This is a genomic window from Phenylobacterium sp. (genome assembly GCF_035539035.1).
In the GTDB taxonomy this organism is placed as follows: domain Bacteria; phylum Pseudomonadota; class Alphaproteobacteria; order Caulobacterales; family Caulobacteraceae; genus Phenylobacterium.
In genome coordinates this window covers 279,815-335,646 of the sequence record NZ_DATLJI010000016.1, presented here as the reverse complement: position 1 = coordinate 335,646, position 55,832 = coordinate 279,815, and the positions used below count along the sequence as shown (strand labels likewise).

At 71.2% G+C, this 55,832-nt stretch carries 53 protein-coding genes and 1 riboswitch (2 of these 54 running past the window's edge); of the genes, 20 read left to right on the top strand and 33 right to left on the bottom strand.

What is annotated here, in order from left to right; translation table 11 throughout:
• Positions 1-467: the 5' end (the start) of a sorbosone dehydrogenase family protein gene (locus VM685_RS15595; protein ID WP_325461096.1), read on the bottom strand. Its footprint begins 832 nt before the window's first position; 467 of the gene's 1,299 nt are visible here — the first part of the coding sequence; its start codon is at positions 465-467; its stop codon lies beyond the left edge, outside the window.
• A gap of 115 nt (positions 468-582) precedes the next feature.
• Between VM685_RS15595 and VM685_RS15590 the strand changes: the two genes are divergently transcribed.
• Entirely contained in the window at positions 583-1,746 is a 1,164-nt protein-coding gene (locus tag VM685_RS15590; RefSeq protein ID WP_325461095.1) for an acyl-CoA dehydrogenase family protein, read from the top strand.
• The gene (locus tag VM685_RS15585; RefSeq protein WP_325461094.1) at positions 1,746-2,813 is read left to right on the top strand and encodes an acyl-CoA dehydrogenase family protein; all 1,068 of its coding nucleotides are present in this window, start codon (positions 1,746-1,748) and stop codon (positions 2,811-2,813) included. Before VM685_RS15590 ends, VM685_RS15585 begins: the two co-directional genes overlap by 1 nt.
• Here VM685_RS15585 and VM685_RS15580 read toward each other — a convergent pair.
• On the bottom strand, positions 2,810-4,291 hold the full coding sequence (locus tag VM685_RS15580; RefSeq protein ID WP_325461093.1) for an amidase: 1,482 nt from the start codon (positions 4,289-4,291) through the stop codon (positions 2,810-2,812). The two genes, VM685_RS15585 and VM685_RS15580, sit on opposite strands and share 4 nt — an antisense overlap.
• Before the next feature lie 87 nt (positions 4,292-4,378).
• Positions 4,379-4,567: a DUF3008 family protein gene (locus VM685_RS15575; RefSeq protein WP_325461092.1), complete on the bottom strand. Its 189-nt coding sequence runs from the start codon at positions 4,565-4,567 to the stop codon at positions 4,379-4,381.
• Between the two features lie 108 nt (positions 4,568-4,675).
• Between VM685_RS15575 and VM685_RS15570 the strand changes: the two genes are divergently transcribed.
• The 3 genes from VM685_RS15570 (at position 4,676) to VM685_RS15560 (ending at position 8,090) form a co-directional block, all read left to right on the top strand.
• Positions 4,676-5,482 (top strand): potassium channel family protein, encoded by an 807-nt coding sequence (locus tag VM685_RS15570; RefSeq protein ID WP_325461091.1) that lies wholly within the window; start codon positions 4,676-4,678, stop codon positions 5,480-5,482.
• 67 nt (positions 5,483-5,549) lie between these two features.
• Positions 5,550-6,632 (top strand): substrate-binding domain-containing protein, encoded by a 1,083-nt coding sequence (locus tag VM685_RS15565; RefSeq protein ID WP_325461090.1) that lies wholly within the window; start codon positions 5,550-5,552, stop codon positions 6,630-6,632.
• 99 nt (positions 6,633-6,731) lie between these two features.
• On the top strand, positions 6,732-8,090 hold the full coding sequence (locus VM685_RS15560) for an FAD/NAD(P)-binding protein (protein WP_325461089.1): 1,359 nt from the start codon (positions 6,732-6,734) through the stop codon (positions 8,088-8,090).
• Here VM685_RS15560 and VM685_RS15555 read toward each other — a convergent pair.
• The 7 genes from VM685_RS15555 to VM685_RS15525 all read right to left on the bottom strand — a co-directional run bounded on the left by VM685_RS15555 (position 8,087) and on the right by VM685_RS15525 (position 14,518).
• A complete protein-coding gene (locus tag VM685_RS15555) occupies positions 8,087-9,178 on the bottom strand; it encodes an alkaline phosphatase family protein (protein WP_325461088.1) in 1,092 nt (363 codons plus the stop codon). The genes VM685_RS15560 and VM685_RS15555 overlap by 4 nt on opposite strands.
• An 84-nt stretch (positions 9,179-9,262) precedes the next feature.
• The gene (locus tag VM685_RS15550; protein WP_325461087.1) at positions 9,263-9,799 is read right to left on the bottom strand and encodes an SRPBCC family protein; all 537 of its coding nucleotides are present in this window, start codon (positions 9,797-9,799) and stop codon (positions 9,263-9,265) included.
• Between the two features lie 28 nt (positions 9,800-9,827).
• A complete protein-coding gene (locus VM685_RS15545; protein WP_325461086.1) occupies positions 9,828-10,256 on the bottom strand; it encodes a VOC family protein in 429 nt (142 codons plus the stop codon).
• Positions 10,257-10,334: 78 nt separating this feature from the next.
• Positions 10,335-11,012 carry a YceI family protein gene (locus tag VM685_RS15540; RefSeq protein WP_325461085.1) on the bottom strand — a complete coding sequence of 226 codons (678 nt, stop codon included), beginning with the start codon at positions 11,010-11,012 and terminating at the stop codon, positions 10,335-10,337.
• A gap of 22 nt (positions 11,013-11,034) precedes the next feature.
• Entirely contained in the window at positions 11,035-12,300 is a 1,266-nt protein-coding gene (locus VM685_RS15535) for an RNA polymerase sigma factor (RefSeq protein ID WP_325461084.1), read from the bottom strand.
• Positions 12,297-12,680: a YciI family protein gene (locus tag VM685_RS15530; RefSeq protein WP_325461083.1), complete on the bottom strand. Its 384-nt coding sequence runs from the start codon at positions 12,678-12,680 to the stop codon at positions 12,297-12,299. The genes VM685_RS15535 and VM685_RS15530 overlap by 4 nt, the downstream gene beginning before the upstream one ends.
• Before the next feature lie 77 nt (positions 12,681-12,757).
• Positions 12,758-14,518 carry a pyridoxal phosphate-dependent decarboxylase family protein gene (locus VM685_RS15525; protein ID WP_325461082.1) on the bottom strand — a complete coding sequence of 587 codons (1,761 nt, stop codon included), beginning with the start codon at positions 14,516-14,518 and terminating at the stop codon, positions 12,758-12,760.
• 149 nt (positions 14,519-14,667) lie between these two features.
• Here VM685_RS15525 and VM685_RS15520 point away from each other — a divergent pair, with 149 nt between their 5' ends.
• Positions 14,668-15,927, top strand: a complete 1,260-nt coding sequence (locus tag VM685_RS15520; protein ID WP_325461081.1) for an acyl-CoA dehydrogenase family protein — start codon at positions 14,668-14,670, stop codon at positions 15,925-15,927.
• Positions 15,928-15,934: 7 nt separating this feature from the next.
• Here the strand turns inward: VM685_RS15520 and VM685_RS15515 are convergent, their stop codons facing one another.
• The 12 genes from VM685_RS15515 to VM685_RS15460 all read right to left on the bottom strand — a co-directional run bounded on the left by VM685_RS15515 (position 15,935) and on the right by VM685_RS15460 (position 30,119).
• Positions 15,935-16,327, bottom strand: coding sequence for a YbaN family protein (locus tag VM685_RS15515; RefSeq protein ID WP_325461080.1), 393 nt, complete (start codon positions 16,325-16,327; stop codon positions 15,935-15,937).
• 79 nt (positions 16,328-16,406) lie between these two features.
• Entirely contained in the window at positions 16,407-16,997 is a 591-nt protein-coding gene (mobA, locus tag VM685_RS15510; RefSeq protein ID WP_325461079.1) for a molybdenum cofactor guanylyltransferase, read from the bottom strand.
• On the bottom strand, positions 16,994-17,677 hold the full coding sequence (locus VM685_RS15505; protein WP_325461078.1) for a carbonic anhydrase: 684 nt from the start codon (positions 17,675-17,677) through the stop codon (positions 16,994-16,996). The genes mobA and VM685_RS15505 overlap by 4 nt, the downstream gene beginning before the upstream one ends.
• Entirely contained in the window at positions 17,674-18,237 is a 564-nt protein-coding gene (locus VM685_RS15500; protein ID WP_325461077.1) for a hemerythrin domain-containing protein, read from the bottom strand. The genes VM685_RS15505 and VM685_RS15500 overlap by 4 nt, the downstream gene beginning before the upstream one ends.
• Before the next feature lie 26 nt (positions 18,238-18,263).
• On the bottom strand, positions 18,264-19,460 hold the full coding sequence (locus VM685_RS15495) for a hypothetical protein (protein ID WP_325461076.1): 1,197 nt from the start codon (positions 19,458-19,460) through the stop codon (positions 18,264-18,266).
• A complete protein-coding gene (locus VM685_RS15490; protein ID WP_325461075.1) occupies positions 19,457-20,575 on the bottom strand; it encodes a peptidylprolyl isomerase in 1,119 nt (372 codons plus the stop codon). Before VM685_RS15490 ends, VM685_RS15495 begins: the two co-directional genes overlap by 4 nt.
• On the bottom strand, positions 20,572-21,345 hold the full coding sequence (gene narI / locus VM685_RS15485; RefSeq protein ID WP_325461074.1) for a respiratory nitrate reductase subunit gamma: 774 nt from the start codon (positions 21,343-21,345) through the stop codon (positions 20,572-20,574). The genes VM685_RS15490 and narI overlap by 4 nt, the downstream gene beginning before the upstream one ends.
• 11 nt (positions 21,346-21,356) lie before the next feature.
• Positions 21,357-22,061: a nitrate reductase molybdenum cofactor assembly chaperone gene (gene narJ, locus VM685_RS15480; RefSeq protein WP_325461073.1), complete on the bottom strand. Its 705-nt coding sequence runs from the start codon at positions 22,059-22,061 to the stop codon at positions 21,357-21,359.
• A gap of 2 nt (positions 22,062-22,063) precedes the next feature.
• The gene (gene narH / locus VM685_RS15475; protein WP_325461072.1) at positions 22,064-23,587 is read right to left on the bottom strand and encodes a nitrate reductase subunit beta; all 1,524 of its coding nucleotides are present in this window, start codon (positions 23,585-23,587) and stop codon (positions 22,064-22,066) included.
• On the bottom strand, positions 23,587-27,315 hold the full coding sequence (locus VM685_RS15470) for a nitrate reductase subunit alpha (RefSeq protein ID WP_325461071.1): 3,729 nt from the start codon (positions 27,313-27,315) through the stop codon (positions 23,587-23,589). The genes narH and VM685_RS15470 overlap by 1 nt, the downstream gene beginning before the upstream one ends.
• On the bottom strand, positions 27,312-28,736 hold the full coding sequence (locus VM685_RS15465) for an MFS transporter (protein WP_325461070.1): 1,425 nt from the start codon (positions 28,734-28,736) through the stop codon (positions 27,312-27,314). The genes VM685_RS15470 and VM685_RS15465 overlap by 4 nt, the downstream gene beginning before the upstream one ends.
• A gap of 18 nt (positions 28,737-28,754) precedes the next feature.
• Positions 28,755-30,119, bottom strand: coding sequence for a nitrate/nitrite transporter (locus VM685_RS15460; protein ID WP_325461069.1), 1,365 nt, complete (start codon positions 30,117-30,119; stop codon positions 28,755-28,757).
• Between the two features lie 306 nt (positions 30,120-30,425).
• Here VM685_RS15460 and VM685_RS15455 point away from each other — a divergent pair, with 306 nt between their 5' ends.
• Positions 30,426-31,202, top strand: a complete 777-nt coding sequence (locus tag VM685_RS15455) for a cyclic nucleotide-binding domain-containing protein (RefSeq protein WP_414693382.1) — start codon at positions 30,426-30,428, stop codon at positions 31,200-31,202.
• 5 nt (positions 31,203-31,207) lie between these two features.
• Here VM685_RS15455 and moaA read toward each other — a convergent pair whose 3' ends face one another.
• The 3 genes from moaA to VM685_RS15440 form a co-directional block, all read right to left on the bottom strand.
• Entirely contained in the window at positions 31,208-32,185 is a 978-nt protein-coding gene (moaA, locus tag VM685_RS15450) for a GTP 3',8-cyclase MoaA (RefSeq protein ID WP_325461067.1), read from the bottom strand.
• Positions 32,177-32,311, bottom strand: a riboswitch (molybdenum cofactor riboswitch). (Overlaps the previous gene by 9 nt.)
• 38 nt (positions 32,312-32,349) lie before the next feature.
• The gene (locus VM685_RS15445) at positions 32,350-33,525 is read right to left on the bottom strand and encodes an NnrS family protein (RefSeq protein WP_325461066.1); all 1,176 of its coding nucleotides are present in this window, start codon (positions 33,523-33,525) and stop codon (positions 32,350-32,352) included.
• Between the two features lie 55 nt (positions 33,526-33,580).
• Complete coding sequence (locus VM685_RS15440) at positions 33,581-35,803, bottom strand: adenosylcobalamin-dependent ribonucleoside-diphosphate reductase (protein WP_325461065.1); 2,223 nt, start codon at positions 35,801-35,803, stop codon at positions 33,581-33,583.
• Positions 35,804-35,987: 184 nt separating this feature from the next.
• On the opposite strand from VM685_RS15440, the gene VM685_RS15435 reads away from it, so the two are divergent.
• On the top strand, positions 35,988-36,494 hold the full coding sequence (locus VM685_RS15435; protein WP_325461064.1) for a hemerythrin domain-containing protein: 507 nt from the start codon (positions 35,988-35,990) through the stop codon (positions 36,492-36,494).
• Between the two features lie 3 nt (positions 36,495-36,497).
• On the opposite strand, the gene moaB is transcribed toward VM685_RS15435, so the two are convergent.
• From moaB to VM685_RS15420, 3 genes are all read right to left on the bottom strand, one after another.
• Positions 36,498-37,064, bottom strand: a complete 567-nt coding sequence (moaB, locus tag VM685_RS15430) for a molybdenum cofactor biosynthesis protein B (RefSeq protein ID WP_325461063.1) — start codon at positions 37,062-37,064, stop codon at positions 36,498-36,500.
• 4 nt (positions 37,065-37,068) lie between these two features.
• Positions 37,069-37,371 carry a MoaD/ThiS family protein gene (locus VM685_RS15425; protein WP_325461062.1) on the bottom strand — a complete coding sequence of 101 codons (303 nt, stop codon included), beginning with the start codon at positions 37,369-37,371 and terminating at the stop codon, positions 37,069-37,071.
• A gap of 65 nt (positions 37,372-37,436) precedes the next feature.
• Positions 37,437-38,828 (bottom strand): FAD-binding oxidoreductase, encoded by a 1,392-nt coding sequence (locus VM685_RS15420; protein WP_325461061.1) that lies wholly within the window; start codon positions 38,826-38,828, stop codon positions 37,437-37,439.
• Positions 38,829-39,066: 238 nt separating this feature from the next.
• Between VM685_RS15420 and VM685_RS15415 the strand changes: the two genes are divergently transcribed.
• A complete protein-coding gene (locus VM685_RS15415; RefSeq protein ID WP_325461060.1) occupies positions 39,067-39,426 on the top strand; it encodes a hypothetical protein in 360 nt (119 codons plus the stop codon).
• Between the two features lie 225 nt (positions 39,427-39,651).
• Here the strand turns inward: VM685_RS15415 and ubiV are convergent, their stop codons facing one another.
• The 3 genes from ubiV to ubiT are packed head-to-tail and all read right to left on the bottom strand — an operon-like array spanning position 39,652 to position 42,047.
• Positions 39,652-40,560: a ubiquinone anaerobic biosynthesis protein UbiV gene (gene ubiV / locus VM685_RS15410; RefSeq protein WP_325461059.1), complete on the bottom strand. Its 909-nt coding sequence runs from the start codon at positions 40,558-40,560 to the stop codon at positions 39,652-39,654.
• A complete protein-coding gene (gene ubiU / locus VM685_RS15405; protein ID WP_325461058.1) occupies positions 40,557-41,549 on the bottom strand; it encodes a ubiquinone anaerobic biosynthesis protein UbiU in 993 nt (330 codons plus the stop codon). The genes ubiV and ubiU overlap by 4 nt, the downstream gene beginning before the upstream one ends.
• 3 nt (positions 41,550-41,552) lie before the next feature.
• Entirely contained in the window at positions 41,553-42,047 is a 495-nt protein-coding gene (gene ubiT / locus VM685_RS15400) for a ubiquinone anaerobic biosynthesis accessory factor UbiT (protein WP_325461057.1), read from the bottom strand.
• 252 nt (positions 42,048-42,299) lie between these two features.
• Between ubiT and nirK the strand changes: the two genes are divergently transcribed.
• From nirK to VM685_RS15385, 3 genes are all read left to right on the top strand, one after another.
• Positions 42,300-43,346, top strand: coding sequence for a copper-containing nitrite reductase (gene nirK / locus VM685_RS15395; RefSeq protein WP_325461056.1), 1,047 nt, complete (start codon positions 42,300-42,302; stop codon positions 43,344-43,346).
• A gap of 167 nt (positions 43,347-43,513) precedes the next feature.
• Positions 43,514-43,990: a hemerythrin domain-containing protein gene (locus VM685_RS15390; protein ID WP_325461055.1), complete on the top strand. Its 477-nt coding sequence runs from the start codon at positions 43,514-43,516 to the stop codon at positions 43,988-43,990.
• 113 nt (positions 43,991-44,103) lie between these two features.
• The gene (locus tag VM685_RS15385; protein WP_325461054.1) at positions 44,104-44,550 is read left to right on the top strand and encodes a pseudoazurin; all 447 of its coding nucleotides are present in this window, start codon (positions 44,104-44,106) and stop codon (positions 44,548-44,550) included.
• Between the two features lie 72 nt (positions 44,551-44,622).
• On the opposite strand, the gene VM685_RS15380 is transcribed toward VM685_RS15385, so the two are convergent.
• Positions 44,623-45,315 (bottom strand): Crp/Fnr family transcriptional regulator, encoded by a 693-nt coding sequence (locus VM685_RS15380; RefSeq protein ID WP_325461053.1) that lies wholly within the window; start codon positions 45,313-45,315, stop codon positions 44,623-44,625.
• A 139-nt stretch (positions 45,316-45,454) separates the two neighbouring features.
• Between VM685_RS15380 and hemN the strand changes: the two genes are divergently transcribed.
• From hemN to VM685_RS15360, 4 genes are all read left to right on the top strand, one after another.
• Positions 45,455-46,807 (top strand): oxygen-independent coproporphyrinogen III oxidase, encoded by a 1,353-nt coding sequence (gene hemN, locus VM685_RS15375; RefSeq protein ID WP_325461052.1) that lies wholly within the window; start codon positions 45,455-45,457, stop codon positions 46,805-46,807.
• 124 nt (positions 46,808-46,931) lie between these two features.
• Positions 46,932-49,214, top strand: coding sequence for a nitric-oxide reductase large subunit (locus VM685_RS15370; protein ID WP_325461051.1), 2,283 nt, complete (start codon positions 46,932-46,934; stop codon positions 49,212-49,214).
• A gap of 86 nt (positions 49,215-49,300) precedes the next feature.
• Entirely contained in the window at positions 49,301-49,987 is a 687-nt protein-coding gene (locus tag VM685_RS15365) for a NifU family protein (RefSeq protein WP_325461050.1), read from the top strand.
• A 70-nt stretch (positions 49,988-50,057) separates the two neighbouring features.
• Positions 50,058-50,210, top strand: a complete 153-nt coding sequence (locus VM685_RS15360; protein WP_325461049.1) for a hypothetical protein — start codon at positions 50,058-50,060, stop codon at positions 50,208-50,210.
• Between the two features lie 191 nt (positions 50,211-50,401).
• Here the strand turns inward: VM685_RS15360 and VM685_RS15355 are convergent, their stop codons facing one another.
• Entirely contained in the window at positions 50,402-51,406 is a 1,005-nt protein-coding gene (locus tag VM685_RS15355) for a LacI family DNA-binding transcriptional regulator (protein ID WP_325461048.1), read from the bottom strand.
• Between the two features lie 84 nt (positions 51,407-51,490).
• Here VM685_RS15355 and VM685_RS15350 point away from each other — a divergent pair, with 84 nt between their 5' ends.
• The 4 genes in view from VM685_RS15350 to VM685_RS15335 are tightly spaced (at most 19 nt apart) and all read left to right on the top strand, a layout consistent with a single transcriptional unit that may run on beyond the window.
• Positions 51,491-52,720, top strand: a complete 1,230-nt coding sequence (locus tag VM685_RS15350) for an MFS transporter (RefSeq protein ID WP_325461047.1) — start codon at positions 51,491-51,493, stop codon at positions 52,718-52,720.
• Between the two features lie 19 nt (positions 52,721-52,739).
• Positions 52,740-53,693: a sugar phosphate isomerase/epimerase gene (locus VM685_RS15345; RefSeq protein ID WP_325461046.1), complete on the top strand. Its 954-nt coding sequence runs from the start codon at positions 52,740-52,742 to the stop codon at positions 53,691-53,693.
• On the top strand, positions 53,690-54,820 hold the full coding sequence (locus tag VM685_RS15340; protein WP_325461045.1) for a Gfo/Idh/MocA family oxidoreductase: 1,131 nt from the start codon (positions 53,690-53,692) through the stop codon (positions 54,818-54,820). The genes VM685_RS15345 and VM685_RS15340 overlap by 4 nt, the downstream gene beginning before the upstream one ends.
• Positions 54,817-55,832, top strand: the 5' portion of a protein-coding gene (locus VM685_RS15335; protein WP_325461044.1) for a sugar phosphate isomerase/epimerase. 37 nt of this gene lie beyond the right edge of the window; only the first 1,016 of its 1,053 coding nucleotides appear in the window; the start codon lies at positions 54,817-54,819; the stop codon falls past the right edge of the window. Before VM685_RS15340 ends, VM685_RS15335 begins: the two co-directional genes overlap by 4 nt.

Here is a 55,832-nt window from a genome sequence, read left to right as displayed (position 1 = left end):
AGGGCCATGCCGAAGGGCCGCTTCAGGCCCTGGGCGAAGGTGGTCTTCACCTCGGCCACGCCGTCACCGTCGGCGTCGCGCAGCAGGGTGATCCGGTTGGGGCTCTTCTGGACCGAGCCCACGCGCTTCATGAGCTCCTGCTGGATCCAGTCGCGGATGCCCTTCACCGGGTGCGGCTCGGACGAGGACTGGGCGACCAGGACGTCGCCGTTGGGCAGGACGTGCAGCCAGCGCGGGTGGTCGATCCCCTCGCCGTAGCGGGTGACGACGAAGCCCGGCGGCGCCTTTGGCGCCGCGCCGGCGGGCCAGCCCACCGCCTTCGGCGTGCCGACGATGGGGATCAGGCTCTTCTGCGGCGCGGGCAGGGGCGGGTTCGGCCCGAAGCCCACGAACGGGTCGGGCGATCCGGTCGAGCAGGCGGTCAGCGAAAGGGCCGCCGCCAGGGCGGCCAGGGGGAGACTGCGCATCGGACACCTCCGTCGGACATCCAACATAGCCGAACGGCTTCGGTTGCGTGTGTGACGTGGGGGCGCCGTTGCAGGTTCCCGCGGAACCGGCTCAAGCTCCGACCAGGAGGACGAGATGGATCTGACGCTCACGCCCGAGCTGGCCGCCTTCCGCGACGAGGTGCGCGCCTTCCTGGAGGCCCGCCGCGGCGAGTACGAGGCCGGCCAGGCGCGCGACCCGCTGGCCTGGCAGCGGCTGCTGATCGAGCACGGCTACGCGGCCCGCACGATCCCCCGCGAGTACGGCGGCTATGGCGCCGAGCCGGACATCCTGAAGGGCCGCATCATCGCGGAGGAATTCATCCGCGCCGGCGCGCCGCGCGGCATCGCCAACCAGGGTGTCTCCATGCTGGTCCCGACCCTGCTGGAGGTGGGCTCGGAGGAGCAGAAGCGGCGCTGGATCGGCCCCACCCTTCGCGGCGAGGTGATCTGGTGCCAGGGCTATTCCGAGCCGGGCGCGGGATCCGACCTCGCCAACCTGCAGACCAAGGCGGTGGAGGACGGCGACGACTTCGTCATCTCCGGCTCGAAGATTTGGACCAGCACCGCCCAGCAGGCCCAGATGATGTTCTGCCTGGTGCGCACGGAGCCGCAGGCCGCCAAGCACGAGGGCATCAGCTACGTCCTGATCCGCATGGACACGCCGGGCATCGAGGTCCGGCCGCTGGTCACCATGACCGGCCACGCCGAGTTCAACGAGGTATTCTTCACCGACGTGCGCGTGCCGCAGGCGAACGTGGTCGGCGGCCGCGGGCGCGGCTGGTTCGTGGCCAACACCACGCTCAAGCACGAGCGCGGCATGCTGGGCGATCCGAACGCCACCGAGGCCCGGCTGAACGCCCTTGTCCAGCTGATGCGGGAGGAGACGGTCGACGGCCAGACGCTCATCGACAATCCGCTGTTCCGCGACCGGCTGATGCAGCTGCAGGCGCGGGTGTTCGCCATGAAGTTCAACGGCTTGCGGATCCTGACCGACGAGACGGCGGGCCTCGCCCGGTTGATCGTCAAGCTGCAGGGTTGCGAATTGAACCACCAGGTGGCGGCGCTGGCGATCGACGCCCTGGGCGAACTCGGGATCCTCTACCACGACGGGCCGCACCTGCGGGCGCGGGGCGGCTGGCAGCGGAACTACATGTTCGACCTCGGCCTGATCATCGGCGGCGGCACGGCCCAGATCCAGAAGAACATCATCAGCGAACGGGGCCTCGGCATGCCGCGCGAACCGAAGGCGGTGGCGTGATGCGCTTCGCCCTTTCCGACGACCAGCGGATGCTGCAGGCGAGCGTGGGCAAGGCGCTGGCCGAGCTCGCCCCGCTGGAGCGCGTGCGCGCCTATGCCGAGGGCGGCGACTGCGCCGACATCTGGCGGGGCCTGGCCGACATGGGCCTGCCGGGCCTGCTGATCCCCGAGGAGCACGGCGGCCTGGGGCTCGGGCTCGTGGAGGCGGCGCTGGCCGCCGAGGCCCTGGGCGCGGCCGCCGCGCCGTCGCCGTTCCTGGGCTCGGCCGTGCTGGCGCCGCTGGCGCTGCGGGGCGGCTCGGCGGGACAGCAGGCGAAGTGGCTGCCGAGGCTGGCATCTGGGGAGGCGACGGCGGGGGTGGCCATCAGCGAGCCGGTGGCGGGCGCCCGCGACGGGGCCGGCGTCGAGGCCCGCGACGGGCGGCTCACCGGCAAGGCCCTGTTCGTCATCGACGCCGAGCGCGCGGACATCCTCGTCGTCGCCGACCGCACGGGCGGGCTGCACCTGGTGGAAAGCCCGCCGGCGCCCGTGGCGATGCCCAGCATCGACGCCACGCGGCGTCTGTCGGAGGTGGTCTTCGAGGACACGCCGGCCGAGCCGCTGGGCGGCAACGCCGGGCTGGAGCGGCTGCGCGACGCGGCGTGGACGATGCTCGCCGCCGACACTCTCGGCGCGGCCCAGACCATGCTGGACAAGGCCGTGGCCTACGCGAAGGAACGCCGCCAGTTCGGTCGGGTGATCGGCTCCTTCCAGGCGGTGAAGCACCTCTGCGCGGAGATGGCCGCCGAGCTGGAGCCGGCCCGGGCGCTCGTCTGGTACGCCGCCTACGCCTACGACAACGCCCCCGACGAAGCCGGCCTGATGGCGGCCCACGCCAAGGCCCACCTGTCCGAGATCGGCCGGTTCATCGCCCGCACCTCGACGGAGGTGCACGGCGGCATCGGCATGACCGACCTGCTCGGCCTGCACTACTGGTTCAAGCGGATCGGCCTGGACCGGCAGCTGCTCGGCGGCCCCGAGCGGGTGCGCGAGGCGGCGGCCCGCGCGCAGGGCCTCGTCAAGGCCTAGGCGTGGACCGGCGGGATGCGGTGGGCCCAGGGCCTGGCCGCCTCCAGCTGGTAGGCCAGCTCGAACAGGGTGCGCTCCTGGCCGGCGCGGGCGGCGAACTGCACTCCGATCGGCAGGCCCTGGGCGCTCCAGGCCAGCGGCACGCTCATGGCCGGCGCGCCGGACACATTGTGCAGCGGGGTGAAGCCCACATAGCGGATCAGCCGGGCCACCAGGGCGTCGTAGGGCACGGTCCCCGCATATTCGCCGAGGCGCGGCGGGGGCGAGCTCAGCACCGGCGACAGGATCACGTCGAACTGGTTCGACGCGAGCCAGGCTTCGTAGGCGACCGCATTGGCCTCCAGCCGGGCGATGGCGGCGGGCAGGGCGGCCGGCGGCGCCTTCAGGGCCATCTCGGCCATGCCGAGGCTGAACGGCTCCAGCAGGGTGGCGTCGGCCCGGCGCCCCGCGGCGGCGGAGATCGCCTGGGCGAGCTGCGCGGCGCCCGAGGCCCAGAGCAGCAGGAAGTCCTGGATGAACTGCGGCCCGTCGAAGGGCAGGCGGGTGGGCTCCACGCGGTGCTTCAGGTCGGCGAGGAGTTTCGCGGCGTCCTGCACCGCGGCGGCGACCTCCGGCTCCGGCGGACCGGACGTGCCCTCCATGAGCAGGCCGATGCGCAGGCGCCGACGGCCGGGCCGGGTGACCAGCCCGACGGGCGCGTAGCGCGCGCCGGGGCCGCGGTCCTCGGTGGCGGCGAACAGGGCGGCGGAATCGCGGACGCTGCGGCTCACGCAATGGTCGACGCTGATGTCGGAGATCTTCGTCGCCGCCCGGGCCCCGGTCATCCGGGCGCGGGAGGGCTTCAGGCCGAAGAGGCCGCAGGAGGCGGCCGGAATGCGGATCGAGCCGCCGCCATCGCTGGCGTGGGCCATGGGCACGACGCCTGCGGCCACCGCCGCCGCGGCCCCGCCCGAGGAGCCGCCCGAGGAATGGTCCGGATTCCAGGGATTGCGGGTGGGGCCGGTGGCCACCGGCTCCGTGGTGGGCAGGAAGCCGTATTCGGGCGTCGCCGACTTGCCGATGGTGACGAGGCCGGCGCGGTCGAAGGTCGCCACGTACTCGGTGCTCGCCGCCGCGGGCGGGGCGAAGCGGCCGGATTGGGAGCCGTTGCGCGTCGGCAGGCCGGCGTAGTCGTCGAGGTCCTTCACCAGGAACGGGACGCCCGCGAACGGCCCGGTCAGGCCGCCGGCCCGGGCCCGGTCCAGCGCCCGGTCGAAGTCGGAGTTGACGATGAAGTTCAGCTTCGGCTGCAGGGCTTCGGCCCGGCGGATGGCCGCCTCCACCGCCTCCACGGCCGTCATCTCGCCACGGCGGACGAGGCGGGCCGTCTCGGTGGCGTCCGGCCAGGGCGCGGCCTTGGCCGGCGGCTTCGCCAGGGCCTGGCCCGCGGCCAGCGCCAGCGGAGCGGCCGCAAGGCCGCGGCGGGTGATCCCGTCCATCTCGTCTCCCCCCGAGGACGTCTATGAGCGGTGATCAGCTTGGCAGATGCGGGGCCTCAGGCAAGGGCGGCGTCGACGACCCGGCGCCTAACTCCTCGCGGCGTGCTCGGGCTTACCCTTGCGCTTGGTTGAGGCCATCTTCTCGAGCTCTTTCTCGCTCATGGAGTCGGCCATCTGCTTGGACGGGCCCTTGAGCTTCGATTTCGGGGTGTCGCCACGCTTGGCGGAGAGGGCGGCCCCGGCGGCTTTCTGCTGGGCGGCGGACTTGGCGGGCATGGCTTGTCCTCGGGCTTGGGCCGCGCGAAGAGTGCGCGGGCTTCGCGCCGGGAAACGATCCAGCCCGGCGGAGGTTCAAGGCGGGCCGGAGCGCCAGGAGAGCCACCTTTGACGAGTTCCGCCGGTGAGACCCGCGACCGACGCCGCCGGCTCCCGCGCCTGCGGGTGAGGCTGCGCGAGCTCTACCACGGCGACAGCCCCGAGGCCGTCCGGTTCCGCTACCGGGTGATCGTCATCGACATCCTGCTGATCGCCTTCTTCATCGCCGCGCCGTTCCTCCGCGAGTTCCCGGCCTTCCTGATCGCCGACTATGCGGTCGCCCTGATCCTGCTCGTGGACATCGCCGCGCGCGCGCTCGCCGCCTCCAACTGGCGGACCTGGGCGATGCGGCCGATCCTGTGGGTCGATATCTTCGTCCTGATCACCCTGCTGTTCCCGCTGTGGCTGTTCAACCTCGCCTTCCTGCGGGTGCTGCGGCTGTGGTCCCTGGTCCACTCCGACTTCTTCTGGGAGACGGTCGGGCGCCGCTACGACGACACGCGCTGGGAGGACGTCGGCAAGGCGCTGGCCAGCCTTGTCACCTTCGTCTTCGTGGCGACCGGTTTCGTCTATGCGAGCTTCGCGCGCGAGCACCCCGGCATCACCGGCTACCTGGACGCCCTCTACTTCACGGTCACCGCGCTCACCACGACCGGCTTCGGCGACATCACCCTGCCGGGCGCCTGGGGCAAGCTGCTGACCATCGGCATCATGCTGGTCGGCATCACGCTCTTCGTGCGCCTCGGCCAGACCCTCATCCGACCCTACAAGGTGCGCTTCACCTGCCCCACGTGCGGCCTCATGCGACACGACGCCGACGCCGTGCACTGCAAGGCGTGCGGCGTTCTGCTCAACATCCCCAACGACGAGGACTGAGGGGACTTCATCGAACTGTCACATGCCGATGATAGCCGCCGGGCAGACCTCGCTTCCGGAGCCTTCCATGCGATTCACCACCCTCCTTCTCGCCGCCTCGGCGGTCGCGCTCACCGCCTGCGGGCAGCAGCAGACGTCCGGCAAGGCCGACGGCCAGGTGAGCGGCGGCGGCGGCGCGCGCAACCAGGTGTGGGCGGCCGGCTCCTCCACCGTCTTCCCCTTCGCCACCCGGGTCGCCGAGACCGTGGCGCGCACCACCGGCGGCACGGCCGCCAAGGTGGAGAGCCTGGGCACCGGCGGCGGCATCAAGCTGTTCTGCTCGGGCACCGGCGCCAACTACCCCGACATCGCCACGGCCTCGCGGGCCATGAAGAAGTCGGAGTGGGACGCGTGCCAGGCGGCCGGCGTGACCGACATCGTGGAGCTGAAGGTGGGCTTCGACGGCATCGTGCTGGCCAACGCCAAGGCCCAGCCGACCTTCAGCGTCACGCGCGAGCAGATCTACCGGGCGCTCGCCGCCGAACTGCCGCAGGGCTCGGGCTTCGCGCCCAACACCACCGCGACCTGGAGCGCCGTGGCGCCGGGCCTGCCGAACCAGCGAATCCTGGCCTACGGCCCGCCGCCGACCTCCGGCACCCGCGACGCCTTCGTCGAGCTCGCCATGGAGAAGGGGGCCGAGAAGGTCCCGGCCATGGCCGCCCTGAAGAAGTCCAACGAGGACCAGTTCAAGGAAAAGTCCCACACCCTGCGCCGTGACGGCGCCTGGGTGGACGCCGGCGAGAACGATAACGCCATCGTCCAGACGCTCGAGAAGACGCCCAACGCGCTCGGCGTGTTCGGCTACTCGTTCCTCGAGAACAACATGGACAAGGTGAAGGCCGCGACCGTCGAGGGCGTCGCCCCCTCGTTCGAAACCATCTCCAACGGCTCCTATCCGCTGTCGCGCTCGCTCTACATCTACGTGAAGAAGGCCAATGTCGGCGTGACGCCTGGGCTGCGCGAATACGTCAACGCCTTCGTCTCCGACGCGGCGGCGGGCCGCGGCGGCTACCTCCAGCAGCGTGGCCTGATCGCCCTGCCGGAAGCCGAGCACGCGACGGTGAAGGCCACGGCCCAGGCGCTCACGCCGATGGCCGCCCCCGCGAAATAGGGCTCCGCCAGGGCCCCTGAGGCCTTCGCGAGAGAAACTGACTCTGAATTCCTACAAAGCTGGTGGAGATTGCATCTCCATCAGCCTCAGGAGCGAGTCATGGCCTCCGTCCCCGAAGCCCCGCCGACCGTCGCCGTGATCGGCGGCGGCTTCAGCGGCCTGCTCACCGCCATCCACCTGCTGCGCCAGTCGCCGAACGTCATTGTGCGACTGGTGGAGCGCGCCCCGCGTTTCGGACGCGGACGGGCCTATCAGACGGCCCACCCGGACCACCTGCTGAATGTCCGGGCCTCGAACATGAGCGCCTTCCCGGACCAGCCGGACCACTTCCGCGACTGGCTGGCGGCCGACGGGGTGGCGCGGCCCGCCGAGGCCTTCGTCAGCCGCGGCCGCTATGGCGACTACCTGCAGAGCCTGCTGCGCGACGAGGTGAGCGATCCCTCCCGCGCCGGCCGGCTGCTGCTCGAGGCGGACGAGGCCGTGGCCGTGGAGCCGGCGGACGGACGGCTGCGGGTGACGCTGGCGGTCGGCCGGACTTTCGACGCCGACGCCGTGGTGCTCGCCCTGGGCCTCCTGCCGCCCGCCCCGCCGCCCGGGGCCGAGCCCGAGGTGCTGGCCCATCCGGCCTATGTGGCCGATCCCTGGCGGGTGGACCCGGAGACCGCGCCGCAGGGCGATATCCTGCTCATCGGCTCGGGGCTGACCATGGTCGACGTGGCGCTCAGCCTGGCCGGCGAGGGACGGCGCCTGACCGCGCTCTCCCGCCACGGCCTGGTGTCGCGCAGCCACGCGCCGACCGGCTCGGCGCCCCAGCCGGAGGGCTCGCTCGCCACCCCGCGCGCGGCGCTCAGGACCCTGCGCGCCCAGGCGGAGAAGGTCGGCTGGCGCGAGGCGGTGGACGGCATCCGACCGCTTACCCAGGCGGTCTGGCGTAGCTGGCCGCTCTCTCAGCGCCGGCGGTTCCTGCGCCACGCCCGGCCATGGTGGGACGTCCACCGCCACCGCATGGCGCCGACCATCGCCGCGCGGCTGTCGGGCCTGGTGGTCTCGACCGAGCTGGAGGTGCTGGCCGGCCGGCTGGAGCACGTGGCGGCCGAAGGGCAGGGGTTCGCCGTCCGCTTCCGGCCGCGCGGCGAGCGGGCGCCGGTGACCCGCAGCTTTGCGGCCATCGTCAACTGCTCCGGCCCGCGCGGCGACCCTGAGGCGGCGAGCGCCGGGCTGCTGGCCGACCTGCGCCGGCGTGGCGCGCTCAGGCGCGATCCGCTGGGGCTCGGCCTCGACGTCGACGACCACCTGCGGGTGATCGGCGCGGACGGGCGCCCGACGCCGGGGCTGTTCGCCGTGGGACCGCTCACCCGCGCCGCGGTCTGGGAGGCCCTGGCGGTCCCGGACCTGCGCAACCAGACCGCCGAGGTGGCGCGCGCCGTGGCCCGCAGCCTCGCCGTCGCCCCGGCCTAGCGGGCCGGAGCCTTCAGGATGTCCAGCGGCGCGCCGATGGCGGGGTCGAAGGCGCGCCAGTCGAGGCCCAGCGCGGCGAGGCCCGTCGCGGCGATCTGGCTGGACGAGGCGCAGCCCTGCGGCTGGCGGCCCGGGACCACGTCCGGTCCGATGGCGGCGATCCAGACGGCGTCAGAGCCGGGGAAGACCGGCTTGCCGTGGTGCTTCCAGGCGTCGGCGGAGGGGCCTGAGCCGCGGCCGTGGTCGGTGGTGACGATCAGGGTGGTCTTGCCGGCGTAGGCGCGGTCAGCCTGCAGCGTCTTCCACAGCTCGGCCAGGAAGGCGTCGGTCCGCCGCGCCGCCCACAGCGTCTGGTCGTAGTGGCCTTCGTGGGCGAAGTCGTCGGTCTCCCCATAGGCGATGTACAGCACCTTCGGCCGGTCCTGCCGCAGGGCCTCGAGGGCATAGGCGTGGGTGAAGGTGTCGAGCCGCACGGTGGGCCACAGGCGCGGTGCGCCGGCCTCCAGCCGGGCGATCGCCGCCTCGGCCGCGGATCGCGGCGGCGCGCCGTTCCAGCCGGCGTTCACCGGCACCCCGCTGCGCTTTGCATTGACGATGTCGCCGAAGACGGACCAGGAGCCGAGCGCCTGGACCTTGCCGCGGAACCCCGGCTGGCGGTTCAGCCACTCCAGCACCGTGACGTTGCTGTTCGGGCCGTGCTCGTTGGAGCGGATCGCCGGGTCCGGCCTGCCGGTCAGGATCTCGTTGTAGCCGGGGTAGGAGAACCACATCTGGTTGGCGACGGCGGCGCAGGAGCCGTGGTCGCGGTCGCCGATCAGCACGCCCTGCTTCGCCACCACCTCGTGCAGGAAGGGCATCAGCGCGCGGGCGCGGTCGGGCTTGTCGAGGAAGTCGGCCTTGATCCCCGCCGCCTCCTTCACGAAGGCCTTGTTCGCGGCCCGCTCCGGATCCGCGCCGTGGAACACCTCGCTCCAGTTCAGCCCGTCCAGCGTCACCAGCACCAGCCGGCGGTCGTCGGCCGCCTGGGCGGTCGAGGTGGAAAACGCCGCCGCCACGAGCGCGGCGGCGGCCAGGATCCAGGTCTTCATCGTCAGCCCCCTCAACGGAGGCCCCGAGCCTCCCGCGGCACGCCTAGCAGGACTGTTTGACAGTCCTGCGAGACGTCGTCGGGCCTAGGTTTCCGACACCTTCTTCAGATTGGCGAGGCCCGTTTCGAAGTCCTTGCCGACCATGGCGTCCATGTCGAACACCAGGCCCATCACCTTGCCCATCAGCGGCATGGGTCCGTTCATGGCCCAGGTGACGCGGGTGGTCCCGCCCGGCTGGGGCTCGTAGGTGAACTCGGCGACGTTGCGGGCCTCCATCGGCTTGATGAAGTTCAGCGCGACCACGGTCCTCTGGGAGGAGGTCTCGAGGATCTCCATCCGCCCCGCGCCCACCTTGTCATTCCCCTCGTAGGCATAGACCGCGCCGACGCCGGCGGCAGGGCCCGCGTAGGAGCGCTTCAGCGCCGGATCGACGGTCTCGTAGGGCGACCAGGCGCGCCAGGCGTGGAAGTCGTTGACGTGGGCGGCGATGGCCTCAGGCGGCGCCTGGATGGTGGTGGAGCGGGCGACGCGGAAGGTGTCGGGCCGGGTGGCGGCGACGGCGAACAGCCCCGCGACCGCCGCCACCAGCATGATCGCGATGACGGTGAGCGTCCTGCGCATGATCGGTGTCCTCTGCTGCGACGGGAGCTCAGCCGATCGGCTGGTTCATGGCCCAGGAGACGCCGTAGGGATCCTTCAGCTCTCCGTAGCGGTCGCCCCAGAACATGTCGGCAGGCGGCATCACCGCCGTGCAGCCGGCCTCGAGCGCGTGGGCGTACTGGCGGTCGATGTCGGTGGTCATGATCACCAGGCTGAAGCCCTGGGCGGGGACCTTGGCGTGGCCGTGCTCCGGATAGAAGTCGCTGATCATCAGGGACGAGCCGTTGAGGTAGAGGTGGGCGTGCATGGTGCGGCCCTGCTCGTCCGGCGGCATGATCGAGGCGATCTCCGCCCCGAAGGCCTTCACGTAGAACTCGGCCGCGGCGATGGCGCCGTCGACGTTCAGGTAGGTGACGAGGCCGCCCTTCGGCTCCGCCTTCGGCATGGCGGCGGCCTGGGCCTCTAGGGTCTCGCTCATGGGGATTTCCCTCTCTTCGGTGCGGGCCTGGTCGCGGCCCGTCCCAAGGACGGACGGCGGCCGGCCCATCCGACACCCTCAGGGGACCTGCCTGGAGAATTCCGTCTCGATGCCGACCTCCACCGCGTCGCCGACGCCCATGTTGGAGCCGGGCGCGGGAACGCCGTAGCCCATGCCGAAGTCCGAGCGCTTGAAGCTGCCGCGGGCGGAGAAGCCGATGCGGGCGCCGCCCGGGTCCATCTCGTTCGGCGGATAGCCGCCGTTGAAGGTGGCCTCCAGCACCACCGGCTTGGTCACACCGTGCAGGGTGAGGTCGCCCGTCACCCGCGCGGTCCGCGCGCCGGTTGGCTCCACGCGGGTGGAGCGGAAGGTGATGGTGGGATGGCGGCCGGCGTCGAACCAGTTGGGGCCCAAGAGCTCCTCGCGGAAGCCGGCCGGCGGGGCGGGCAGGTCCAGCGAGCGCACGTCGATGGTCGCCTCGACGCTCATGGCCGCCGGCTTGGCCGGATCGAACTGCAGCCGCCCGTCGAGGTCGTCGAAGCTGGCCGTGTAGTTCGAGAAGCCCAGGTGGCTCACCTTGAAGGTCAGCGTCGAGTGGGCCTTGTCCAGGGTGTAGAGGCCGGCCGGCGCGGTGACCGGCTCGGGCGCGGGGGCCGCGGCGGGCGCAGCCGGGGCGGCGGCGGTCTTCTCCGCGGGCGCGGGCTGCGAGCAGGCGGCGAGCGCGGCGAATGCGCAGGCGGTCAGGATCGGTCTCATGCGTTACTCCCTTGCAGGTCGGTCAGCCCGCGGCGCGGGCGCCGGGCTTGGCGCTGTCCTGGATCAGCCGGTCGAGGTGCTTGCGGATGTGGGCGGCCTCGGCCGCGGTGTTGGCCAGCGCGATGGCCTGGTCGAAGGCCGCCTTGGCCTCCTGGTCGCGGCCGAGCTGCAGCAGCAGCGCGCCCCTGACGCCGAAGAAGTGGAAATAGCCGGACAGCCGGCCGGCCAGGGGCTCGATCATCTCCAGGGCCGCCTCGGGACCGCGGACCTTCATCACCGCCACGGCGCGGTTGAGGGTCACCACCGGCGAGGGCTGCATGCGCTCCAAGGCGGCGTAGAGCAGGTCGATCTGCGCCCAGTCGGTGTCCTCCGGCCGCGCGGCGCGGGCGTGGAGGGCGGCGATGGCGGCCTGGGCCTGGTACGGGCCGGGACGGGCGTGGCGCATGGCCTTGTCCATCAGGGCCAGGCCCTCGGCGATCAGCTTGTCGTTCCAGAGGCTGCGGTCCTGGTCCTCCAGGAGGATGATCTCGCCGGCTGCATCGAAGCGGGCCGGGGTGCGGGCGTGCTGCAGGAGCATCAGCGCCGTCAGCCCCATGATCTCCGGCTCGGTCTGGAAGAGCCGGAGCAGCAGCCGGCCCAGCCGGATCGCCTCGTCGCAGAGCTGGGCGCGGGCGGCGTTGTCGCCGGCCGAATAGCCCTCGTTGAACACCAGGTAGATCATCGCCGCCACGGCCGCGAGCCGCTCGGACCGCTCCACCGCGCCGGGGGTCTCGAAGGCCACCTCGCCAGCCCCGATCTGGCGCTTGGCCCGGGTGATCCGCTGCTCCATGGCCGCTTCGGAGACCAGGAAGGCGCGGGCGATCTGCCTGACGCTCAGGCCGGAGACGATGCGCAGGGCGACGGCGATCTGCTGGGTCTGCGGCAGGTCCGGATGGCAGCAGATGAAGAGCAGGCGCAGCACGTCGTCGCGGTAGTCGGCGCCGTCCAGCCGCTCGGCCATCGGCGTCTCCACGTCGTCCAGGTCGGAGAGCCGCTCCTCGTCGGGCAGGGCCTCGTTGCGCGAGCGCTTGCGCACCCCATCGAGGGCGGCGTTGCGGCCGACCATGATCAGCCAGGCGGCCGGGTCACGCGGCGGACCGTTCTTCGGCCAATTGTTCAGCGCCCGCAGGCAGGCGTCCTGGAACGCCTCCTCGGCGGTGTCGAGGTCGCGGAAGTAGCGCAGGAGCGCGCCCACGGCCTGGGGTCGGGCGGCCGTGATGGCGGCGTCGATCCAGGCCAGGTCGGTCATGCGGGCTCCACGGTCTCGGCGGTGACGGGGTTGAACACGCCCACGGGACGGATCTCGTAGGAGCCGTTGGACGGGTTGGCCCGGGCGAGGTCGCGGGCGATCGCCAGCACCTCGTCGAGCGAGGCGACGTCGACGATGTAGAAGCCCAGCAGCTGTTCCTTGGTCTCGGCGAAGGGGCCGTCGATGACCAGGTCTTCCTTGGACTTGCGAAGGGTGGTGGCCGCGGTGGTCGGCAGCAGGCGGGCGACGGGCCCCAGCTTGCCCTGGCGGGCGAGGTTCTGCTGGACCGCCGCGAGACGGGCCATGCAGGCGTCGTCCTCGTCCTTGGTCCAGGCGCCGACGGCGGCTTCGTCGTCGTAGCAGAGGATGGCGTAGAGCATCGGAACGGGCTCCTCGTTCGGCTGGAAGACGAACGAGTATGCCGCGCCCCGACAGCGCTGGCGATTTTTCGCGAAGGTCAGGCCGCGGCCTGGTCCTCGGTGGCGGCCACGATGGCCGCGAGCTCCGCCGTGAGCTCCGGCAGCAGCCGGGCGCGGACCGCCGGCTCCGCCCAGAAGGGGTTCATCACCACGCAGCGGACCAGCACGAGCCGGTCGGCGTCGCGCCGCCCGCCCCAGGCGGCGACGTGCCGGTCGATCAGCTCGCCGCAGGCTTCCCGGCCGAGCACGGTCCGCGACATGGAGAAGCCGGGGGAGGCGGCGACCCGGGCGTGAACCGCGGCGGTCCGGGCGTTGGCGACGCTCAGCGCCTCGCCCTGGGCCGCCACCGAGAAGCAGAAGATGTTGGTGTCGGTGGGATCCAGCGGCCGGATCTCGGGAATGGCCGCGGTGACCGCCGAACGGATCGCCCGGCAGGAGTCGAGCGTGGCGCTGAGCACCGCGCCCATTCCGGCCGGTCCGAAGCCCAGCGCCCGGCCGGTGAGCCAGGTGGCCGCGGCCCCGGTCGCCGCGCGGGATCCTTCCAGCGTCCGGGTCCAGGGCGCTTCGCCCAGCTCCGCCCGCTCCACATAGGGCGCGACGAAGGCCGAGACGGTGTCTGAGGCCGCGTCGCGGGTCAGCAGGGCGCCGCAGGCGTAGGGCGCGTAGCCCAGCTTGTGCGGGTCGATGGTCACGGTCTCCGCCCGGCCGATGGCCCGCAGCGCCCGGCGCTGCGCCGCGCCCAGCAGGGGCTCGTCGGGATCGAGCGCGCAGAAGAAGCCGCCGTAGGCGGCGTCCACATGGTGCCAGATGTCGACGCCCTCGGCGCGAAGGGCGTCGAGGTGATCGGCGACCGCGTCCACGGGATCGATCTCGCCGAGTTCGGTGGTGCCGGCGACGCTGACCACGGCCAGCACCGGGCGGCCCTGCTCGCGCGCCGCCTCGATCCGTGCGCCGAGGCCCTGAACGGACAGCCGGCCCTCGCCGTCGAGGGGCACGCTCCAGAACGCCTCCTCGCCCAGGCCGAAGACGTTGGCGGCCTTGATCCAGGAATAGTGCTTGTGGCCGGGGGCGAGGATCACCGGCCCGCGCCAGGGCCGGCCGCTGGCCTCGGAGAGCCGCTCGGCCATCTGGAACGGGTTGCCGAGCACGCTGCTGCGCGAGCGCATGGCCAGGTCGTCCACCCCGTGGCGGGCGGCGAGCGCCGCGGCGGCGGCCGGGGACATCTGGGCGTCCGCGAAGGGATCGAGCGGGCGGCCCTCGGTCTCGGCCAGGGTCAGCGCCAGCGCCAGCCGGTGGTCCAGCCGGAACCGGGCGCGCCACACCGCCTCCAGGTTGGCCACCGTGCCGCCGGAGGTGAAGTGGCCGTGCGCCTGGGCGGGATCGAAGCCCACCATCTGAGCCAGCATGGCGATCGCCTCGGCCTCGAGCGCCGTGCCGACCCGGGAGGCCTCTCTGGAGGTGTTGTTCGGATTGTGCAGCAGGGCCGCGAAGTGGCCGAGCAGGGCCGGCAGGGCGGTCTCGGAGACCATGTGGCCGATGTAGCGCGGGGAATAGGTGGGCAGCTCGCCGCGCAGCTTGGCCCCGAGCTCCCCCAGCGCCGCGTCGAGGGCGGCGCGACGGGCCAGGAAGGCGGGGGCGGCGGCGTCCGCGTCAGTCACCGCGGCGGGATCGTCGGCGAACAGGCTGCGGCGCCAGGCCAGCCAGTCGTCCATGGCCGCGCCCAGCCGCTCGCGCAGCCAGTCCTGGTTCTCGGACCTCGGGCCCAGGAAGTACGGCTTCGGCGCGGCGGGATCGGTCATCTTCCACCGTTCCCGCGGTTTGCCCCGGCGGGGAATGACGAAGGTCAATCCGGCCCCGGTTGAGCGGGATCAAGGCGCGCAGCGGGCGCAGTCATTCCTATTGCGGGCGCCGCGGCCGACGCTGGCTGCGACACCCGAGGAGATCGCCGATGGACTTCACCCTTTCCGAACGCCAGGCCGCCTGGCGCGACCGCGTGCGCGCCTTCATGGCCGCCCATGTCTATCCGGCCGTGCCGACCTACCAGGCGCAGCAGGCGGAGGGGAGCCGCTGGAAGGTCATCCCGGTCGTCGAGGAGCTGAAGGCCCGCGCCTACGCCGAGGGGCTGTGGAACCTGTTCCTGCCGCCGTCGGAGCACGACGAGGAGGAGTACCGCGGCGCCGGCCTCTCCAACCTGGAATACGCCCTGTGCGCCGAGGAGATGGGCCGCGTCGGCTTCGCCTCGGAGGTGTTCAACTGCTCCGCGCCCGACACCGGCAACATGGAGGTGCTGCACCGCTATGGCTCGGCCGACCAGAAGGCCCGCTGGCTGCGGCCGCTGATGGAGGGCGAGATCCGCTCGGCCTTCCTGATGACCGAGCCCGACGTGGCCTCGTCCGACGCCACCAACATCCAGACCGTCATCCGGCGCGACGGCGACCACTATGTGATCAACGGGCGCAAGTGGTGGTCCTCCGGCGTGGGCGATCCGCGCTGCAAGGTCGCCATCGTCATGGGCAAGACCGATCCGGACGGCCCGCGCCACGCCCAGCAGTCGCAGATCCTCGTGCCGCTCGACACCCCCGGGATCGAGGTGGTCCGGATGCTGCCGGTGTTCGGCTACGACGACGCCCCGCACGGCCACGCCGAGGTGGTGCTGCGCGACGTGCGCGTGCCGGTGGAGAACCTGCTCCTGGGCGAGGGTCGCGGCTTCGAGATCGCCCAGGGCCGGCTCGGCCCCGGCCGCATCCACCACTGCATGCGCACCATCGGGACCGCCGAGGTGGCCCTGGAGAAGATGACCGACCGCCTGCTGTCGCGCGTGGCCTTCGGCAAGCGGCTGGCCGACCAGTCGGTGTGGGAGCAGCGGATCGGCGAGGCCCGCCTCGACATCGAGATGACCCGGCTGCTCTGCCTCAAGGCCGCCGACATGATGGACCGGGCCGGCAACAAGGCCGCCCAGCTGGAGATCGCCATGATCAAGGTGGCGGCGCCGCGCACCGCCCTGAAGGTCATCGACGACGCCATCCAGGCGCACGGCGGCGGCGGGGTTTCCGAGGACTTCGGCCTGGCCCGCGCCTACGCCGGCATGCGCTCGCTGCGCCTCGCCGACGGACCGGACGAGGTGCACCTGCGGGCCATCGCGCGCCTGGAGTTCGGCCGCCACGGCGAGCGCATGCGCGCCTGGCGCGAGGGCGAGCCGGTCGCCTGACCGGAACTCAGGCGGAGGGGCGGGTGAGGATGTAGCCCGCCACCGCCACGAGGAGGACGCCGGCCAGGCCGGTGAGCAGCAGGCTGTGCGTGGTCAGCGCCACGCTGGCGCCGCCGCCCGCCAGGCCGAGCGTCGCTGCCGCCTTGGCGGGACGGGGAATGGCGCGGCGCGTCTCCCAGGCGACCAGGACCGGGCCGAGCCGCGGGTGGCGACGCAGGCGCTCGGCCAGCGCGGGCGAACTGCGGGTGAACGCCCACAACGCCACCACCAGGAACGGCGTCGCCGGCACGATCGGCAGCACGAGGCCGGCCAGCGCCAGCCCCACCGAGGTCACGCCGAGGGCGTGGTAGGCGGTGCGGACGAGCCGGGAACCGGGCGACGGGGACGCGACGACGGACATGGACGGTCTTTCGGGCATGGACCCGCGCACCTTCGCGCGGAACGCCCCTAGGACGCTGTGACCTGGGTCAAGCCGACAGCTAGAATCCGAATTCCGGCTGCAGGGCGGCCAGGTCCTCCGGCGTGTTGGCGTTGGCGAAGGGGTCGTGCTCCCCGGCCGGCCAGTCCACCACGGCCATGCCGCAGGCCTCGGCGAACCCCTTCAGCGAGCTGCGTCCGGCGGCGATGTAGGGCGAGAGCCGGGGCCGCGCGCGCACGTCCCAGAGGGCGCAGACGGGATGCAGCCGTCCGCCGCTGGCGGCCACTGCCACCGCCGCCCCGCCGCCGAGACCGGCTTCCAGGCGCGACAGCAGGTCCCGCGGCAGGCGGGGCATGTCGCAGGGGAGGGTGAGGACGCGGCGCGCGCCCTCGCGCTCCCCGAATTCCAGGGCCGACGCGAGACCCGCGGCCGGGCCGGGAATGGCCCGGTCGTCGAGCAGCAGGACGGCGTCCACCGCGCCCACCTGGTCGGCCTGGCGGACGGCGACGGCGACGGTGTCGCACCAGCTCCGGGCCAATGCCACGGCGTTCTCCACCAGCGTCGTCTGCCCGAGGCGGCGCAGCGGCTTGGAGCCGCCCATCCGCCGGCCCTCGCCGCCCGCCAGCACCACGGCCACGACGCCGGCGCTCACTTGCGGCTCCCGGCGCGCCGCAGCTCGGGCCGGCGGGGCGGGAAGCCGCCCGGCTCGGTGGGGCCGTAGAGCAGGGGGAAGGCGGTTTCTGGGCTGTCCACGGTGGTCTCCAGGTCGCGCAACAGACCATCCTGGATCGAGTATATCCAGCCGTGGATCGCCAGCGGCTGGCCGCGACGCCAGGCGTCCTGCACGAACGGATTGCCCGCCACGCTCGCCACCTGGGCCAAGACGTTGCGCTCGCAGACGTCGTTCACCCGCGCCTCGAAATCGACGATGGCGTCGAGGTGCTCGGCGTGACGGCAGCAGAGCGCGCGAACCGGCTGCAGCCAGTGATCGATCAAGCCGTGCCGCTCGCCGGTCAGCGCGGCGCGCACGCCGCCACAGCCGTAGTGGCCGCAGACGATCACATGGCGGACCTTCAGCACCTCCACGGCGAACTGCAGCACGGAGAGGAAGTTGGCGTCCTGCGGCGGGGCCAGGTTCGCGACGTTGCGGTGGACGAACAGCTCCCCGGGATCGAGGCCGACGATCTCGTTGGCCGGCACACGGCTGTCGGAGCAGCCGACCCACAGGTACTCCGGCGACTGCTGCCCCGCGAGCCTCCGGAAGTACTCCGGATCCACCCGCGCGCGGGCCGCGGCCCAGCGGATGTTGTTGTCGAACAGGTCCTGGATCACGCCTCGGCGGGCTCCAGCACCACGCCGCGCCGGGCCGCGATGCGGCGGCTCATGGCCTTGAGGTCGGCCGGCGTGAGCCGCATCCGCGCCATCGGCAGGACCACCGCGTTCTCCAGGGCCAGGTGACGCAGCTCCTGATCGGCGAAGTCCTGCATCGCCTTGCGGGCCGCGGGGACCATGCCGGGCGCGGTGCGGGCCTCCAGGCAGGCGTCCACGTGGCCGCGGACCACGTCGGCGAGCGCCGCGTCGGTGCGGTGCTCGGCCGACAGCAGGCCCAGAACGCGCTCGATGTCGTCCTCGGGCTGGGCCCGCCGGCGGAGCAGGGGGAAGAGGTCCTCCTCCTCGTCGATGATGTGCAGGGCCAGCTCGTTGCGCAGGAACTCCAGGAGCCGCGTCAGGCGCTCGCCGTCGAAGACATGGGCGGCGGCCGTCTCCTGCACCAGACGGCAGAACTGCCGGTGGCGGAAATGTTCGGCGAAGAACCACTCCAGCGGCTCGGCCATGAGCGCCGGGGGGATGTCCTCCAGGACGGCGGTGTCGGCGGTGTTCGTGGTGCTCATGGTGCGGGCCTCCTTCAGGCCGCGGGCTAGTACTTGAACTCCAGGGTGAGCCAGATCTTGCTGCGGTCCGCGAAGCCGGGGCGGTCGCCGTCGAAGAACGCCGCCTTCACCTCGGCGGTGAGCGCCTTGGTGACCGGCGCAGCGGCCAGCAGGTCGAGCTCGCGGCCGTAGCGGTCGGAGCCGTCGTCCTCGGTGAAGTCGTGGACCGCCGCCTGCAGGCGCACGGGCAGGGCCTTGGGGCCCAGCTTCAGGGTCGTGCCGGCCCGCAGGTTCAGGTCGCGCACCCCGGCCGGCGGCGTGGTCAGGAAGACGTCCGCCCAGCCCTGGAAGGCGTGCAGGGTGGCGAGCGGGGTCGCAAATCCGCGCGATCCGTTCCCTTCCAGTCGCTCGTAGCCGACGCTGGCCCAGGGCGCCGCGGCCTTGAGGCCGGCGGACAGGGCCACATAGTCCAGCTCGAAGTCCGCGGGATTGTTGCGGTGCTCGGTCTGGCGGGCGTACTCGGCCTCGTAGGTGACCGACAGGCCGGGCCGCACGGGCCTCGCGCCGGTGAGCCGGACGCCCCAGGTGGCGTTCGACTGGGCCGGCGCGTTCTCGAAGGCCATGAGGTAGCCGTAGCCGGTGAGCTGGCCGGCGGCCGTCTTCAGGTCGGCCTGCACCAGGTGGCTGTCGCTGTCCCACTCGCCCTGCGGGCTGTCGTCGCCGAACACCCTGTGGACGCGGTCCACATAGGCATAGGTGACGGCGAGCTCCTTCGTGGGACGGAAGGACGTCTTCACGGCGTCGAAGGTCTGCTCGTTCTGGCGGAAGCCGACGTTGCCCACGAAGCGGGCGTTGCCGAGGATCAGCCGCTGGCGGCCCACCACGGCGTCGGCCCTGGCGCCGGTCCAGGAGATCTGCGCCCGGTTCAGTTCGGTGTCCTCGGGGTCGGCGACCACGGGATAGCGGACCTTGCCGTTGGTGGTGCTGTTGTAGTCGTCCACGAGCGCCGTGACGTTCTCGCCCTCCGCCAGGACCTTGAAGCCGCGCCAGGCGGGGGTCTCGTAGCCGAAGCGGGTGCGCAGGGTCAGCGCCTGGGCGTCCTCGGGCAGGCCGTCCTGGCTGACGCTCTCCGAGCGCAGGCGCATGTCGAGGATGATGTCGCCCGGAGGCGACTGGGCGAGCGCGAGGCTCGGGGCGGCGACGGCGGCGAGGAGGACGGCCGAGGCCAGGCGAAGATCGGTCACGCGGGTACTCTACGGATGAGGGTGAAGACAGGCTTGGCCGGCACGAGCTTGGAGCGGAGCACCTGGGCGAGGCAGGCCAGCGCCGGATCCTCCGCGTCCCGCGCGGCCGAGATCAGGTTGGTCCAGCGTTCGTCCGAGGCCTCGGCCACGAAGTCCGCCACGGCGGACTGGACCAGGCCGGCGACCGACGCGCCGGCTTCGGCGGCGGCCTGGCGCACGCGGCCGGCCAGGTCCGGATCGACGGCGTCGAGCCAGCCCTCCAGACGCTCGGCCGCGGCGCGGTCGCTGAGGAAGTCGCCCAGGGTGGCGGAGCCGTCGCGCACCGCGCCCTCGGGCGTGATGGTCAGAGCCACGCCCTTGGCCCGGGCGGCGGCGGCCAGCTCGGCGACGTAGCGGGTGGCGGCCGCGGCCCAGGCGCGGCTCTCCAGGTGCAGGCGGATGCGTTCCTCGGCCAGCTCGAAGGGCAGGACGCGGCCCTCGATGCGGCGGTCCAGGCGCAGGACGTGCCAGCCGAAGCGGGAGAGCACCGGCACGCCGGCCGTCTCGCCGGGATCCAGCGCCATCAGCACGTCCTCGACCTCCGGCACGAGGTCGCCGGACCGGAGCTGGCCGAGCGAGCCGCCGACGGCGCCCGAGGGGCAGTCCGAGGCGTCGCGCGCCAGTTCGCCGAAGGTGCAGGTCCCGCCCTCCAGGATACCCAGGAGGCGCGTCGCGTTGGCGTGCGCCGCGGCCAGCGCCGCCTCGTCCCCGCCGCGGGGCTCCACCAGGATGTGCGAGGCTTCGTAGAGGGCGGGCGTGCGGAAGCGGACCGGGTCGGCCTCGTAGACCCGCCGGCACTCGGCCTCGGTGGGCGCGGTCACCGCCACCTCGGCGTCGAGGACGGCGCGGACCAGCGCCTCGTCCGGCGTTTCCTCGCGGCCCTGCTCGTCGAGCTCGGGCTCGGGCGTCAGGCCCAAGTCCCGGGCGCGCTGCAGCAGCAGCGCGCGGATCGCCAGGGCATGGCCGGCGGCCGAGCGGGCCTCCGCCGCCGAGGCGCCGGGATGGTTCTGCACCTCCTGGGCGAGGAGGGTCTCGGGGATCTCGACCCCGTCGAAGACGACAGCGCGCAGGCTCATTCGGCGGCCTCCAGCCGGTCCGGACGGACGGCGCGGCCGGCGCCGTGCAGGGGATAGACGGGGGCCACCGGCTCGGCCCGGCGGGGCAGGACGCGCTTGGTGCGGACCAGCTGCCAGCCGCGGCGGTTCAGGTACCAGACCGGCGCCGAGAGCATGTGGACGAGCCGGGTGAACGGGAAGACCAGCAGGATGGTCATGCCCAGCGCCAGGTGCGCCTTGAACACCCACGGCACGTCGGCGACGAAGCCGGCGGCGTCGCCGCGGAAGGCGAAGATCCCCTGCGCCCAGTTCATGAACTTGACCATCTCGCCGCCGTCGCGGTGCTGCAGCGACAGCGGGATCGTCGCCAGGCCCAGGATGAGCTGGACGACCAGGATCACCAGGATGGCGGTGTCGCCGAAGCTGGAGGTCTTGCGGATCCGCGCGTCGAACAGGCGCCGGTGCAGCAGGAGCGCCCCGCCGGCGAGCGCCAGCAGGCCCGCGAAGCCGCCGGCGACGATGGCCAGCATCTGCTTGGCCCCGTGCGAGACGCCCAGGGTGTCGAACACCCAGATCGGCGTCAGCAGGCCCACGAAGTGGCCGGCGAAGATCATCAGCACGCCCAGGTGGAACAGCACGGAGCCGGCCACCAGCTGCCGGCGGCGCAGGAGCTGCGAGGAGCCGGTGCGCCAGGTGTAGGGCTCGCGGTCGAAGCGGATCACCGAGCCCAGCACGAGGACGGCGAGGGCGATGTAGGGATAGACGCCGAACAGGATCTGGTTGAGGTCCATGGGAGCGTTCCTCAGGCGGCCGCGCCGGCGCGGGGGCCGGCCGGCGGGGTGGTGTTCATGGCCTTCACCATGGCGTCGGCCTTGGGGCAGCCGACGTCGGAAGGACCGAAGGTGACGGCGGTCTCGGCCCAGAGCCGGTCCATGGCCTCGAGATCGTCCGGATTGTCGTCCGGCTCGGCCATCAGGGCGGCCAGCGCCTCGGCGTCCGCCGCGTCGGCGGCGAGCGCGGCCAACGCCCCGAACACCGCGCGGTACGGGCTGGCCCGCTTGTGCAGCCGCTCGCCCATGGCCTGCAGCACATGGGCGGCCTCGCCCAGCAGGGAGGCGGCCTCGTCGTCCGGCAGGGTGGAGAGGAACTCCAGGAACACCGGCAGGTGGTCCGGCAGCTCGTTGGCCGACAGCTCCAGCCCCTTGGACCGGTAGAGCTCCAGCAGCGCCACCATCGCCTGGCCACGGTCGCGGCTCTCGCCGTGCACGTGCTCATAGAGGTTGAGCGACAGCGAGCGGGTCCGGTCGAACAGCCAGACGTAGCGTTCCTGGGCCTCGTAGAGGTCGCCTTCGGCGAGGTCCTGGGCGAGCCGGGTCAGGGCGCGGCGGATCGGCGGCGGGATCTGTTCGTCCGCGGCCAGCACCCCCTCGGCGGCCGGCAACAGGTCGCGGCCGGCCTCGGTGGGATAGCTGAGGAGGAGGGCGAGCGCCCGGTAGCTGAGCGACATGGTCAGGCCTCCATCGCGTCGGGCGCGCGCTTGCGCTTCTTGGGGCCGAACAGGCCGAGCTCGGTCGTGCCGCCGGAGCAGCCGTTGCCGAAGGTGAAGCCGCAGGAGCCCTTCAGGTCGTAGGCGTCCTCGACCACCTCGCGGTGCGTCGTCGGGATGACGAAGCGGTCCTCGTAGTTGGCGATCGCCATGTAGCGGTACATCTCGTCCACCTGGGCGGCGGAGAGGCCGACCCGTTCGCAGATGCGATGGTCGATGCGGCCGTCGACGGTCCTGGCCCGCATGTAGCTGCGCATGGCCAGCATGCGCTCCAGCCCCTGGATCACCGGGACCTCGTCGCCGGCGGTGAGCAGGTTGGCGAGGTACTTCACGGGGATGCGCAGGGACTTCACGTCCGGCATCTCGCCGTCCATCTCCAGCGCGCCAGCCGAGGCGGCCGACTGGATCGGCGACAGCGGCGGGACGTACCAGACCATCGGCAGCGTCCGGTATTCCGGGTGCAGCGGGAAGGCGACCTTCCAGTCGATGGCCATCTTGTAGACCGGGCTGCGGCGCGCCGCCTCCAGCCAGGCCTCCGGCACGCCGTCGGCGCGGGCCTGGGCGATGACCTTCGGGTCCTGGGGGTCGAGGAAGACGTTCAGCTGGGCGTGGTAGAGGTCCCGCTCGTCCGGCTCCGAGGCCGCGGCCTCGATCTGGTCGGCGTCATAGAGCAGGACGCCCAGGTAGCGGATCCGGCCCACGCAGGTCTCGGAGCAGACCGTCGGCTGGCCCACCTCGATGCGCGGGAAGCAGAAGGTGCACTTCTCGGACTTACCGCTCTCCCAGTTGTAGTAGATTTTCTTGTAGGGGCAGGCCGAGACGCACATCCGCCAGCCGCGGCACTTGTCCTGGTCGATCAGGACGATGCCGTCCTCCTCGCGCTTGTAGATCGCGCCCGACGGGCAGGCGGCGACGCACGCGGGATTGAGGCAGTGCTCGCACAGCCTCGGCAGGTACATCATGAAGGTGTTCTCGAACTGGCCGTAGATGTCGGCCTCGATGCCTTCGAAGTTGTAGTCGGCCCGGCGCTTGGCGAACTCGCCGCCCAGGATCTCCTCCCAGTTCGGCCCCCACTCGATCTTCTCCATCCGCTCGCCGGTGATCTGAGAGCGCGGCCGGGCGGTGGGGAAGGCCTTCATCTCCGGCGCGGTCTGCAGGTGGCCGTAGTCGAAGTCGAAGGGCTCGTAGTAGTCGTCGATCTCGGGCAGGTCGGGGTTGGCGAAGATCTTCGCCAGGATCCGCCACTTGGCCCCCATCTTCGGCTCGATCTTGCCGTTGGCCTTGCGGACCCAGCCGCCGTTCCACGTCTTCTGGTTCTCCCAATCCTTGGGATAGCCGATGCCGGGCTTGGTCTCGACGTTGTTGAACCAGGCGTATTCGACGCCCTGGCGGTTGGTCCACACGTTCTTGCAGGTCACCGAGCAGGTGTGGCACCCGATACACTTGTCGAGGTTCAGCACCATCCCGATCTGGGCGCGGACTTTCATTACGCAGACTCCCTGGAAGCCGCCGGCTGATCGAGCCAGTCGACCTTCTTCATCTTGCGGACGACGACGAATTCGTCCCGGTTCGAGCCCACGGTCCCGTAGTAGTTGAAGCCGTAGGCGAGCTGGGCGTAGCCGCCGATCATGTGGGTGGGCTTGAGGACCGCGCGGGTCACGGAGTTGTGGATCCCGCCCCGCTGGCCGGTGATCTCCGACCCCGGCGTGTTCACGATCTTCTCCTGCGCGTGGTACATGAAGGTCGTGCCTTCACGGATGCGCTGGGAGACCACCGCGCGCGCCGTCAGCGCCCCGTTGGCGTTGAAGACCTCGATCCAGTCGTTGTCGACGATCCCCGCCTTCTTCGCGTCCGTCTCCGAGATCCAGACCACCGGCCCGCCGCGGTTGAGCGTCAGCATGAGCAGGTTGTCGGAATAGGTGGAGTGGATGCCCCACTTCTGGTGCGGGGTGATGAAGTTGAGGACGATCTCGGCCTCGCCGTTGGGCTTCTGGCCCTGGACGTGGGTGGTCTTGAGGTCCACCGGCGGCTTGTAGACGCAGAGCGCCTCGCCGAAGGCCCGCATCCACAGGTGGTCCTGATAGAGCTGCTGGCGGCCCGTGAGCGTCCGCCAGGGGATCAGCTCGTGCACGTTGGTGTAGCCGGCGTTGTAGCAGACCTTCTCGCTCTCCAGCCCCGACCAGATCGGCGAGGAGATGATCTTCCGCGGCTGGGCGACCAGGTCGCGGAAGCGAATCTTCTCGTCCTCCTTGGGCAGCGCCAGGTGGGCGTGCTCGCGGCCCGTCTGCTTTTCCAGGGCCTCCCAGGCCTTGACCGCCACCTCGCCGTTGGTCTCCGGCGCCAGCATCAGGATCGCCTCGCAGGCGTCGATGTCGGTGTCGATGCGCGGCAGGCCTTCGGTGGCTCCTTCCTCCAGCACATGGCCGTTGAGCTCGCCGAGGAGCTCGACCTCGTGCTCGGTGTTCCAGGCCAGGCCCTTGCCGCCGTTGCCGACCTTGCTCATCAGCGGGCCCAGCGCCGTGAAGCGCTTGTAGAGGTTGGGGTAGTCCCGCTCGACCACGGTGATCTGGGGCATGGTCTTGCCCGGGATCGCGTCGCATTCGCCGGCGTACCAGTCCTTCACGTCGAAGGGTTGGGCCAGCTCGGCGGCGCTGTCGTGCTGGATCGGGGTGAGGACGACGTCCTTCTCCACGCCCAGGACCTCGGGGGCCACGTCCGAGAACTTCTTGGCGATCGCCTTGAAGATCTCCCAGTCCGACTTCGACTCCCACGCCGGGTCCACGGCCGCCGAGAGCGGGTGGATGAAGGGGTGCATGTCGGAGGTGTTGAGGTCGTTCTTCTCGTACCAGGTGGCCGTCGGAAGCACGATGTCGGAGTAGACCGCCGTCGTGGACATCCGGAAGTCGAGGGTGACCAGCAGGTCGAGCTTCCCTTCCGGGGCCTCGTCATGCCAGGCGACGTCGACGGGCTTCTGCCGGCCGTCCTCGCCCAGGTCCTTGCCCTGCACGCCGTGGGCGGCGCCCAGCAGGTGCTTCAGGAAGTACTCGTGGCCCTTGCCCGAGGAGCCCAGCAGGTTGGAGCGCCAGACGAACATGTTGCGCGGCCAGTTGGCCGGGTCGTCGGGGTCCATGCACGACATCTCGAGGCTCTTCGCCTTGAGCTCGCGCACCGCGTAGACCTTGGGGTCCACGCCCTCCGCGGCGGCGGCGCGGGCCACCTCTAGCGGATTGGTCTTCAGCGCCGGGGCCGACGGCAGCCAGCCCATGCGCTCGGCGCGCGCATTGAAGTCGATCAGGCTGGCTTCCCACGGGCCGTCCGGGGCGGTGGGGGAGAGGATCTCGGAGGCCGAGACCGTCTCGTACCGCCACTGGTCGGTGTGGGCGTAGAAGAACGACGTGGAGTTCTGCTGCCGGGGCGGGCGGGCCCAGTCCAGCGCGAACGCCAGGGGCGCCCAGCCGGTCTGCGGCCGCAGCTTCTCCTGGCCGACGTAGTGGCTCCAGCCGCCGCCCGACTGGCCCACGCAGCCGCACATCACCAGCATGTTGATGACGCCGCGGTAGTTCATGTCCATGTGGAACCAGTGGTTCATCGCCGCGCCGATGATCACCATCGACTTGCCGCCGGTCTTCTCGGCGTTGGTGGCGAAGCCGCGGGCGACCGCGATGATCTGGTCGCGCGGCACCGTGGTGATCTCCTCGGCCCAGGCCGGGGAGTACGGCTGCGGGTCGTCGAAGCTCGTCGGCATGTGCTCGCCGCCGAAGCCCTGGTCGACGCCGTAGTTGGCGAGGAACAGGTCGTAGACCGAGGCCACCAGGGTCTCGCCGTCCTTCAGCTGCAGGCGCTTCACCGGCACGTTGCGGACCAGGACGTCCGGGTGGTCGGTGGACGCGAAGCCGTTGGAGGCGGTGTTGGCGAAGTAGGGGAAGCGGACGCCCGCGACCTCGTCGTGGACGCCCTTCAGGCCCAGGCGCAGCACGGTCTCGCGGCCGGCGGCGTCACGCTCCTCGAGGTTCCACTTGCCGTCCTCGCCCCAGCGGAAGCCGATGGAGCCGTTGGGCACCACGATCTCGCCGCTGGCCTCGTCGACCGAGACCGTCTTCCACTCGGGATTGTTGGCCTGGTCGAGGTTGTCGGCGAAGTCGGCGGCGCGCAGCAGCCGTTCGGAGACGTAGCCGTCGCCCTGTTTCACCAGCCGGACCAGCATCGGCAGGTCCGAGTACTGGCGGACGTAGTCGCGGAAGTAGGGGACCTGCCGGTCGACGTGGAATTCCTTGAGGATCACGTGGCCGAAGGCCATGGCGAGCGCCGCGTCCGTGCCCTGCTTCACCGGCAGCCAGAGGTCGGAGAACTTCGAGGCCTCGGAGTAGTCGGGGCAGATCACCACCGACTTGGCGCCGCGGTAGCGGGCCTCGGTGTAGAAGTGGGCGTCCGGGGTGCGGGTCTGGGGCACGTTGGAGCCCCACAGCATCAGGAAGCCGGAGTTGTACCAGTCGGCGCTCTCGGCCACGTCGGTCTGCTCGCCCCAGGTCTGGGGGGAGGCCGGCGGCAGGTCGCAGTACCAGTCGTAGAAGGACCCGCAGACCCCGCCGAGCAGCTGCAGGTAGCGCGCGCCGGCGGCGTAGCTGACCATGGACATGGCCGGGATCGGCGAGAAGCCGAACACCCGGTCGGGGCCCCATTCCTTGACCGTGTAGGCGTTGGCCGCCGCCACGATCTCGGTGACCTCGTCCCAGGTGGCGCGGACGAAGCCGCCCGAGCCGCGCATGGTGGTGTACGAGGCCCGCTTGGCCGGGTCCTTCTGGATCGAGGCCCAGGCGGCCACCGGCGACCGGGTGGCGCGCGCCTCGCGCCACAGCTTCAAGAGCCGCGAGCGCACCAGCGGATACTTCACCCGGTTGGCCGAGTAGAGGTACCAGCTGTAGCTGGCGCCGCGGGCGCAGCCGCGTGGCTCGTGGTTCGGCAGTTCCGGGCGCGTGCGCGGATAGTCGGTCTGCTGGGTCTCCCAGGTGACGATCCCGCCCTTGACGTAGATCTTCCAGGAGCACGAACCGGTGCAGTTCACCCCGTGGGTGGAGCGCACGATCTTGTCGTGGCGCCAGCGGGACCGGTAGGCCTCCTCCCAGGCGCGGTCGTCGTCGTTCGTCACCCCGTGGCCGTTCGAGAACAGCTCGGTCTTGCGCGTGAAGAACGCCAGGCGGTCGAGGGTGTGGCTCATTCTGCGGGCACCTTGAAGGCGAGCGATTGCGGGGCGTGCAGGAGCGAGCTCTTCCGGGCGTAGAAGGCCCAGTTCACGACGACGCAGCTCAGGTAGAAGCCGAGGAAGATGAGGAGGGCGGTCTCAGGCCCGCCGGTCGCCTTCAGCGAGTCGCCGAAGGCCTTGGGGATGAAGAAGCCGCCGTAGGCGCCGATCGCCGAGGTGAAGCCGACGATGGCGGCCGATTCCATCTCGGCGGCCTTGAGGCGGGTGGCGGGCTCGGCCTGCGGCATCAGCCGCGGCATGTCCGAGCGCATGATCGCCGGGATCATCTGGAAGGTGGAGGCGTTGCCGACCCCGGTCCAGAAGAACAGCCACATGAAGCTGGCGAAGAAGAAGATGAAGGACGGCTCGGCGCCCGTGGCGCCCACGCTGTAGAGCACCGCGCCCACGCCGGCGGCCAGCGCCAGGAAGACGTAGTTGGTGACGTGCTCGCCGCCCCACTTGTCCGACACCCAGCCGGTGAGCGCGCGCGACGCGGCGCCGACCAGCGGGCCCAGGAACGCGAACTGCAGGGCGTTCACGTCCGGGAACAGGGTCTTGGTCAGCAGCGGGAAGGCGGCCGAGAAGCCGATGAACGAGCCGAAGGTGCCCAGGTAGAGGTAGCACATCACCCAGTTGTGCATGCGCTTGAACACCACGGCCTGGGTGGCGAAGGACGCCTTCGCCGAGGCGATGTCGTTCATGCCGACCCAGGCGGCGACCGCCGCCGCGACGATGAACGGGACCCAGATGAAGCCGGCGTTCTGCAGCCAGATCTGGCTTTCGACGCCCTTCTCGACGGCGATCTGCGGCGCGCCCACGACCGGGGCGAAGGCGCCCAGCGCCACCACCATCGGCACCAGGAACTGCATGACGCTGACGCCGAGGTTGCCGAAGCCGGCGTTGATGGCCAGCGCATTGCCCTTCTCGGCCTTCGGATAGAAGAACGAGATGTTCGACATGGAGGAGGCGAAGTTGCCGCCGCCAAGGCCGCAGGCGAGCGACAGCGCCACGAACACCCAGTAGGGGGTCTCGGGGTTCTGCACCGCCACGCCGATGCCGATCGCCGGGATCAGCAGCGAGAGGGTGGAGACCGTCGTCCACAGCCGCCCGCCGAGGATCGGGACCAGGAAGCTGTAGAAGATCCTGAGCGTCGCGCCGGAGAGCGCGGGCAGGGCGGTCAGCCAGAAGAGCTGGTCGGTGGTGAACTTGAAGCCGATCAGCTTCAGCTTGGCCACGACCATCGACCAGACCATCCAGACCGAGAAGGCCAGGAGCAGGTTGGGCACGGAGATCCAGAGGTTCTTGGTGGCCAGGGTCTTGCCGCTGGCCTGCCAGAACTGGGGATCCTCGGGGCGCCAGTCGTCGAGGACGTGGCGGCCGGACTTCAGGGAAGACATGGCTCTGTCGTTCCTTCTCTATTCCGCGGCCCGAAGGCGCGGCTTGGACGGCGGACGGGTCTTGGAAGCGCCGTTGCTGGGCTGCATGCCGGCCATCTCGGGCAGCTCGGGCAGGGCGCCGAGCTGCGGCGCGGCCTTCTGCTCCATGCGGCGGATGGCGAAGTGCATCCAGGTGAGCGCCGCGCCGACGAGCAGGAAGAGCAGCATGAAGCAGCTGGTCCAGACGCCGGTGAGGTCGTTGAGGACGCCGAAGGCGATCGGCAGGATGAAGCCGCCCAGGCCGCCGATCATGCCCACCAGGCCGCCCACCGAGCCGATGTGCTCGGGGTAGTAGACCGGGATGTGCTTGAAGACGGCCGCCTTGCCGAGGCTCATGGCGAAGCCGAGCACGAAGGCGATGACGGTGAAGGCCGTCAGGCTGGTGGCGATGCGGAACTCGATCGGGCCCCGGATCCCGTCCACCACATAGCTGGTGGCGGGGTAGGACAGCAGGAAGGTGCAGATCAGGCTGACGCCGAAGGTGATGTACATCACCTTGCGCGCCCCGATCCTGTCCGACAGGTAGCCGCCGAAGATCCGGAACAGCGAGCCCGGGATGGAGTAGGCCGCGGCGATCATGCCGGCGGTCTTGATGTCCAGGCCGTAGACGCCGACCAGGTAGCGCGGCAGCCACAGCGCCAGCGCCACGAAGGCCCCGAAGACGAAGAAGTAGTAGAGCGAGAAGCGCCAGACCTGCAGCTTCTTGAGGGGCGAGAGCTGCAGCCAGGTGGCCTTGGGCTTCTCGCCGGTCTGCCGGCGGCGGATCAGGTCCGGATCGTCCTTGGTGGTCACGTAGAAGAGCAGGGCGATCAGGGCGAGCGCCACGGCCCAGGCCTGCGCCACCGTCTCCCAGCCGAAGGCCAGCATGACGAAGGGGGCGCCGAACTTGGTCACCGCCGAACCCACGTTGCCGGCGCCGAAGACGCCGAGCGCGGTGCCCTGCTTCTCCTTCGGGTAGAACTTCGAGACATAGGCCACGCCGACCGCGAAGGAGCCGCCGGCGATGCCGACGCCCAGGGCGGCGAGCAGGAACTGCGGATAGGTCTCGGCGTAGGACAGGGCGAAGGTCGCCGCGGCGCCGGCCAGCATCACCAGCAGGTTGACGAGGCGCCCGCCGTACTGGTCGGTCCAGACGCCGAGCACGACGCGGATCAGCGAGCCGGTGAGGATGGGGGTGCCGACCAGCAGGCCGAACTGGGATTCGGAGAGCCCCAGCTCCTGTTTGATCTGCACCCCGATGATCGAGAAGATCGTCCAGACGGCGAAGCAGGCGGTGAAGGCGAAGGTGCTCATGCCGAGCGCGGCGCCGGCGCCGGGCTGGGTGGTGCGGGTCTGTTGGGTCACGACGGCCCTCGAATTGGTCCCGCGGGGACTGAGCCCCGCTTCGTGGAGGGTTTTGCGTCGAGCCAGCGAACGGCGGTTTGACGATCGTCAATCTAACGGCCGGTAAGGGCGGAATTGTCGCAATAAAAATGTGGGAAAGAGCTCGGCTTTGCGCGCTTCTACTTGGCGATAGACCTAGTTCATTTCATCGATTGATGAATATCAGGCCGATCATGCGGCGCCTCTCTCGCGAATTGACGTAGGTCAAGGCGCGAGTCGCGCATGAGGGGCAGTTGGGCATGACGAGCAAGTGGGGATCATGCGCGCATGCCGATGAGAGACGTTGACCTCGAACGGGTGAAGGCCCTGCCGCTGTTCGCCGGCTGCTCGGCCGAGACGTTCCGGACCGTGACGGGCGGCGCCTTCCTCCAGCGCTTCCCCGCGGGAACCACCCTGCTGCTCGAGGGCGACCAGGTGGACTTCCTGTATGTCCTGCTCGACGGCATCGTCGAGCTGGAGGGCACCTGGAACGACAAGGAGACCACGCTCGCGGTCCTGCGACCGGTCTCCACCTTCATCCTCGCCGCCGTCGTGCTGGACGCCGACGCCCTGATGAGCGCGCGCACCATCGAACGTTCGGACATCCTCATGCTCTCGGGCGAGGCGCTTCGCCGCGCCATGAAGGAGGACGCCCAGTTCGGCTTCGCCGTCGCCCAGGAGCTCTCCGGTTGCTACCGCGGCCTGGTGCGCGCGCTGAAGAACCAGAAGCTGCGCGGCGGCCTGGAGCGGCTGGCCAACTACCTGATCACCCAGCGGCTGCGGCAGGGCGGCGAGCCCACCTTCACCCTGCCGCACGAGAAGCGCGTCCTGGCCTCCCTGCTCGGCATGACGCCGGAGAACCTGTCGCGCGCCTTCGCCACCCTGGCCGACTACGGCGTGGAGGTGAACGGTCCGCAGGTGACGATCACCCGACCCGTCGTGCTGGAGCGGCTGGCCAAGCCGAACGCCCTGATCGACAACCACAAGCCGGTGACCGACGCGCCCACGGGCAAGGCCCAGCGCGAGCGCTGGCCGATCGCCGACGACAGCACCCGGGCCGCCTGAACGGCTCAGCCGCCGTACTGCGCCAGCTGGCGGGTGTCGCCGCTGTTGGCCTCGTGCAGGCGGTGCCCGGCGGGCTTCCCGCCCAAGGCCTTGACGATCCGGGCGCGCAAGGCCTCCGGTTCGTCCTTCTCCAGCAGATCCCTCAGGTCCACGCCCAGCTCGCCGAACAGGCAGAGCCGCAGCTGGCCGCGCGCCGTGACCCGCAGCCGGTTGCAGCTGTCGCAGAAGCCCGGCGCATAGGGCGCGATCAGCCCGATCCGGCCGGCGTAGTCGGGGTGGGCGAACTCCACCGCCGGGCCGTCGTCGAAGGCCCGCTCGCGCCGTGACCAGCCGCGCGCCTCCAGCCAGTCGGTGAGCGCCGCGCCCGGCACGTGCTGGGCGGCGAAATAGGCGGCATTGTCGCCCGTGCGCATCAGTTCGATGAACCGCACCGCCACCGGCCGCTCGCGCACGAACTCGGCGAAGGCGTCGAAGCCCGCCTCGGTGGTGTCGCGAAGCAGGACGCCGTTGACCTTCACGCTGGGCACGCCCAGCGCCAGCGCCCGGTCGAGGCCGCCGACCACCGAGGCCAGCCGGTCATGGCCGGTGAGGCGGCGGAACGCCTCGCGGTCCAGGGTGTCGATGGAGACGTTGAGGTTGGTCAGCCCGGCGTCGCGCCAGGCGGTGATCTGCCGGTCGAGGTTCCAGCCGTTGGTGGTGACGCAGACCTTGTCCACGCCGGGCACGGCGGCGGTGCGGGCGATGATCTGCGGCAGATCGCGGCGCACGCTGGGCTCGCCGCCGGTCAGGCGCACCTTCGAGACGCCGAGGTCGGCGAAGGCCCGCACCACGCGCTCGCAGGCCTGCGGATCGAGGAAGGTGAGCGGTCCCTCCTTCTTGAATCCGTCCGGCAGGCAGTAGGTGCAGCGGAAATTGCAGACCTCGGTGATCGAGAGCCGCAGGTAGTGGAAGCGGCGGCCGAAGCCGTCGACCAGACGTGCCAAGCGCGGGCTCCTTTCCAAGCGCGGGAGGCGATGGGGTTTCCCCCGTCACCCTTGCCGGAAGCCGGCGCGGCGGACCGGCCTTGGCGGTGTCGCTTTAGGCCGGGACGCTCGGAGCAGTTGCGGACGACTCTAGGCCTCGCCGCGGGACAGCGCCTTGACGGCGGTCAAGCGGTGAGCGGGCGGCGGAACGCCAGCATCGGGGCGTAGCTGACCGCGAAGCCGGCGAAGGCGGCGGTCCAGAGCGCCGCCGAGGCCACCAGCAGCGGCGGCTGCAGTTGCGGGACGAACGGCGCCGCCACCCGCAGGATCGCCGCTGCGTTGATGGCCAGATAGACGGCCACGGTGGCGTTGTCGGCGGTCAGCGGGCGGGCCGTGTGGCCGCGGGTGGCCCGGCTCATCACGGCCAGGGTCATGACGCCGACGGCTCCGGCGGTGAGCGCGTGGACGCCGGCGCTGCGGGCGACCAGCGTCGGGTCGAGCCGCGAGAGGCCCAGGAGCAGCAGGCCCACGCCGAGCCAAGCGTAGCCCACGTGCAGGATCCAGAGCAGCGGCTCGGGCGCCGCCGCCCAGCCGCGCCAGCGGGCCAGGCGCACGAGGTTGGCCGCCCCGGCGGCGGCCAGCGCCGCCCCCGTGGCCACGTGTTCCGGCGCGAAGATCCAGGCCAGCGCGCCGAGGCCGGTGAGGGCGAGGGCCGCTTTGTCGGCGAAGCCGTGCGCCGCCGGTTCCGGCGTCATGCGGCGCTGCTTCATCCAGTTGCGGGTGAAGCTCGGCGTGATGCGGCCGCCGATCAGGGCGAGGAGCATGGTGATGGCGCCGAGCGCCACGCGCTCGCCCACGCGCGTGCCCCACAGCGCCGTGTCCAGGTGGAAGAGGATGTTGCCCAGGGCCAGCAGGCTGACGAGGCCGCAGACCGGCAGGTTGCGCCAGTTCTTGCCCGCCAGGATCTCGCGCCAGATCACGCCGGCGAAGACCAGGAGGAAGGCGGCGTCGATCACCGCCGCCAGGGGGCCGAGCCAGCACTGGCCCAGCATGGCCAGGCGGCCGGCGAACCAGAGGGCGACAAGGCCCGCCAGCGGCGCGCCGATCACCGGCATGCGGCCGGTCCAGTTGGGCACGGCGGTGGTCAGGAAGCCTGCCACCACCGCGGCCAGGAAGCCGAACAGCATCTCATGAACGTGCCAGTCGCGGTGGGCGATGGCGGCGGAGCCCCCGAGGAAGCTCCACACCCAGACGGGCACCGCGATGGCGGCCCAGGCGGACCCGAACAGGAAGAACGGACGGAATCCGAAGCTGAAGATGGCGGGGCCCGTATAGGCCCGCCGGAGGGCGGCGGTCGACATGGACGGACTATGCGCCCAGGCCGGCCGCTACGCCTTGATGACCATCAACTGCGTCTCATCCGCATTTGGAGTAGCCGCAGGAGAAGCATGTGTCGCACCCTTCCTTGCGCACCATGTCGAAGCCGCCGCAGCGGGGGCAGGAGACGCCGGCGAACGGGCGCACGGGCAGCGGCGTCTCGGGCTCGGGCGCCGGCGGCAGGGCCGCGTGCGCGCCGCGTTCCAGGTGGCGCTCGATCACCCCGCCGATCGCCGCCAGCAGCGACGGGACATAGCGTCCGCCCAGCCAGGCGCCGCCGCGCGGGTCGAACACCGCCTTCAGCTCCTCGGCGACGAAGGAGACGTCGCCACCGCGCCGGAACACCGCCGAAACCATCCGGGTGAGGCCCAGCGTCCAGGCGTAGTGCTCCATGTTCTTGGAGTTGATGAAGATCTCGAACGGCCGCCGGGTCCCGCCGTCGATCACGTCGTTGATGGTGATGTAGACGGCGTGCGCGCTCTCGGGCCACGAGATCTTGTAGGTGGCGCCGTCGAGCGATTCCGGACGCGGGGCGAGCTTGGGCTCGGCCGCGGCGGGCGCGGGCTCCGGCTCCACCGACAGCACCGAGCCGGTCACCGGGTTGGGCCGGTAGGTGGTCAGGCCCTTGCAGCCGGTGCGGTAGCCCTCGAGGTAGACGTCGCCGAAGTCCTCGAAGCTGATGCTCTCCGGGCAGTTGACGGTCTTGGAGATCGAGCTGTCGACGTGCTTCTGGGCCGCGGCCTGCATGCGCACGTGGTCGGCGGGCGTCAGGGTCTGGGCGCTGACGAACACGTCCTGCGGCGGGGGCAGGTCGTCGTGCAGACGCTTCCACTGGGCCAGCGCATAGTCCTCCACCGCCTCCTCGCGTGTCGAGCCGTCCGGCTGGCGGACCTTGCGGGTGTAGGCGTAGGCGAACACCGGCTCGATGCCCGAGGAGACGTTGCCGGCCAGCAGCGAGGTGGTGCCGGTCGGCGCCACCGAGGTCAGGCAGCCGTTGCGCAGGCCGTGGCGGGCGATGAGGGCCCGGGTCTCGTCGTCCAGGGTGATCAGGTTCGGCCGGTCGAGGATGGCGGCGTCGTAGAGCGGGAAGGGGCCCTTCTCCTGGGCGAGCTCCGCGGACGCCCGGTAGGCCTCGCGCTTGATCACGCCAAGCCAGCGTTCGGTGAGCTCCACCGCCTTGTCGGAGCCATAGGCGACGCCGCAGAACACCAGGGCGTCGGCCAGGCCCGTGACGCCCAGGCCGATGCGGCGCTTGGCCTTGGCCTCGGCCTCCTGCGCCTCGAGCGGGTAGCGGGAGATGTCGATGACGTTGTCGAGCATGCGCACCGCCGTGCGGGTGAGGTCGGCGAGCGCCGCCTCGTCCATCCGCGCGCCCTTGCGGAACGGCTTGTCCACCAGGCGGGCCAGGTTGATCGAACCCAGCAGGCAGGCGCCGTAGGCCGGCAGCATCTGCTCGCCGCAGGGGTTCGAGGCCAGGATGGTTTCGCAGTAGGCGAGGTTGTTCTTCTCGTTCACCCGGTCGATGAAGATCACCCCGGGCTCGGCGGCGTCGTAGGTGGCCTGCATCAGCTTCGCCCAGAGGTCGGCGGCGCGCACGGTGCGCATCACCTCGCCCTCGAACACCAGCGGCCAGTCCTCGTCCTTCTCCAGGGCGGCCATGAAGGCGTCGGTGACCAAGACGGAGAGGTTGAAGTTGCGCAGCCGGCCGGGCTCGCGCTTGGCCTCGATGAAGGCCTCGATATCCGGATGGTCGATGCGCAGGCAGCCCATCATGGCGCCGCGCCGCTGGCCCGCCGACATGATGGTCCGGCACATCGAGTCCCAGACGTCCATGAAGCTGAGCGGGCCGGAGGCGTCGGCGCCGACGCCCTTCACGGCCGAGCCGGACGGGCGGATGGAGGAGAAGTCCATGCCCACGCCGCCGCCCTGCTGCATGGTCACCGCCGCCTCGCGCACATGGGCGAAGATGCCAGCCAGGTCGTCGGGGATCGCGCCCATGACGAAGCAGTTGAAGAGGGTGACCGTGCGCGCGGTCCCGGCCCCCGCCAGGATCCGCCCGGCGGGCAGGAAGCGATAGTCGCGCAGCGCGTCCAGGAACTTCGCGCGCATCGTCTCGCGGAGTTCGGGCGCCTCGGCTTCGGCGAGCGCGGCGGCGACGCGGGCCCAGGTCTCCTCGACCGTGGCGTCGCCCTTCTCGTCGCTCGGGTTGAAGCGGTACTTGCTGGACCAGATCTCGCCCGCCAGCGGGTTGTCGAATGCCATGGCCGTCTCTCCGGATAAGGGCAGACAGACTGAGCGATTCCGTGCGGCGCCCGCATTGAGCGCGCCACGCCGCACCCGCCTGAATCCGACAAGACGCCGGTTGCTGAACGTCAAGCGGGGTGCGCCGGGGCTTCAATGTCGTCCGTGGACCGGCGGCCTAGGGTGCGGGGGAAGGAGTCCCTCCATGCCCTCGGACCACACCGTCCTGTCGAGACCGTCCACGCCCGCCGAAACGGCGCCGGCCGACCCGCCAGCGCTGATCGCCCACATCCTCGACCGCTACCATGAGACGCACCGGCGCGAGTTCCCGGAGGCGATCCGCCTGGCGCGGAAGGTGGAGGCGGTGCACGCCGGCGTGTCCGAGTGCCCGGACGGCCTCGCAGACCACCTGGCGCTCATGGCCGACGACCTGGAAGCCCATCAGCAGAAGGAGGAGCGGGTGCTCTTTCCGATGATCCTCGGCGGCTACGGCCCCACGGCCGGATTCCCGATCCGGCGGATGATGGCCGAGCACGAGGACGTGGAGGCGCAGCTCAAGGTCCTGCGCGAGCTGACCTGCGACTTCACGCCGCCGGCCGACGCTTGCCGCACCTGGCGGGCGCTTAACGACGCCTGCCGCAAGATCCATGACGACCTCGTCGAGCACATGCGGCTCGAGAACAACGTCCTGTTCGCGCCCTTCCTGGGCTAGCGGCTAGTTGCAAACGCCGCGGTAGCGGGGGATCTGGCCGACCAGCGAACAGGGCTTGAAGCGGCTGTCCAGCTCCTCGGCCAGCACTAGGTCCCAGGCGTCGCGGCAGGCGCCGGTGGAGCCGGGGACGCAGAAGATGAAGGCCTCGCCGACCTGGCCCGCCAGCGCCCGCGACTGCAGGGTCGAAACCCCGACGGTGCCGTAGCTCGCCTGGTGGAACACGACGGCGAAGCCGTCCATCTCCCGCCGCAGCAGCGGCCGCACCGCTTCCGGCGTCACGTCGCGTGGCGAGAAGCCGGTGCCGCCCGTGGTCAGGATCACGTCCACCTCGCCGCTCTCGGCCCAGGCGGTGACCTGGGCCTGGATCGCGTCGACCTCGTCGCGGACGATCGTCCGGCCGGCCAGCACGTGGCCTGCCGCGGTGAGCCTGTCGGCGAGCAGGCCGCCCGAGGTGTCGGTCCGCTCGTCGCGGGTGTCCGAGACGGTGAGCACGGCGATGTTCAGCGGATAGAAGGGCAGGCTCTCGTCGATGCGGGCCTTGCCCTTCGGGGCGGGGGTGACGGCGTTCACGGGCTCAGCCTCCGGAGAACGGGGAGAAGAAGGCGACCTCCTGGCCCGGCCGGACCCAGACGTCGCCGATGACGATCTCGCGCGCCACGGCGGTGCGCAGGCCGCGCTCGGTGAGCGCCGTCGCGCCGGTGTCGAACAGTTCGCAAAGGCTCGCCATCACATCGGAAAGCCGGCAGCCTTCGCGGGGGATCGACACCTGGGCCGAGCGGCCGAAGGTGTCGCTCACTCTCCCGAAGAACAGCACCTCGGCGAAGGCGGGCGCCGGAGCGGCGGAGAGCGCCGGCGAGGCGGCGGGCGACATGTCCATGCGGGCGGGCTCCAGAGCTGACCGCTGGCTCTAGCCCGATCCGCCCGTCGCGGATTTGAAGCAGATCAAACCGCCGTCGGTTCTTCCGTCGGGGCCAGCACCTTGCCGGGATTCAGCAGGTTCTGCGGATCGAGGGCCTGCTTGAGCGTCCGCATGAGCGCGATCTCGGCCGGGGAGCGGGAATGGGCCAGCCAGGCGCGCTTCTGCAGGCCGACGCCGTGTTCGGCCGAGACCGAGCCGCCGCGCCGGCGCAGCGGATCGTAGATCGCCTGCTCGACCTGCGGCTTGGCGCTGCGGTCGCCGACACTGGCGATCAGGTGCAGGTTGCCGTCGCCGAGGTGGCCGAACACGGTGAGCTTCCCCTCCGGCCAGCGCGCGGCGATCGCGCGGCGCACCTCGGCGACATAGGACTCCATCTCGGAGAGCGGCAGGCTCACGTCGAAGGCCAGGATCGGGCCGTGGCGGCCGGTCTGGCCCACGTCGTCGCGCAGCGCCCACATGCGGTCACGCTCGGCCTGCGACTTGGCGAGCGCGGCGTCCGCGATCAGCCCGTCCTCCAGCGCCCCGCCGAGCACGGCTTCGAACCGCGCCTGGTCGCCCTCCGGGTCGGCGCCCAGGGTCTCCACCAGCACATAGAAGGCGTAGCCCGGCTCCAGCACCGGCCGGCCCAAGGCGGGCGGGGTGGTGACGAGATCGTAGAACTCCGGCCACATGACCTCGAAGGCCGAGAGCTGCCCGGCCAGTTCCGCCTCCAGCCGCCGCAGCAGTCGGGGCAGGGCGTCGAAGTCCTGCACGGCCACGAAGCCGGTGTTCTGCGACGCGGGCTTCTGGCGCAGGCGCAGGACCGCGCGGGTGACCACGCCCAGCGTCCCCTCCGAGCCGATGAACAGCTGCTTCAGGTCATAGCCGGTGTTGTTCTTGATGAGGTGGTTCAGCCCCTCGACCACCGTGCCGTCGGCCAGCACGACCTCCAGGCCCAGCACCATGTCGCGCATCATGCCGAAGCGCAGCACCCGGTTGCCGCCGGCATTGGTGGAGATGGTCCCGCCGATGGTCGCCGAACCGCGCGAGCCGAGGTCCAGCGGCAGGAACAGCCCCGCCGCCTCGGCGGCTTCGGCGGCGGCCGCCACGGTGCAGCCGGCCTGCACGGTCATGCTCGAGCCGTCGCGGTCGAGCTCTTCGACGGCCGTCATGCGCTCCAGGCTGAGCGCCACCGTCCCGTCGGCGAAGGCGCCGTCGACGAGGCCGGTCAGCCCGCCCCACGGCGAGACCCCGACGCCGGCGGCCCGCGCCGCGCGCAGCACCCCCGCGACCTCCGCGGTGGAGCGGGGCCGGGCCACCGCCAGCGGCGTCCCCAGCCGGGTCCACAGGCTGAACGCCCGCTCGGCGGCGGCCTCGCCCGCCAGCAGGCCGTCGGGGCCGAGGATGCGTTCCAGATCGTTCAGCAGTTGCGGCATGGGACCTCCGGGCGGCGATCATGCGGCGCCGGGCGTCGGCTGCGCTTGACCCGCGTCAAGGGCCAGTTCCCGGGCCGCCCGCCAGTGTCCGGCGCCCGCGGGCGAAGGCCAAGGCAATCCCTCACCTGACCAAGGCTGCGCACCCCTGCCGCCCACTATCAAGGTCAGGCTTGACCAACGGCAAACGCGATCGGCCGCGCCGGGCCTAGGCTTCGAGCATCATAAGGAGGAGCCGGCAATGACATCGGCAACACGCATCGCAACCCTTGTCGCCGCTCTCGGCGCCGCCGTCGCCCTTGGTGGCGCGGCCCATGCGGCCCAGGGCGAAGGGGTGTCGGAAGTCTCCGTCAGCGGCCACCTGCCGACGCAGGTCACCGTCCCCCTGGCCGGCAAGGACCGCACGGTGGTTCGTCACGAGGTGCGCCTCGCCGCCGGCTTCGTCTGCCGCAACGCGGTCACCAACCGCGACCTGGAGTTCTCGGACCTCAACTGGTGCAGCCAGCGGTCCCGTGTGCGGGCCATGCGCCGCTACGACGGCATGGTCGCCCGCGGCATGCTGACGGCCGAAGCGCCGGTCATCGTGCTCTCGGCCCGCTAACCCGATTGGCGCGGCCCCGGCGGGTTCCGACGGACGCCCGGGCCATTCACGCCAAAAGGCCGGCTGCTGAACGGCAGCGCTGGCCTCTCCCCGGCCCCGATGGGCCATCCGCTCGGAAAAGGAGGTGCGGCCGCACGGTCCCATGACATTTGTTCTCCCCTTTGAGGGCCCCCGGTTTCCCCCGCGGGGCCTTTTTTTTGGGCTCGCGAAGGGGGAGGCTGGCACCTAGGTCTCGGCGACGGGACGGCGGCCGGCGACGCCGGCGAGATAGCCGTTGACCAGCGGGCCTGGCGGTCGCGCCGCCTCCACCGCCAGGCGCAGGCCCCGCGCGTCGAGCCCGCCATCGAGGAAGGAACGGAACGCCCGGGCCACCGCGGCCATGTCGCCGCTATGCGGGGAGAGCCGAAGGGCCCCCACGCCCGCGGCGCGCAGGGCCTCGGGCGCGGTGTCGGCCAGCTGCACGCCGTGGGACAGGGTCTGGATGCCGTTGATCGCCAGGAAGGGTTCACCCTCGACGGTGCGCACCGCCATCCCGTCCGGATCGCGGTCGCAGACGAATTGGCAGGCGTCCTTGTGCAGCCCGTGCGCGCGGGCGTGGTAGCAGCGGCCCGACAGGGCGAGCGGCAGGCGCCCGTAGGCGAAGAGCTCGATCTCCAGGCCGGGGCAGGCCGCCGCGATCGCCGAGATCGAGGCCAGCGGTGCCTCGACGTTGGCGCACAGCCGCACGCAGCCGCGCCGCATCAGCTCCTGCGCGGCGGCCTCGTTGTAGACGTTGAGGAAGGGGCCGGCGACGAAGGCCGCGCCCGGCGGGGCCTGCGAGAGGCCCGCGATATCGTTCAGTTCCACCAGCCCGCCGGCCGCGACCAGCTCGCCCATGCCGCGCAGCTCGCGCGGGGTGGCGGGGAGGGCGAGCGTCGACCAGACCACCGTCTTGCCGGCCGCCTCCAGCCGTTCGGCCGAATCGAGCAGGGCCTCGGCGAGCAGCGGCGCGCGTTTCCCGCAGACGACCTCGCCCAGGTAGACCCGCTCCACGGCGGGCTCGTCGGCCATGCGGGCGTAGAAGTCCCGGACCTGGTCGGCGGGCCAGTTGAAAAGCAGGGGGCCGAGCGTCAGCGCGATGCGGGCCGGACTCATCGCCATTTCTTCCTGTAGGCGCCGGCGGTCTCCCGGCCGCCCTCGGCAAGGTCGGAGAGCAGGCGCTCGTAGGCCTCGGTGTCCTCGCCGCGGTCGAGGGCGTCGATGGCGGCGCGGAAGGCGGCGGCCACGCGCGCCACATAGGCCTTGCCGCGCTGGCGGCCCTCGATCTTCACCGCCGTGACGCCGGCCGCGCGCAGCGCCTTCAGCAGGCTCATGGCGTTCAGGCTGACCGGCTCCTCGAACAGGTAGGCCGCGTCGCCCTGCGCTTCGAACCGCCCTTTGCAGAGGGTCGGATAGCCCGCCGGCTCGTCGGGCGCATAGGCGTCGATGGCCAGCCCGCCTAGGCGGGGGATCAGCGCCTCGGCCGAGCGGTCGAAGGCGACGGCCTCGGGCGGCGAACAGACGCCGGACAGGTTCGGCGAGCGGCCGGTGGCGTAGGAGGACAGCGCGCAGCGGCCCTCCGCCATCACGCAGAGCCCGCCAAACACGAAGGCCTCGATCTCCACGGGGACCCTCGGGACGAGCGCGGCGATCTCCGGCGCCGAGAGCACGCGCGGCAGCACCACCCGCTTCACCCCGTAGGTCTCGGCGTAGAACCGGATCGACTCGGGCGAGTTGGCGGCGGCCTGGACCGAGAGGTGCAGCCGCAGGCCCGGCCGCGCCTCGTGGGCATAGGCCAGGACGCCGAGGTCGGCGGCGATGATCGCGTCGGCGCCCGCGCCGGCCGCCGCGTCCACGGACGCGCGCCAGGTGTCCACCGCCCCGGCCCGCGCGAAGGTGTTGATGGCCACCAGCACCTTGGCCCCGCGCGCGTGGGCCCAGGCGCAGGCGTCCGCCAGCTCCGCCGGCGAGAAGTTCAGGCCCGGGAAGTTGCGCGCGTTGGTCTCGTCGCGCAGGCCGCAGTAGACGGCGTCGGCGCCGGCCTCGATCGCCGCCCGCAGCATGGCGGGCGAGCCGGCGGGACAGACGAGCTCCAGGGATCCCATGGCTCAGGCTCGAGCCGGGCGGTGCGCGGCGCGTCGCACAACGGCCAGGCCGAAATCCAGCGGACCTTGCGCCAGCGCCGGGAGTCCCAGGAGATCGGCCAGCGAAAGCTCCGCGGCCTCCAGGGTGTTGTGCAGCGCCACCACCGCTTCGGTGTCCCCCTCCACGTCGATGGTGCGGGAGAAGAAGGCCGCGTCGGCGTCGAGGGAGCCGTCGAACAGGCCCAGCAGCTCGGCGAGGGGGCCGCTGATCCGCGCGGCGGCCGGCGCGGGGTCGGTCGGCCTGACCACCCTGACCCGGCCGCGGGCCGGATCCGGCTCGAGCCGGAAGGCCACCGGCAGCTCGGCCGGGGCGATCACGAAGGCCGCGCTGCGGAACCGCCCCAGCCGCTCGAACACCTCCGGCTTCTGGCGCGCGATCCGCCGCAGCGCCGCCCCCAGCACCAGGTTCACGGGCGGGCTGAAGGCCACCAGCGCATGCTCTGCGGCCGACCGCCGCACGTGTCCGGAAAGGAAGGGGCGGGGCCGGGGTCGTCGTACGCGCATGGGATCCTCACTGCGCCGAGACCCTAGGGGGGCGCGCCCTGCAGGCGATTGCGCACGGTCAAGCTGCGGCTTGATCCGGGGCAGGCTCCCTCGGGCCCAATTTGAATTTCATCGAGCCGGGAATTTGTCCGAGCGCAACGAACCCCGTCCGGATACCCCCTAAACAGCTGCCCATCGGGCGCAGGTCGCGCCCCTGGGGATAGTAAGATGAAAGCCTTCGCACTCTTCGCCACCGCCGCCGCCCTGGCGCTCGCCGCCGGAACGGCCTCGGCCGCTACGGACGCCGCGCCGGCCGCCGCCGCGCCTGCCGCTTCCGCCGCCGTCGACATCGTGCGGCCGGCCACCGATCTGCCGCCGCCGATCACCCGCCGCACCCCGGCCGTGGTGAAGGTGAACCTGGAAACCAAGGAGATCCTGGGCAAGCTGGCCGACGGCACGACCTTCAAGTACTGGACCTACAACAGCAAGCTGCCGGGCCCGATGGTCCGCGTGCGGGTCGGCGACACCGTCGAGGTGACGCTGCACAACCCCGCCGACTCCAGCGCCCAGCACAACGTCGACTTCCACGCCGTGACCGGCCCCGGCGGCGGCGCGTCCGCCACCCTGGCGGCGCCCGGCGAGACGCGCAGCTTCACCTTCAAGGCGCTGCAGCCCGGCCTCTACATCTATCACTGCGCCGCGCCGACGGTCGCCCAGCACATCGCCAACGGCATGTACGGCGCCATCCTGGTGGAGCCGGCGGAAGGCCTGCCGAAGGTCGACCGCGAGTTCTACGTGGTGCAGGGCGAGATCTACACCGAAGAGCCCATGGGCACGCAGGGTGAGGCCACCGAGAGCATCCAGAAGCTGCTCGACGAACAGCCCGAGTACTATGTGATGAACGGGGCCTACAAGGCGCTGACCGGCGACAAGGCCCTGAAGGCCAAGGTCGGCGAGACGGTCCGCATCTACTTCGGCGTCGGCGGCCCGAACAAGACCTCGAGCTTCCACGTGATCGGCGAGATCTTCGACAACGTCTACCAGATGGCGTCGCTGACCAGCCCGCCGATCAAGGACGTGCAGACCGTCACCGTCGCGCCGGGCGGGGCCACCGTGGTGGACTTCAAGCTCGAAGTGCCGGGCAACTACATCCTGGTCGACCACGCCCTGAGCCGGGTGGAACGGGGCGGCGCCGGCATCCTGACGGTCACCGGGCCGGAAAACCCGGAGATCTTCCGGGCGGCTCCGAACCCCAACAAGGACATGGGCCACTAAGCAGCTGATCGCCGAGGGGCGAGAGGGGCGGGGCGCGGTTCCGGACGGGAGCCGCGCCCCGCTTTTTTTGCGCCCGCGGCCCGCCGGTTTGTGCGCCGACAACGTCGGCGGCCATCGCCGGCGGCAGGTTGGGGACCAAGCCAAGGGTTTCCGAAATGTCAGAGGCCATGTCATCGTCCGCCGCCCGCCGGTTCTCGCACCTCAGCGATTCCGAGCTGATCGGCCTGATCCGGGGCTATCACGAGGCCCACGTCCGCGACCTCGAGGCCGCCGCAGCGCTGGCCCGCCGGGTCGAAGCCCGCCACGCCGGCTCGCCGCACTACCCCGCGGGCCTCGCCGAGCTTCTCGCCCGGATGGCCGAGTCGGTGGGCTCCCACCAGCACCGCGAGGAAGCGGTGCTCTTTCCGATCATCCTGTCGGGCGAGGGCGCCATGCTGCGCCAGCCGATCGCGGCTCTCGGGACCGAGCACGACGACCTGCAGGACGGCCTTGAGCGCCTGGTCCGGCTGACCCGCGACTACACGCCGCCCGCCGAAGCCTGCGCCAGCTGGCGCAGGCTCTATGAGCTCTGCCGCAAGTACGACGAGGAGTTCCGTGAGCACGTCCAGCTGGAAGAGCGGATCCTGTTTCCGAGATTTCTCTGAACTCGAAGAAAAAGCCAAGAAGGTTGATCTGGAACAAGGTGAGGGAACGTCTCGGGGGATACAAGAGACACAGTAAGACTGAAGCAAGCCAGAGACGTTGAAGGAACATTAAGATGCTTAAGACTGTCCTCGCCGCCGGCGCTGTCGCCGGCCTTCTCGCGGTCGCCGGCCAAGCCGCCGCCGCCGAGGTGCAGGTGAAGATGCTCGACAAGGGCCCGGCCGGAATGATGGTCTTCGAGCCCGCGAGCGCCAAGCTGAAGCCGGGCGACACGGTCCGCTTCGTGCCCACCAACCCGGGCCACAACGCCGAGTCGATCATCGGCATGCTGCCGCCCGGCGCCGAGGTGGTGAAGGGGCCGATGAACAAGGAGCTGGTGGTGAAGTTCGCCAAGGCGGGCGTCTACGGCTTCAAGTGCGCGCCGCACTACGGCTTCGGCATGACCTTCGTCGCCAAGGTCGGCGACGGCGGCCCGAACCTGGCCTCGGCCGAAAGCGCCTACGCCAAGGCGCCGCCGATGGCCAAGAAGCGGCTCACCGCCGCCCTGGCCCAGGTGAAGTAGGGCGACAGACCGGGCGCGGCGGCGACGCCGCGCCGACAGGAGGCTGGCGCACGGGTCCGAAGGGACCGTGCGTCAGCCTTCGTTCTGTTCGATGAGGTCGAGGAGGACGTGCAGCTTCCGCACCACGATGTGGCGGCGCGAGCTGGCGGTGATCTCCCGGTCGTCCCAGGCCGACAGCGTGCGGCTGACCGTATGCAGGGTCGAGCCGGCCAGTTCGGCCAGTTCCTGGCGGGTGATGGGGAAGTCGATCTCGATGCCTTCCGGCGTGCGGCGGCCGGCCTGGCGGACCAGCCGGACCAGGGCGCGCGCGATGCGCACGTCCACCTTCTCGGCGGTGAGCTCGCCCACCCGGTTCTGCAGCTCGAACAGGCGCGCGCCGGCAGAAGCGGTCGAGCGGACCGCCACCTCCGGGAACTGCGCCATCAGCTGCCGCATCACGCCGACGGGCCAGTAGATCTCGAGGCTCTCGACCACGGCCACGGCGTCGGCGGGGAAGGGCTTGTCCATCAGCGCGGCGACCGTGCCGTACATCTCGCCCGGGCCGATGAAGCGGATCACCGACTGCCCCCCGTCGGGGCGGGTCTGGACGATCTTCACCCGCCCCTCCAGCAGGGTGTGGCAGGTCGCGCCCGGGTCGCCCTGGGCGAAGACCGTGCGGCCCTGGGGGAGCTTCCGCAGCGTGCCGGCGTCCAGCACCGCGCGGCGGCCGTCCTCGCCCAGGCAATCGAACATGTCCGCGCCTGCCAGGCAGGACGGATCGACCATGAGAGACATGCCGCCACTAACCCTACGGCGCCCCGCCTGTCGACTAAGGGAAAACCCTTAGGGCGAGACCCGGAATTGGGGCGTCGGCGGCGCTTCTGTAGACCCGCAGTCACCGAATTTCGCCAGAGGATACAGTTCGTTGGTCACGACCGCGCAACTCCGCCACGCCGGCCGGAACCTGCCCCGCTACACCAGCTACCCCACCGCGCTCGCGTTCGCGCCGGGCGAGGGAGCTGAGGCGCCGCGCAGCTGGCTGTCCGGAACCCGGCCCGAGGACGTGATCTCGGCCTACGTCCACGTGCCCTTCTGCCGCCGGCTCTGCTGGTACTGCGGCTGCCACACGACGGTGGCCCACGAATACGACCGGATCGGCGCCTTCTATGAGACGCTCGAGCGCGAGGTGGACATCGTCGCCGATGCGCTCGGCCCCCACGCCGGCGCCGCGCACCTGCACTTCGGCGGCGGCAGCCCCAACGCGCTCTCGCCCGAGCACTTCCTGTCGCTCACCCGCAAGCTGGCCGACCGCTTCCAGCTGCGCCCCGACGCCGAGGTGGCCGTGGAGCTCGATCCCGGCATGCTGTCGGAGGACTTCGTCGACGCGCTCGGCGAGGCGGGCGTCACCCGCGCGAGCCTGGGCGTTCAGACCTTCGATCCCGTCGTGCAGGAGAAGGTCAACCGCATCCAGCCGGTGGAGATGGTGGAGGCCGCCGTCAGCCGGCTGCGCCGCAACGGCATCGGCAAGCTCAACTTCGACCTGATGTACGGCCTGCCGGCCCAGACGCCGGAGAACGTCGCCGAGTCGGTCCGCCTGGCGCTGGAGCTGAAGCCCGACCGGGTGGCGGTGTTCGGCTACGCTCACGTGCCCTGGATGAAGAAGCACCAGGTGATGATCAAGGACGCCGACCTCGCCGACGTCGAGGGCCGCTGGGCCCAGGCCGACGCCGCCGACGCGGCCCTGGTCGAGGGCGGCTACGTCCGCATCGGCCTCGACCACTACGCCCGTCCCGAGGACCCGCTGGCAAAGTCCGCCGCGGCCGGGACCCTGCGCCGCAACTTCCAGGGCTACACCGACGACCCGGCCCCGGTGCTGGTGCCGATCGGTCCCTCGTCGATCGGTCACTTCCGCGAGGGCTTCGTGCAGAACGCCATCGCCACCGACGCCTGGGGCACCGCCGTCCACGCGGGCGAGCTGCCGCTGGCCCGCAAGCTGCCCGTCGGACCGCAGGACCGCCTGCGCGCCGCGGTCATCGAGCGGCTGATGTGCGACCTGCGCGTCGATGTCGCGGCCGTCTGCGAGGCCCAGGGCTTCGCGCCCGACGCCCTGGACGACTGCGTCGCCCAGGCGCGCGAGCTGGAAGAGGACGGCATCTGCACGGTGGAAGGCCGTGTGCTGACGGTGCCGGAAGAGGGCCGCCGCCTGATGCGCGTCGCCGCGGCCTGCTTCGACGAGCGGCTGCCCGCCACCCAGGGCCGCCACGCCAAGGCGGTCTGAGACCCGACCACCAACCAACCACCCGCGAGGTTGTGCTGGCGCAACGACGCCCGCGCCGCCTCGCGTCACGAAGCATCATCCGGCCGCCCTGGGGGGGACCCAGCGGCCTTAGGGGATAAGCGAGATGAACATCCGAAGATTATGGTTCGTCCTCGCCATCCTCATGGCGGTGTCATTCACCGTCCTGGGGCTGATGGGGCGAGAGATCCACCGGCAGGCGCCGCCGATACCGACGGCCGTTGTCGATTCCACCGGCGCGACCCTGCTGACCGGCAAGGACATCCAGGACGGCCAGCTGGCCTGGCAGTCCATGGGCGGCCAGCAGGTCGGCTCGGTCTGGGGCCACGGCGGCTATGTGGCGCCGGACTGGTCCGCCGACCAGCTGCACCGCGAGTCGGTCATCCTCCTCGACACCTGGGCCCAGCGTGACCACGGCCGCGCCTACGACGCCCTCGGCGTCGAACAGCAGGCCGCGCTCAGGGCGCGCCTGAAGCAGGAGATGCGCACCAACACCTACGACGCCACGACCGGCGAGATCACCGTCAGCGCCGACCGCGCCGCGGCGATGAAGCAGGTTCGGGCCCACTACGACGCCCTGCTGAGCGACGATCCCGCGCTGGAAAGCCTGCGCGAGGAGTACGCGATCGCCAACGGCGCCGTTCCCGACGCCGACCGCCGCGCCGACATCGCCAGCTTCTACTGGTGGTCCGCCTGGTCGGCCGGCACGAACCGGCCGAACGACACGGTGACCTACACCTCCAACTGGCCGCACGAGCCGCTGATCGACAACAAACCGTCGTCGGCCAACATCGTCTGGTCGGTGGCCTCCATCCTGCTGCTGATCTTCGCGGTCGGCGGCCTGGTGTTCTGGCACAGCAAGACCAAGCAGGAGGAGCACCTCGCTCCGCCGGCCAAGGACCCGCTGTTCACCCTCAGGCCGACGCCTTCGATGAAGGCGACCGGCAAGTACTTCCTGACCGTGATCGGGCTCTTCCTGCTGCAGGTGGGCCTGGGCGCGGTGACCGCCCACTATGCGGTGGAAGGCCACGACTTCTACGGGATCCCGATCTCCGAATGGATTCCCTATGCGGTGACCCGCACCTGGCACACCCAGCTGGCCGTCTTCTGGATCGCCACCGCCTGGCTGGCCACGGGCCTCTACGTCGCCCCGATGATCTCGGGCCACGAGCCGAAGTTCCAGAAGCTGGGCGTGAACCTGCTCTGGGGCGCGCTGGTCTTCGTGGTCCTGGGCTCGATGGCCGGCGAGTGGCTGGGCGTCCAGCAGGTGTTCGACGTGAACACCAACTGGTGGTTCGGCCACCAGGGCTGGGAATACGTCGACCTGGGCCGCTTCTGGCAGATCCTGCTGTTCGTGGGCCTGATGCTCTGGCTGGTCCTCGTGGGCCGCGCCCTGTGGCCCGCGCTCCGCAGCCCGTCCGACAGCAAGCCCGTCCTGCTCATCCTGTTCATGTCGACGGTGGCCATCGGCCTGTTCTACGCCGCCGGCTTCATGTGGGGTAAGCACACCCACATCAGCATGGTCGAGTACTGGCGCTGGTGGGTGGTCCACCTGTGGGTGGAAGGCTTCTTCGAGGTCTTCGCGACCGCCGTCATCAGCCTCTTGATGGTGAAGCTGGGCCTGGTCCGCGCGCGGACGGCGAACGGCGCGGTGCTCTTCGGCACCATCGTCTTCCTGTTCGGCGGCGTGCTGGGCACCGCCCACCACTGGTACTTCTCCGGCACGCCCGTGTCGGTGATCGCCATCGGCGCGGTGTTCTCGGCCCTCGAGGTCGTGCCGCTCGCCCTGATCGGCGCCGAGGCCTACGAGAACTACCGGCACACCAAGGCCGCCCCGTGGGTGGCCAGCTACAAGTGGCCGATCATGTTCTTCGTGGCCGTGGCCTTCTGGAACCTGCTCGGGGCCGGGGTCTTCGGGTTCATGATCAACCCGCCGATCAGCCTCTATTACATCCAGGGCCTCAACACGACGGCCACCCACGCCCACAGCGCCCTATTCGGGGTGTACGGGATGCTGGGCATCGGCCTGCTGCTGTTCTGCTTCCGCGGCCTCGCCAATCGCGCGGCCTGGGACGACCGGCTGCTGGGCTGGACCTTCTGGCTGCTCAACGGCGGCCTGGCGATGATGGTCTTCTTCTCGCTGCTGCCCACGGGCGTCGTCCAGGCGTTCGCCAGCATCGACACCGGCCTGTGGTACGCCCGCTCCCCCGCGGTGATCCACTCGCCGCTGGTGGAGACCCTGGTGTGGATGCGGGTGCCCGGGGACATCGTCTTCGGCGCCGGCGCCTTCACCCTGGCGGTGTTCGCCGCCAAGCTCCTCCTGGGCCGGCGCAAGCCCGCCCAGGCCGAGGAGATCGAAGCGGCTCCGCTGCCGATCGCGGCCGAATAGGCCAAAGGGCGGCGGGAGGGCTCGTCCCTCCCGCCGCCTTCGGCTGTCCAGAGTAGCCTTCGCTTACGGGGACCCATGGAACGACCATGATCATCCTCACCGAGACCACCCCCAATCCCAATGCGCTGAAGTTCCGCGCGCCGACGCCCCTGACCCGGGGCGAGAGCCGCGAGTTCGTGCGCCAGGGCTTCGACGCGGCGCAGTCGCCGCTCGCCGCCCGCCTGTTCGAGATCGCCGGCGTCGAGCGCGTGTTCATGACGCCGGACTTCGTCACCCTTTCCCGCGGCCCCGCGGCCCGTTCCTGGGACGGGCTGAAGCCCGAGGCCCTGGCCGCCATCGCCGAACACCTGGAGAGCGGTGAGCCCGCCCTTGCGCCGGCCGACACGTCGGCCCCCGACGCGTGGGACCAGGTCGAGGCCGAGATCCGCCAGGTGCTCGACGCCTACATCGCCCCGGGCGTGGCCCGCGACGGCGGCGAGATCCGCTTCGAGGCCTTCGATCCCGTCGACGGCGTGCTGTGGATCAGCATGCACGGCGCCTGCGGCGGCTGCCCGTCCTCCCAGATGACCCTCAAGGCCGCGGTCGAGCAGACCGTCCGCCGCTATGTCCCCGAGGTCCTGCGCGTCGAGGAGACCGCGCCGGCCGAGCCGCGCGAGGACGCGGGCGGCCGCCTGCGCCGCTGGATGCAGCGCCTGGGGGAGGGGGCCGGCCGCGGCGCCGCGCGCCCGCGCACCGTCTTCACCCGCAGCGGCGGCCGTCAGGCCGCCGAGTGAGCTTGCGCCAGCGCAACGTCGGCGCCCGCCGATCCCGCCACAGTGCGCCGGTCAGCCTCAGGAGGCGCCCGTGACCTTCCGCATCTTCCGCCCGCGCCGCAGCCGTCCGGCTGGCCCCACGCGCCGCGGCGACAGCCAGTCGGTCCAGGAAGCCCAGCGCGGCCAGCGCCCGACCCCCGACGAGATCGCCCTGCTCGAGGCGGGGCTCACGAGCCGCAGCTAGCGCATAGCCCTCCTCCTCGATGGAGGAGGGTTGGGTGGTGGTGCGTCCGCCGAGCTGAAGACGTCGCGTTCTTGGGCGCAGGCGCCCGATGGCGATCGCGCGTCGTCGCCCTGCACTCACCACCATCCCCGCCCTTCCTCCATCGAGGAGGAAGGGGGTGAGTCACATCCGGGGTAGCGTGCTGAGGAGGCTCAGGCCGGCGGCGGCGCGGTGCTCCCCCGCACCACCAGCCGGTGGGCGAGCGTCACGTGCCGGATGGTCTCCACCCGGTCGGCCAGCACGTCGAGCAGCAGCCGCACCACCTCGTGGCCGATGGCCTCCTTGGGCTGGCTGACGGTGGTCAGCGGCGGGTCGAGGTAGGGCGCGTAGCGGATATCGTCGAAGCCCACGAGGGAGACGTCCGCCGGGCACTTCAGCCCGCGCCGCCGGAAGGCTTCCAGCGCGCCCATGGCCATCTCGTCGCTGAAGCAGAACACCGCCGTAGGCCTCGGCTCCGCGTCCAGCAGGGCCAGCGTCTTCTCCAGGCCGGAGGCGATACTGAAGTCGCCCTGCTCGATGCTCAGCGCCCAGCGTCCCCGCCGGGCGGCGGCGGCCTGGACGCCCGCCAGCCGGTCGCGGCTCAACGGGCTGGCCAGCGGGCCGGTCACCACCCCGATCCTTTGATGGCCGAGCGCATAGAGGTGCTCCATGGCCTCTTCCGCCGCGCGGCCGTTGTCGATGTGGGCGCTCGGCACGCCGAGCTCCGGGCTGAACTCGCAGCCGTTGACGATGGGGGTCTTCGGCCCGTTCGCCCGGACCATGTCGGCCAGCACGTCGGGCAGCCGGTGGCCCAGGAAGATCAGCCCGTCGGCTTCGCGCCTGCGCAGCATCTCGGCGTACTGCGCCTCGCGCGCCTCCTCGTGGCGGGTGTCGCCCAGCAGCACGGAATAGCCGGCCGCGCTCGCCGCCTCCTCGACGCCGCGGATGACCTGCGAGAAGAACGGGTTGGAGATGTCCGGCACGGTGACCAGGATCTTCTCCGTCCGGAAGGTGCGCAGGCTCTTGGCCGCGACATTGGGCGCGTAGCCCAGCGCCTCGACCGCCGCCATCACCCGCGCCCGGGTCGGCTCCGCGACCCGCTCCGGCGCGCTCAGCACCCGCGAGACGGTCGCCGTGGAGACGCCCGCCGCCCGGGCGACGTCCTGGATCTTGGCCATGGTTGCGCTCGAACCTCGTTCGTGTAATCGATTACACCACGCGAGCGGAGCCGTTCAAGGAGCTCCGCCGGGGGGAGACGAAGGATGACGGCCAAGGTCCGTTTGTTCCTGATGATGGTGCTCCAGCTCGCCGTCTGGGGCGCCTGGGCGCCGAAGCTGTTCCCGTACATGGGCATGCTGGGCTTCGAGCCCTGGCAGCAGTCCCTGGTCGGCAGCTCCTGGGGCGTCGCGGCCCTGCTCGGGATCTTCTTCTCCAATCAGTTCGCCGACCGCAACTTCTCGGCCGAGCGCTTCCTGGCGGTTAGCCACCTGCTGGGCGGGCTGGCCCTGGTGTTCACCGCCTTCGCCACCGAGTTCTGGCCCTTCTTCGCGGGCTACCTGGTCTACAGCCTGCTCTACGTGCCGACGCTGTCGGTCTCCAACTCCATCGCCTTCGCCAACCTCGACGACCCGGCCAAGGACTTCGGCGCGGTGCGGATGGGCGGCACGATCGGCTGGATGCTGGTGAGCTGGCCCTTCGTCTTCCTGCTGGGCGCCCAGGCGACGCCGGAGCAGGTGCGCTGGATCTTCCTGGTCGCCGCCATCGTCTCCTTCGCGCTCGCCGCCTACAGCCTGACCCTGCCGCACACGCCGCCGAAGAAGGACGCCGCCGGCGCCGACCCGCTGGCCTGGCGCGAGGCGATCAAGCTGCTCGGCGTCCCGTTCGTGGCGGTGCTGTTCGTGGTCACCTTCATCGATAGCGTGATCCACAACGGCTACTTCGTCATGGCCGACGCCTTCCTGACCCAGCGGGTGGGGATCGCGGGCAACCTCTCCATGCTGGTGCTGAGCCTCGGCCAGCTCGCCGAGATCCTGACCATGTTCGTGCTGGGCGGGGTGCTGATCCGGCTGGGCTGGAAGGCGACCATGATCATCGGCATCCTCGGCCATGCCGCCCGGTTCTCGGTGTTCGCCTTCTTCGCCGACAGCGTGCCGGTGATCATCGCCGTCCAGCTGCTGCACGGCGTCTGCTACGCCTTCTTCTTCGCCACGGTGTACATCTTCGTGGACGCGGTGTTCCCCAAGGACGTGCGCTCCAGCGCCCAGGGCCTGTTCAACCTGCTGATCCTGGGCGTCGGCGCCGTGGCCGCGAGCTTCCTGTTCCCGAGCCTGATGGGCCGGATGACCCTGCCGTCGCCCGACGGCGGCCCGCCGCAGGTGGACTACCAGTCCCTCTTCATGGTCCCGACCGGCATGGCGCTCGTCGCCGTCGTGCTGCTGGCCCTGTTCTTCCGCCCGCCCGAGAAGCGCCCGGTCCATCCGGTCGCCCCGTGACAAACAAGGGAGCCCCGCCTTGCGCACCACCCCCGACCTCAACCGGCGCGGCCTCCTCGTGGCGGCCGGCGCGGCCCTAGGCGCCGCCGCCGTGAGCGGACCCGCCGCCGCCGCGCCGTTCTTCGCCAGCCGCCGCCTGCCGATCGGCATCCAGCTCTATACGCTCGGCCCCGACGTCGCGAAGGATCTCGACGGCGTGCTCGGCGAGGTGGCGAAGATCGGCTACCGCACCGTCGAGCTGGCCGGTCTCTACGGCCGCACGCCCGCCGACTTCAAGGCGGCGCTGGACCGCGCCGGGCTGGTGGCCACCAGCGCCCACGTCCAGGCGCGCGGCCCCGGCTCCCTCGAGGGCGACCTCTCCCAGGTCGCGGACATGTTGGGGACCCTGGGCGTCAAGAACGCCGTGATGCCCAGCCCCTATGTGCCCGACCGGGTGGCCGAGGTCGCCAAGGGGCTCTCCGGCGGCGACTTCTACCGCAAGGCCATGGGCGCGCTCACTGCCGACGACTACCAGTTCAACGCCGACTTCCTGAACGAGAAGGCGGGCGTCCTGAAGCGCTCGGGCGTCGCCGTCGGCTACCACAACCACAACTTCGAACTCGCGCCGCAGGGCGACACCACCGGGCTCGACATCCTCCTGTCGCGCACCGATCCGGCGCTGGTCACCTTCGAGGCCGACGTGGGCTGGATCAGCGCCGCCGGCGTCGATCCCGCGACCTTCCTCGGCCGGCACAAGGGCCGCTTCAGCCTGATGCACGTGAAGGACGTGAAGGCCGCGACCCAGACCAACTACGAGCTGCGCATGGACCCCACCGAGGTCGGCTCCGGCCGTCTCGACTGGCGGACGCTGCTGCCCGCCGCCCACGCCGCGGGCGTGCGCCACTTCTACGTCGAGCAGGAGCCGCCGTTCGAACGGCCGCGCATCGAGGCGGCGAAGATCAGCCACGACTTCCTGGCGACCGTGAACGCATGAGCGCCGGCGGCCCCATCCCCCTCGCCATGGTCGGCGGCGGGCCGGGCGCCTTCATCGGGCCCGTGCACAAGATGGCCGCCGAGCTGGACGGCCGGCTGAAGCTGGTGGCCGGCGCCTTCAGCAGCGATCCGGCGAAAAGCCAGGCGGCCGGCGCCGCCTGGGGCGCGAGGTCCTATCCCGGCTGGCGCGAGATGATCGCCGCCGAGGCCGCCCGTCCGGACGGCGCCCGCGCCGTCGCCGTGGTCACGCCCAACCACCTGCACTACGCGGTCTCGGCCGCGGCGCTCCAAGCCGGGCTGCACGTGATGAGCGACAAGCCCGCCACCCTGAACCTGGCCGAGGCCCGGGCGCTGGCGGCGACCGTCGCCGCCTCCCGCCGCGTCTATGCGCTGACCTATGTCTACACGGGCTATCCGATGGTCCGCGAGGCGCGCGAGATCGTCCGCCGGGGCGACCTGGGCCGGATCCGCAAAGTCGTCGCCGAATACCCGCAGGGCTGGCTCTCCAGGCCCCTGGAGCGGGAGGGGAGCAAGCAGGCGGCCTGGCGGGTCGATCCCAAGCTGGCCGGCGCCGGCTGCATCGGCGACATCGGGGTCCACGCCTTCAACCTCGCCGAGTTCGTCTCGGGCGAGCGGGTCGAGCGGCTCTGCGCCGACGTCTCCACCGTGGTCGAGGGCCGCGCCCTGGACGACGACTGCAACGTGCTGCTGCGCTTTTCCAACGGCGCGCGCGGCGTGCTGATCGCCTCGCAGATCTCGGCCGGCGCCCGCAACGGCCTGCGCCTGCAGGTCTACGGCGAGAAGGGCGGGCTCTCCTGGAGCCACGAACGGCCCAACGAACTCACGATCGACTGGCTGGATGGCCCGTCCCAGACCCTGCACGCCGCCGCCGGCTACCTCGGCCCGCTGGCGCTTTCGTCCACCCGCATCCCCACCGGCCACCCCGAGGGCTTCGTGGAGGCCTTCGCCAACCTCTACCGCGACTTCGCCGACGCCATCGCCGCCGGCCGCGCCGATCCCGATCCCGTGCCCGGCATAGGGGAGGGGGTGCGCGGCATGGCCTTCGTCGAGACCGCCGTCGCGAACAGCGGCCGGGGCTGGGCCGAACTGGAAGGAGCCGCCGCATGAAGACGCTCAAGGGTCCCGGCATCTTCCTGGCCCAGTTCATGAGGCCGGAGCCGCCGTTCGACCGGCTGGAGACGCTCGCCGACTGGGCCGCGGGCCTGGGCTACGTCGGCCTGCAGATCCCCACCGGCGTCGGCGGTTTGTTCGACGTGGAGAAGGGGGCCGAGAGCCAGGCCTACTGCGACGACGTCCGGGGCATGCTGGCTGACAAGGGCCTCGCCATCACCGAGCTCTCCACCCACCTGCAGGGCCAGCTGGTCGCCGTCCACCCGGCCTACGACGAGCTGTTCGACGGCTTCGCGCCGCCGGAGGTCCGCGGCAAGCCCAAGGCGCGCCAGGAATGGGCCGCGGCCCAGGTGAAGGCCGCCGCCCGGGCCAGCCAGCGACTCGGCCTCACGGCGCACGCCACCTTCTCCGGCGCGCTCGCCTGGCCCTATTTCTACCCCTGGCCGCAACGCCCGGCCGGCCTGATCGAGGAGGCCTTCGCCGAGCTCGGCCGCCGCTGGAAGCCGATCCTCGACGTCTTCGACGAATGCGGCGTCGACGCCTGCTACGAGATCCACCCGGGCGAGGACCTGCACGACGGCGCCACCTACGAGCGCTTCCTCGACGAGGTGAAGGGCCACCCGCGCGCCTGCCTGCTGTTCGACCCCAGCCACTTCGTGCTGCAGCAGCTCGACTACCTCGACTTCATCGACCGCTACCACGACCGCATCCGCGCCTTCCACGTGAAGGACGCCGAGTTCCGGCCCACGGGGCGCTCCGGCGTCTACGGGGGGTATCAGGGCTGGGTGGACCGCCCGGGCCGGTTCCGTTCGCTGGGCGACGGCCAGGTCGACTTCGGCGCCATCTTCTCCAAGCTCGCCGCCTACGACTATCCCGGCTGGGCGGTGCTGGAGTGGGAGTGCGCGCTGAAGCATCCCGAGGACGGGGCCGCCGAGGGCGCGCCGTTCATCCGCGACCACATCATCCGCGTCACCGAGCGGGCCTTCGACGACTTCGCGGGCTCGGGCGC

Coding starts and splice junctions, on each gene's coding strand:
- VM685_RS15390 (WP_325461055.1), top strand. CDS start 43,514: ATGTCATCGTCCGCCGCCCGCCGGTTCTCGCACCTCAGCGATTCCGAG.
- VM685_RS15575 (WP_325461092.1), bottom strand. CDS start 4,567: ATGCCCGCCAAGTCCGCCGCCCAGCAGAAAGCCGCCGGGGCCGCCCTC.
- ubiV (WP_325461059.1), bottom strand. CDS start 40,560: ATGAGTCCGGCCCGCATCGCGCTGACGCTCGGCCCCCTGCTTTTCAAC.
- VM685_RS15340 (WP_325461045.1), top strand. CDS start 53,690: ATGAGCGCCGGCGGCCCCATCCCCCTCGCCATGGTCGGCGGCGGGCCG.
- VM685_RS15515 (WP_325461080.1), bottom strand. CDS start 16,327: ATGTCCGTCGTCGCGTCCCCGTCGCCCGGTTCCCGGCTCGTCCGCACC.
- VM685_RS15540 (WP_325461085.1), bottom strand. CDS start 11,012: ATGAGACCGATCCTGACCGCCTGCGCATTCGCCGCGCTCGCCGCCTGC.
- VM685_RS15370 (WP_325461051.1), top strand. CDS start 46,932: ATGAACATCCGAAGATTATGGTTCGTCCTCGCCATCCTCATGGCGGTG.
- VM685_RS15425 (WP_325461062.1), bottom strand. CDS start 37,371: ATGGACATGTCGCCCGCCGCCTCGCCGGCGCTCTCCGCCGCTCCGGCG.
- VM685_RS15420 (WP_325461061.1), bottom strand. CDS start 38,828: ATGCCGCAACTGCTGAACGATCTGGAACGCATCCTCGGCCCCGACGGC.
- ubiU (WP_325461058.1), bottom strand. CDS start 41,549: ATGGGATCCCTGGAGCTCGTCTGTCCCGCCGGCTCGCCCGCCATGCTG.
- VM685_RS15580 (WP_325461093.1), bottom strand. CDS start 4,291: ATGGACGGGATCACCCGCCGCGGCCTTGCGGCCGCTCCGCTGGCGCTG.
- VM685_RS15365 (WP_325461050.1), top strand. CDS start 49,301: ATGATCATCCTCACCGAGACCACCCCCAATCCCAATGCGCTGAAGTTC.
- VM685_RS15545 (WP_325461086.1), bottom strand. CDS start 10,256: ATGAGCGAGACCCTAGAGGCCCAGGCCGCCGCCATGCCGAAGGCGGAG.
- VM685_RS15565 (WP_325461090.1), top strand. CDS start 5,550: ATGCGATTCACCACCCTCCTTCTCGCCGCCTCGGCGGTCGCGCTCACC.
- VM685_RS15500 (WP_325461077.1), bottom strand. CDS start 18,237: ATGAGCACCACGAACACCGCCGACACCGCCGTCCTGGAGGACATCCCC.
- VM685_RS15380 (WP_325461053.1), bottom strand. CDS start 45,315: ATGGTCGATCCGTCCTGCCTGGCAGGCGCGGACATGTTCGATTGCCTG.
- VM685_RS15535 (WP_325461084.1), bottom strand. CDS start 12,300: ATGACCGACCTGGCCTGGATCGACGCCGCCATCACGGCCGCCCGACCC.
- VM685_RS15560 (WP_325461089.1), top strand. CDS start 6,732: ATGGCCTCCGTCCCCGAAGCCCCGCCGACCGTCGCCGTGATCGGCGGC.
- VM685_RS15470 (WP_325461071.1), bottom strand. CDS start 27,315: ATGAGCCACACCCTCGACCGCCTGGCGTTCTTCACGCGCAAGACCGAG.
- VM685_RS15455 (WP_414693382.1), top strand. CDS start 30,426: ATGCCGATGAGAGACGTTGACCTCGAACGGGTGAAGGCCCTGCCGCTG.
- VM685_RS15555 (WP_325461088.1), bottom strand. CDS start 9,178: ATGAAGACCTGGATCCTGGCCGCCGCCGCGCTCGTGGCGGCGGCGTTT.
- VM685_RS15525 (WP_325461082.1), bottom strand. CDS start 14,518: ATGACCGATCCCGCCGCGCCGAAGCCGTACTTCCTGGGCCCGAGGTCC.
- VM685_RS15440 (WP_325461065.1), bottom strand. CDS start 35,803: ATGGCATTCGACAACCCGCTGGCGGGCGAGATCTGGTCCAGCAAGTAC.
- VM685_RS15490 (WP_325461075.1), bottom strand. CDS start 20,575: ATGAGCCTGCGCGCTGTCGTCTTCGACGGGGTCGAGATCCCCGAGACC.
- narI (WP_325461074.1), bottom strand. CDS start 21,345: ATGGACCTCAACCAGATCCTGTTCGGCGTCTATCCCTACATCGCCCTC.
- VM685_RS15520 (WP_325461081.1), top strand. CDS start 14,668: ATGGACTTCACCCTTTCCGAACGCCAGGCCGCCTGGCGCGACCGCGTG.
- VM685_RS15585 (WP_325461094.1), top strand. CDS start 1,746: ATGCGCTTCGCCCTTTCCGACGACCAGCGGATGCTGCAGGCGAGCGTG.
- VM685_RS15590 (WP_325461095.1), top strand. CDS start 583: ATGGATCTGACGCTCACGCCCGAGCTGGCCGCCTTCCGCGACGAGGTG.
- VM685_RS15530 (WP_325461083.1), bottom strand. CDS start 12,680: ATGCTCTACGCCATCCTCTGCTACGACGACGAAGCCGCCGTCGGCGCC.
- VM685_RS15435 (WP_325461064.1), top strand. CDS start 35,988: ATGCCCTCGGACCACACCGTCCTGTCGAGACCGTCCACGCCCGCCGAA.
- VM685_RS15355 (WP_325461048.1), bottom strand. CDS start 51,406: ATGGCCAAGATCCAGGACGTCGCCCGGGCGGCGGGCGTCTCCACGGCG.
- nirK (WP_325461056.1), top strand. CDS start 42,300: ATGAAAGCCTTCGCACTCTTCGCCACCGCCGCCGCCCTGGCGCTCGCC.
- VM685_RS15350 (WP_325461047.1), top strand. CDS start 51,491: ATGACGGCCAAGGTCCGTTTGTTCCTGATGATGGTGCTCCAGCTCGCC.
- VM685_RS15445 (WP_325461066.1), bottom strand. CDS start 33,525: ATGTCGACCGCCGCCCTCCGGCGGGCCTATACGGGCCCCGCCATCTTC.
- narJ (WP_325461073.1), bottom strand. CDS start 22,061: ATGTCGCTCAGCTACCGGGCGCTCGCCCTCCTCCTCAGCTATCCCACC.
- VM685_RS15465 (WP_325461070.1), bottom strand. CDS start 28,736: ATGTCTTCCCTGAAGTCCGGCCGCCACGTCCTCGACGACTGGCGCCCC.
- VM685_RS15385 (WP_325461054.1), top strand. CDS start 44,104: ATGCTTAAGACTGTCCTCGCCGCCGGCGCTGTCGCCGGCCTTCTCGCG.
- VM685_RS15550 (WP_325461087.1), bottom strand. CDS start 9,799: ATGCGCAGGACGCTCACCGTCATCGCGATCATGCTGGTGGCGGCGGTC.
- narH (WP_325461072.1), bottom strand. CDS start 23,587: ATGAAAGTCCGCGCCCAGATCGGGATGGTGCTGAACCTCGACAAGTGT.
- VM685_RS15415 (WP_325461060.1), top strand. CDS start 39,067: ATGACATCGGCAACACGCATCGCAACCCTTGTCGCCGCTCTCGGCGCC.